General features: G+C 67.9%; 58 protein-coding genes (2 of these 58 running past the window's edge). 30 read left to right on the forward strand and 28 right to left on the reverse strand.

Going from position 1 to position 55514, the window contains the following annotated elements:
- Positions 1–707, forward strand: the 3' portion of a protein-coding gene (gene sbcB / locus SAHL_RS00755; protein ID WP_123589494.1) for an exodeoxyribonuclease I. It extends 736 nt beyond the left edge of the window; only the last 707 of its 1443 coding nucleotides appear in the window; the start codon falls outside the window, past its left edge; its stop codon occupies positions 705–707.
- An 85-nt stretch (positions 708–792) separates the two neighbouring features.
- On the opposite strand, the gene SAHL_RS00760 is transcribed toward sbcB, so the two are convergent.
- Positions 793–1353, reverse strand: coding sequence for a histidine phosphatase family protein (locus SAHL_RS00760; RefSeq protein ID WP_221177769.1), 561 nt, complete (start codon positions 1351–1353; stop codon positions 793–795).
- Positions 1354–1494: 141 nt separating this feature from the next.
- Here SAHL_RS00760 and SAHL_RS00765 point away from each other — a divergent pair, with 141 nt between their 5' ends.
- On the forward strand, positions 1495–1845 hold the full coding sequence (locus SAHL_RS00765; protein WP_123589496.1) for a TraR/DksA family transcriptional regulator: 351 nt from the start codon (positions 1495–1497) through the stop codon (positions 1843–1845).
- 18 nt (positions 1846–1863) lie between these two features.
- Here the strand turns inward: SAHL_RS00765 and SAHL_RS00770 are convergent, their stop codons facing one another.
- Positions 1864–2835: a LysR family transcriptional regulator gene (locus tag SAHL_RS00770; protein WP_123589497.1), complete on the reverse strand. Its 972-nt coding sequence runs from the start codon at positions 2833–2835 to the stop codon at positions 1864–1866.
- A 191-nt stretch (positions 2836–3026) separates the two neighbouring features.
- Here SAHL_RS00770 and SAHL_RS00775 point away from each other — a divergent pair, with 191 nt between their 5' ends.
- The 7 genes from SAHL_RS00775 to SAHL_RS00795 all read left to right on the forward strand — a co-directional run bounded on the left by SAHL_RS00775 (position 3027) and on the right by SAHL_RS00795 (position 10131).
- Positions 3027–4247 carry a Zn-dependent hydrolase gene (locus SAHL_RS00775; RefSeq protein WP_123589498.1) on the forward strand — a complete coding sequence of 407 codons (1221 nt, stop codon included), beginning with the start codon at positions 3027–3029 and terminating at the stop codon, positions 4245–4247.
- Between the two features lie 52 nt (positions 4248–4299).
- Positions 4300–4449: a hypothetical protein gene (locus SAHL_RS17675; protein ID WP_184947111.1), complete on the forward strand. Its 150-nt coding sequence runs from the start codon at positions 4300–4302 to the stop codon at positions 4447–4449.
- Positions 4450–4458: 9 nt separating this feature from the next.
- Positions 4459–6057: a sodium:solute symporter family protein gene (locus tag SAHL_RS00780; RefSeq protein ID WP_123589499.1), complete on the forward strand. Its 1599-nt coding sequence runs from the start codon at positions 4459–4461 to the stop codon at positions 6055–6057.
- Positions 6058–6185: 128 nt separating this feature from the next.
- Entirely contained in the window at positions 6186–6872 is a 687-nt protein-coding gene (locus SAHL_RS00785; protein ID WP_184947113.1) for a YceH family protein, read from the forward strand.
- Between the two features lie 277 nt (positions 6873–7149).
- Positions 7150–7887, forward strand: a complete 738-nt coding sequence (locus SAHL_RS17410) for a hypothetical protein (protein WP_148045435.1) — start codon at positions 7150–7152, stop codon at positions 7885–7887.
- A 25-nt stretch (positions 7888–7912) separates the two neighbouring features.
- Positions 7913–9022 (forward strand): hypothetical protein, encoded by a 1110-nt coding sequence (locus tag SAHL_RS17415; protein ID WP_148045436.1) that lies wholly within the window; start codon positions 7913–7915, stop codon positions 9020–9022.
- On the forward strand, positions 9019–10131 hold the full coding sequence (locus SAHL_RS00795; protein ID WP_123589502.1) for a hypothetical protein: 1113 nt from the start codon (positions 9019–9021) through the stop codon (positions 10129–10131). Before SAHL_RS17415 ends, SAHL_RS00795 begins: the two co-directional genes overlap by 4 nt.
- Here SAHL_RS00795 and SAHL_RS00800 read toward each other — a convergent pair.
- A complete protein-coding gene (locus tag SAHL_RS00800) occupies positions 10128–10724 on the reverse strand; it encodes a hypothetical protein (protein ID WP_123589503.1) in 597 nt (198 codons plus the stop codon). The genes SAHL_RS00795 and SAHL_RS00800 overlap by 4 nt on opposite strands.
- Positions 10725–10939: 215 nt before the next feature.
- On the opposite strand from SAHL_RS00800, the gene msrB reads away from it, so the two are divergent.
- The 3 genes from msrB (at position 10940) to SAHL_RS00815 (ending at position 13612) form a co-directional block, all read left to right on the forward strand.
- Positions 10940–11386: a peptide-methionine (R)-S-oxide reductase MsrB gene (msrB, locus tag SAHL_RS00805; RefSeq protein WP_123589504.1), complete on the forward strand. Its 447-nt coding sequence runs from the start codon at positions 10940–10942 to the stop codon at positions 11384–11386.
- Entirely contained in the window at positions 11386–11913 is a 528-nt protein-coding gene (gene msrA, locus SAHL_RS00810) for a peptide-methionine (S)-S-oxide reductase MsrA (RefSeq protein WP_123589505.1), read from the forward strand. The genes msrB and msrA overlap by 1 nt, the downstream gene beginning before the upstream one ends.
- Positions 11914–12451: 538 nt before the next feature.
- A complete protein-coding gene (locus SAHL_RS00815) occupies positions 12452–13612 on the forward strand; it encodes a baeRF3 domain-containing protein (protein WP_123589506.1) in 1161 nt (386 codons plus the stop codon).
- A gap of 129 nt (positions 13613–13741) precedes the next feature.
- Here the strand turns inward: SAHL_RS00815 and SAHL_RS00820 are convergent, their stop codons facing one another.
- Both SAHL_RS00820 and SAHL_RS00825 read right to left on the reverse strand, forming a co-directional pair.
- Positions 13742–14137 carry an EamA family transporter gene (locus tag SAHL_RS00820; RefSeq protein WP_463668281.1) on the reverse strand — a complete coding sequence of 132 codons (396 nt, stop codon included), beginning with the start codon at positions 14135–14137 and terminating at the stop codon, positions 13742–13744.
- 18 nt (positions 14138–14155) lie between these two features.
- Positions 14156–14680 carry a DMT family transporter gene (locus SAHL_RS00825; RefSeq protein ID WP_123589508.1) on the reverse strand — a complete coding sequence of 175 codons (525 nt, stop codon included), beginning with the start codon at positions 14678–14680 and terminating at the stop codon, positions 14156–14158.
- An 87-nt stretch (positions 14681–14767) separates the two neighbouring features.
- On the opposite strand from SAHL_RS00825, the gene SAHL_RS00830 reads away from it, so the two are divergent.
- The 3 genes from SAHL_RS00830 (at position 14768) to SAHL_RS00840 (ending at position 18252) form a co-directional block, all read left to right on the forward strand.
- The gene (locus tag SAHL_RS00830; RefSeq protein ID WP_123589509.1) at positions 14768–15667 is read left to right on the forward strand and encodes a LysR substrate-binding domain-containing protein; all 900 of its coding nucleotides are present in this window, start codon (positions 14768–14770) and stop codon (positions 15665–15667) included.
- Positions 15668–15929: 262 nt separating this feature from the next.
- Entirely contained in the window at positions 15930–16568 is a 639-nt protein-coding gene (locus SAHL_RS00835; RefSeq protein ID WP_123589510.1) for a pseudouridine synthase, read from the forward strand.
- 1033 nt (positions 16569–17601) lie between these two features.
- Positions 17602–18252, forward strand: coding sequence for a hypothetical protein (locus SAHL_RS00840; RefSeq protein WP_123589511.1), 651 nt, complete (start codon positions 17602–17604; stop codon positions 18250–18252).
- A 165-nt stretch (positions 18253–18417) separates the two neighbouring features.
- Here the strand turns inward: SAHL_RS00840 and yghU are convergent, their stop codons facing one another.
- Both yghU and SAHL_RS00850 read right to left on the reverse strand, forming a co-directional pair.
- Positions 18418–19290 (reverse strand): glutathione-dependent disulfide-bond oxidoreductase, encoded by an 873-nt coding sequence (yghU, locus tag SAHL_RS00845; protein ID WP_123589512.1) that lies wholly within the window; start codon positions 19288–19290, stop codon positions 18418–18420.
- Between the two features lie 487 nt (positions 19291–19777).
- Entirely contained in the window at positions 19778–20953 is a 1176-nt protein-coding gene (locus tag SAHL_RS00850; protein ID WP_123589513.1) for a PQQ-dependent sugar dehydrogenase, read from the reverse strand.
- A gap of 225 nt (positions 20954–21178) precedes the next feature.
- On the opposite strand from SAHL_RS00850, the gene SAHL_RS00855 reads away from it, so the two are divergent.
- Complete coding sequence (locus SAHL_RS00855) at positions 21179–22345, forward strand: MFS transporter (protein WP_184947116.1); 1167 nt, start codon at positions 21179–21181, stop codon at positions 22343–22345.
- 202 nt (positions 22346–22547) lie between these two features.
- Here the strand turns inward: SAHL_RS00855 and SAHL_RS00860 are convergent, their stop codons facing one another.
- From SAHL_RS00860 to SAHL_RS00870, 3 genes are all read right to left on the reverse strand, one after another.
- Positions 22548–22991 carry an SRPBCC family protein gene (locus tag SAHL_RS00860; protein ID WP_123589515.1) on the reverse strand — a complete coding sequence of 148 codons (444 nt, stop codon included), beginning with the start codon at positions 22989–22991 and terminating at the stop codon, positions 22548–22550.
- 294 nt (positions 22992–23285) lie between these two features.
- The gene (locus SAHL_RS00865) at positions 23286–24116 is read right to left on the reverse strand and encodes a phosphoenolpyruvate hydrolase family protein (RefSeq protein ID WP_123589592.1); all 831 of its coding nucleotides are present in this window, start codon (positions 24114–24116) and stop codon (positions 23286–23288) included.
- 5 nt (positions 24117–24121) lie between these two features.
- Positions 24122–25345, reverse strand: a complete 1224-nt coding sequence (locus SAHL_RS00870) for a Tm-1-like ATP-binding domain-containing protein (RefSeq protein WP_123589516.1) — start codon at positions 25343–25345, stop codon at positions 24122–24124.
- A gap of 287 nt (positions 25346–25632) precedes the next feature.
- Between SAHL_RS00870 and SAHL_RS00875 the strand changes: the two genes are divergently transcribed.
- From SAHL_RS00875 to SAHL_RS00895, 5 genes are all read left to right on the forward strand, one after another.
- Positions 25633–25824 carry a hypothetical protein gene (locus SAHL_RS00875; RefSeq protein WP_123589517.1) on the forward strand — a complete coding sequence of 64 codons (192 nt, stop codon included), beginning with the start codon at positions 25633–25635 and terminating at the stop codon, positions 25822–25824.
- A gap of 63 nt (positions 25825–25887) precedes the next feature.
- Complete coding sequence (locus SAHL_RS00880; RefSeq protein WP_123589518.1) at positions 25888–26238, forward strand: hypothetical protein; 351 nt, start codon at positions 25888–25890, stop codon at positions 26236–26238.
- Between the two features lie 115 nt (positions 26239–26353).
- Positions 26354–27511 (forward strand): zinc-binding dehydrogenase, encoded by a 1158-nt coding sequence (locus tag SAHL_RS00885; RefSeq protein WP_123589519.1) that lies wholly within the window; start codon positions 26354–26356, stop codon positions 27509–27511.
- 177 nt (positions 27512–27688) lie between these two features.
- Positions 27689–28726, forward strand: coding sequence for a proline racemase family protein (locus SAHL_RS00890; protein WP_123589520.1), 1038 nt, complete (start codon positions 27689–27691; stop codon positions 28724–28726).
- An 843-nt stretch (positions 28727–29569) separates the two neighbouring features.
- On the forward strand, positions 29570–30490 hold the full coding sequence (locus tag SAHL_RS00895) for a DNA ligase (protein ID WP_123589521.1): 921 nt from the start codon (positions 29570–29572) through the stop codon (positions 30488–30490).
- Positions 30491–30770: 280 nt separating this feature from the next.
- Here SAHL_RS00895 and fabG read toward each other — a convergent pair whose 3' ends face one another.
- The 3 genes from fabG to SAHL_RS00910 are packed head-to-tail and all read right to left on the reverse strand — an operon-like array spanning position 30771 to position 33914.
- Complete coding sequence (fabG, locus tag SAHL_RS00900) at positions 30771–31544, reverse strand: 3-oxoacyl-ACP reductase FabG (protein WP_123589522.1); 774 nt, start codon at positions 31542–31544, stop codon at positions 30771–30773.
- Positions 31545–31570: 26 nt separating this feature from the next.
- A complete protein-coding gene (locus SAHL_RS00905; protein WP_123589523.1) occupies positions 31571–32824 on the reverse strand; it encodes a class-III pyridoxal-phosphate-dependent aminotransferase in 1254 nt (417 codons plus the stop codon).
- Between the two features lie 25 nt (positions 32825–32849).
- A complete protein-coding gene (locus tag SAHL_RS00910) occupies positions 32850–33914 on the reverse strand; it encodes a phosphotransferase enzyme family protein (protein ID WP_123589593.1) in 1065 nt (354 codons plus the stop codon).
- Positions 33915–34147: 233 nt separating this feature from the next.
- Between SAHL_RS00910 and SAHL_RS00915 the strand changes: the two genes are divergently transcribed.
- On the forward strand, positions 34148–34936 hold the full coding sequence (locus tag SAHL_RS00915) for a DeoR/GlpR family DNA-binding transcription regulator (RefSeq protein ID WP_123631868.1): 789 nt from the start codon (positions 34148–34150) through the stop codon (positions 34934–34936).
- 386 nt (positions 34937–35322) lie between these two features.
- On the opposite strand, the gene SAHL_RS00920 is transcribed toward SAHL_RS00915, so the two are convergent.
- Positions 35323–35625 carry an antibiotic biosynthesis monooxygenase family protein gene (locus SAHL_RS00920; protein WP_123589525.1) on the reverse strand — a complete coding sequence of 101 codons (303 nt, stop codon included), beginning with the start codon at positions 35623–35625 and terminating at the stop codon, positions 35323–35325.
- Between the two features lie 133 nt (positions 35626–35758).
- Here SAHL_RS00920 and SAHL_RS00925 point away from each other — a divergent pair, with 133 nt between their 5' ends.
- Positions 35759–36631 carry an AEC family transporter gene (locus SAHL_RS00925; RefSeq protein WP_123589526.1) on the forward strand — a complete coding sequence of 291 codons (873 nt, stop codon included), beginning with the start codon at positions 35759–35761 and terminating at the stop codon, positions 36629–36631.
- Positions 36632–36638: 7 nt separating this feature from the next.
- On the opposite strand, the gene SAHL_RS00930 is transcribed toward SAHL_RS00925, so the two are convergent.
- From SAHL_RS00930 to SAHL_RS00945, 4 genes are all read right to left on the reverse strand, one after another.
- The gene (locus SAHL_RS00930) at positions 36639–36953 is read right to left on the reverse strand and encodes a hypothetical protein (protein ID WP_123589527.1); all 315 of its coding nucleotides are present in this window, start codon (positions 36951–36953) and stop codon (positions 36639–36641) included.
- Positions 36954–37110: 157 nt separating this feature from the next.
- Positions 37111–38226, reverse strand: a complete 1116-nt coding sequence (locus tag SAHL_RS00935; protein ID WP_123589528.1) for an alkene reductase — start codon at positions 38224–38226, stop codon at positions 37111–37113.
- Positions 38227–38382: 156 nt separating this feature from the next.
- The gene (locus tag SAHL_RS00940; protein WP_184947119.1) at positions 38383–38835 is read right to left on the reverse strand and encodes a plastocyanin/azurin family copper-binding protein; all 453 of its coding nucleotides are present in this window, start codon (positions 38833–38835) and stop codon (positions 38383–38385) included.
- Positions 38836–39005: 170 nt separating this feature from the next.
- Positions 39006–40130, reverse strand: coding sequence for a zinc-dependent alcohol dehydrogenase family protein (locus SAHL_RS00945; RefSeq protein WP_123589530.1), 1125 nt, complete (start codon positions 40128–40130; stop codon positions 39006–39008).
- Between the two features lie 149 nt (positions 40131–40279).
- Here SAHL_RS00945 and SAHL_RS00950 point away from each other — a divergent pair, with 149 nt between their 5' ends.
- Positions 40280–40840 (forward strand): phosphoribosyltransferase family protein, encoded by a 561-nt coding sequence (locus SAHL_RS00950; RefSeq protein WP_123589531.1) that lies wholly within the window; start codon positions 40280–40282, stop codon positions 40838–40840.
- A gap of 2 nt (positions 40841–40842) precedes the next feature.
- Here the strand turns inward: SAHL_RS00950 and SAHL_RS00955 are convergent, their stop codons facing one another.
- Both SAHL_RS00955 and SAHL_RS00960 read right to left on the reverse strand, forming a co-directional pair.
- Positions 40843–41874 carry a sodium:calcium antiporter gene (locus tag SAHL_RS00955; protein WP_245968340.1) on the reverse strand — a complete coding sequence of 344 codons (1032 nt, stop codon included), beginning with the start codon at positions 41872–41874 and terminating at the stop codon, positions 40843–40845.
- A gap of 28 nt (positions 41875–41902) precedes the next feature.
- On the reverse strand, positions 41903–42712 hold the full coding sequence (locus tag SAHL_RS00960; RefSeq protein WP_123589533.1) for a crotonase/enoyl-CoA hydratase family protein: 810 nt from the start codon (positions 42710–42712) through the stop codon (positions 41903–41905).
- A gap of 110 nt (positions 42713–42822) precedes the next feature.
- Between SAHL_RS00960 and SAHL_RS00965 the strand changes: the two genes are divergently transcribed.
- The gene (locus SAHL_RS00965; protein ID WP_184947122.1) at positions 42823–44112 is read left to right on the forward strand and encodes an MgtC/SapB family protein; all 1290 of its coding nucleotides are present in this window, start codon (positions 42823–42825) and stop codon (positions 44110–44112) included.
- Between the two features lie 10 nt (positions 44113–44122).
- Here the strand turns inward: SAHL_RS00965 and SAHL_RS00970 are convergent, their stop codons facing one another.
- Positions 44123–44602: a hypothetical protein gene (locus SAHL_RS00970; protein ID WP_184947126.1), complete on the reverse strand. Its 480-nt coding sequence runs from the start codon at positions 44600–44602 to the stop codon at positions 44123–44125.
- A 180-nt stretch (positions 44603–44782) separates the two neighbouring features.
- Here SAHL_RS00970 and SAHL_RS18300 point away from each other — a divergent pair, with 180 nt between their 5' ends.
- On the forward strand, positions 44783–45295 hold the full coding sequence (locus SAHL_RS18300; RefSeq protein ID WP_281272954.1) for a pilin: 513 nt from the start codon (positions 44783–44785) through the stop codon (positions 45293–45295).
- Positions 45296–45301: 6 nt separating this feature from the next.
- Here the strand turns inward: SAHL_RS18300 and SAHL_RS00980 are convergent, their stop codons facing one another.
- The gene (locus SAHL_RS00980; protein WP_123589536.1) at positions 45302–45715 is read right to left on the reverse strand and encodes an RNA-binding S4 domain-containing protein; all 414 of its coding nucleotides are present in this window, start codon (positions 45713–45715) and stop codon (positions 45302–45304) included.
- A 40-nt stretch (positions 45716–45755) separates the two neighbouring features.
- Between SAHL_RS00980 and SAHL_RS17680 the strand changes: the two genes are divergently transcribed.
- Positions 45756–46034 carry a DUF3634 family protein gene (locus tag SAHL_RS17680; RefSeq protein ID WP_184947129.1) on the forward strand — a complete coding sequence of 93 codons (279 nt, stop codon included), beginning with the start codon at positions 45756–45758 and terminating at the stop codon, positions 46032–46034.
- Positions 46035–46105: 71 nt separating this feature from the next.
- On the forward strand, positions 46106–46771 hold the full coding sequence (locus SAHL_RS00990) for a glutathione S-transferase (protein WP_123589537.1): 666 nt from the start codon (positions 46106–46108) through the stop codon (positions 46769–46771).
- 57 nt (positions 46772–46828) lie between these two features.
- On the opposite strand, the gene SAHL_RS00995 is transcribed toward SAHL_RS00990, so the two are convergent.
- Complete coding sequence (locus SAHL_RS00995) at positions 46829–47110, reverse strand: ComEA family DNA-binding protein (RefSeq protein ID WP_123589538.1); 282 nt, start codon at positions 47108–47110, stop codon at positions 46829–46831.
- Positions 47111–47553: 443 nt separating this feature from the next.
- Here SAHL_RS00995 and SAHL_RS01000 point away from each other — a divergent pair, with 443 nt between their 5' ends.
- Together SAHL_RS01000 and SAHL_RS01005 are read left to right on the forward strand one after the other, a co-directional pair.
- Positions 47554–48711, forward strand: coding sequence for a TAXI family TRAP transporter solute-binding subunit (locus SAHL_RS01000; RefSeq protein ID WP_123589539.1), 1158 nt, complete (start codon positions 47554–47556; stop codon positions 48709–48711).
- A gap of 103 nt (positions 48712–48814) precedes the next feature.
- Positions 48815–50809 (forward strand): TRAP transporter permease, encoded by a 1995-nt coding sequence (locus SAHL_RS01005; protein ID WP_123589595.1) that lies wholly within the window; start codon positions 48815–48817, stop codon positions 50807–50809.
- 12 nt (positions 50810–50821) lie between these two features.
- Here the strand turns inward: SAHL_RS01005 and SAHL_RS01010 are convergent, their stop codons facing one another.
- From SAHL_RS01010 to pncA, 5 genes are all read right to left on the reverse strand, one after another.
- Positions 50822–51178, reverse strand: coding sequence for a hypothetical protein (locus tag SAHL_RS01010; protein WP_148045437.1), 357 nt, complete (start codon positions 51176–51178; stop codon positions 50822–50824).
- A 104-nt stretch (positions 51179–51282) separates the two neighbouring features.
- Complete coding sequence (locus tag SAHL_RS01015) at positions 51283–52212, reverse strand: histone deacetylase family protein (protein WP_123589541.1); 930 nt, start codon at positions 52210–52212, stop codon at positions 51283–51285.
- Positions 52213–52412: 200 nt separating this feature from the next.
- Complete coding sequence (locus SAHL_RS01020; protein ID WP_123589542.1) at positions 52413–52799, reverse strand: DUF3015 family protein; 387 nt, start codon at positions 52797–52799, stop codon at positions 52413–52415.
- A 123-nt stretch (positions 52800–52922) separates the two neighbouring features.
- Positions 52923–54794, reverse strand: a complete 1872-nt coding sequence (gene thiC, locus SAHL_RS01025; protein WP_123589543.1) for a phosphomethylpyrimidine synthase ThiC — start codon at positions 54792–54794, stop codon at positions 52923–52925.
- Between the two features lie 101 nt (positions 54795–54895).
- Positions 54896–55514: the 3' portion of a bifunctional nicotinamidase/pyrazinamidase gene (gene pncA / locus SAHL_RS01030; RefSeq protein WP_123589544.1), read on the reverse strand. The gene runs 5 nt beyond the window's last position; only the last 619 of its 624 coding nucleotides appear in the window; its start codon lies beyond the right edge, outside the window; the stop codon is at positions 54896–54898.

Below are 55514 nucleotides of genomic sequence, written 5' to 3' on the forward strand. Positions count from 1 at the left end.
CCCCGCATCCGTCCAACAAGAACTGCATCATTGTCTACGACCTGCGCGTCGACCCGGCGCCGCTGCTGGAACTCTCGCCGGACGAGATCCACGAGCGCATCTTCACCCCGGCCGCCGATCTGCCCGAGGACGCACCGCGCGTGGCCCTCAAGGGCGTGCATCTGAACAAGTGCCCCGTGCTCGCGCCGTTCGAGATGATGCGCGAGGCCGAGGCCGAACGGCTGCATCTGGACATCGCCCGCTGCCGGCGCCACTGGAAGGCGATCCACGACCGGCTGGCCGAAGTCGAGGCCAAGGCCACGGCCGTGTTCGACGCCCAGACCTTCGAGCCCGAAGGCGACGCCGACGCCGCGCTCTACGACGGCTTCGTGGGCGACGCCGACCGCAAGCTCGCCGAACGGGTCCGCCACACCGATGCCGCCGAACTGGCCGACGGCGGGATCGTCTTCTCCGACAACCGTCTCAACGAGCTGCTGTTCCGCTACCGCGCCCGCCACTATCCGGACACGCTCGCCGAGGCCGAACGCGACGACTGGCATCGCTGGCTGTCCAAACGCCTCGAATTCGCGCCCGAAGGCGGCCTGACGCTGGACGAGTACGACGAGGTGATCGCCGGGCTGATGGAACGCGTGCAGGGCGAGCCCAAGCGCCTGCAGCTGCTGCTCGACCTCAAGGCCTGGAGCGACAGACAGCGCAGCCGCCTGTAGCGACGTTAGCGGCCCTCACGCGCCGCGCCGGCCGCCAGCGCCGACAGCATCGCGCCGCTCGAACGGCCGCGCGGCCGGCCCGCCGCTAGGGCGGCGCGATCCGCCCCACCACCGCCAGGCCCTCGGGCCCGGGACGCACCACCACGATCTCGCCGGAGGCCGGGAACACGTCGGTCAGCGCGGTGATGTTGACCTGATGGGTGACCAGTACGCGCGGGCGACCGCTGGCGTCATCGGCCAGCAGCCGGCGCACGGTCCGAGTCTGCCCCGGACCGGCCTCGCGATCCTCGAAGAAGGAATCGAGCGCCGGCGTGGGCACGACCTCGCCCACGTCCAGCAGCCGCGCGGTGTCCAGACAGCGGCACCAGCGGCTGGAACGCACCACCGCGTGGTCGATGCCGTGATCGCGCAGGCGCGCGCCGATCGCGCGAGCCTCGGCGCGGCCGGCGGCGGACAGGTTGCGCTGGGTGTCGCAGTCGTCGAGCGCGAAGTTCGCCGGGTCCCCCAGACCCGGCGCGCTGGCGTGACGCATGAGCGCGACCGTCTCGCCGGCCGCGAGCCCGCGCCAGAGTCCGGCCGCATCGGCGGCGACTGCCGTACCCGACCCGAACACGCTCGCCAGCACCGCCGCGGCCAGCGCGAGCATTCGACCCGATCGAGCGATTCCACACATCATCCCGTACCCGTTGTTCGGCGATGCATCGAGCCTAGCGCAGCGGCCGGCTCGCCGCCGCCCCGCGCGACGACAGGACTTTGTCGGGCCTGCGAAGTGCGTCACCCTGTGCGCATGAGCGAAACCCCACCGACTCCCGAACGCCTGGCCGCCCGACTGGACGAACTCGAGGCGGAGACACGGCGCTATCTCGACGACAGCGCCAACGCGGACGACGCCGTGGAGCTCGACCAGACGCGCCAGGGCCGGCTGTCGCGGATGGACGCCATGCAGGCCCAGGCCATGAGCCGGGCCGCGCGCAATCGTGCCCAGCAGACGCTGCAGCGCATCGCCGCCACGCGCCGGCGTCTGGACAGTCCGGACTTCGGCCTCTGCATCGACTGCGACGAACCCATCGGCAACGCGCGCCTGTGGCACGACCCCACCACACTGCGTTGTCTGGACTGCGCGGCGGCGCGCGAATAGGCACGGGCCGAGCCCGGTTCAGGCGCCCGAAAAGGCCGCCAGCAGCTCGTCGCGGAAGACCACCTCGGCCGGTCGCAGCGGCCGTTCGCTGTTCCAGAGCAGATGGATGTCGACATCCGCCAGGCCTTCGGCCGGCGGCAGCCTGCGCAGGTCGCCGACCTCCACCTCGCGCCGGAACGCGTCCTCCGGCAGAAAACCGATGCCGTAGCCGCAGCGGATCAGCCGACAGACCTCCTCCAGATTCGACGACGAGGCCGCCAGCCGGCCCTGAAAACCGTGGTTCTCGCGAAACAGGGTCAGCGGCGAGAGCGTGTCGCCGAGCTGATCGCCGGTGAAGGTCACCAGATCCTCGTGCAGCAGAGTCTCGACATCGACCTGCGCCTGCGAGTAGAGCGGGTGCGGCCGGCCGCAGAACAGCGCATAGCGCTGGGGGATGATCAGCCGCCGCTCGATCAGCCGCGTGGGCACGCGGCACAGACCGATGCCGAACGAGGCGGTGTTCTGGCGCAGCGCCACCAGCAGATCGTGCCCGCGCATGACCTCGATCTCCAGCTCGACGCGCGGGTGCCGACGGTGGAACTCGGCGAGAAACCGATCGTAGCGCGCGGAATGCACGCGGCTGACGCTGAGCAGCTTGATCCGGCCGACGATCTGCTCGGCCGCGCCGCCGGCCGGCATCTCCAGGCTGGAGACGTCGGCGAACACGCCGCCGGCGATCCGATAGACCTCCTCGCCGGCCGCGGTCAGCGAGATGCGCGGGCCGCGGCGCCGGATCAGCGTGTAGCCGAGCTGGCCCTGCAGCCGCTTGATGGCCTGGCTGACCGCCGGCTGGGTGACGAACAGCCGCTCGGCGGCCCGGCTGATATTGAGCTCCTGCGCGACGACGACATAGGTGCGAATCAGATTCCAGTCCAACCGCGCGGCCAGAGTCCGCCGGCCGTGCCCGGGTCCGGGGCCGGAACCGTCAGCGTCGTGCCGCCGGTCGCTCATGCGGCGTCACGCTGCGGGCAAACCATGATTATTACCCCCGCTAATCATCAAGATAATATTACATGCTTTGACTGATCCTGCCTGCCTGTCGCTAGATTGAGACAGGGGAACGGGATCGCAGCGGGCCGAACGCCCGGCGGCCGTCCCGAGACAGCGATTCGCGCGATGTCCGCGCCGCACCGGGAGTCCAGATGCTCGCAACCAACGGCCCACGTCTGTGGGACAGCCTGATGGCCATGGCCGAGATCGGCGCCACCGCCAACGGCGGCAGCAGCCGGCTGGCGCTGACCGAAGCGGACGCCGCCGGGCGCGCGCTGTTCGCGCAGTGGGCCGAGGCGGCCGGGCTGGCCGTCCACCACGACGCCGTCGGCAACCAGTTCGCCCGCCGCGCGGGGGCCGAGGCCGTGCCGCCGGTGGTCCTCGGCAGCCACCTCGACACCCAGCCGCGGGGCGGGCGCTTCGACGGCGTGCTCGGCGTGCTGGCCGCGCTCGAGGCCGTGCGCACCCTCAACGAACACGACATCACCACCCGCGCGCCGCTGGAGATCGCCAACTGGACCAACGAGGAGGGCGCGCGCTTCACGCCGGCGATGCTCGGTTCGTCCGCGTTCACCGGCGCGATGCCGCTGGCCGAGGCGCTGGCGCGCGCCGACGCCGAGGGCGTCACCCTGGGCGACAGCCTGGCCACCGTCGGCGCGGCCGGCGACACGCCGCTGGCACGCGACTTCGACGCCTTCTTCGAAATCCATATCGAGCAGGGCCCCGTGCTCGAGGCCAACGGCGTCGAGATCGGCGTGGTCACCGGCGGCCAGGCCATCCGCTGGCTGGACGTGCGGGTCACCGGGCGCGCCGGCCATGCCGGCACCACGCCCATGCCGGCGCGCCGCGACGCGCTGTTCGCCGCGGCCGAACTCGCGCAGACGATCGAGCGCCGCGTGGCCGAGACCGACGGTCTGCTGGCCACCGTGGGCGAGTGCCACGTCGAGCACGGCTCGCGCAACACCATCGCCGCCGACCTGCGCTTCACCCTCGACCTGCGCCATCCCGACGACGCCGTGGTGGACGCCGCCATCGACGATCTGCGCGCGCGGTTCGCGGCCGTCGCCGAGCGCCGCGGCGTGGACTGTGCCGTCGAGCCGCACTGGCGCAGCCCCGCCCTGCCCTTCGACGAGACCTGCGTGGGCCACGTGCGCGAGGCCGCGCGGGCGCTTGACTGCCGCTGGCAGGACATGATCAGCGGCGCCGGCCACGACGCCTTCCACCTGGCGCGCCACTGCCCCACGGCGATGATCTTCATCCCCTGTGCGGGCGGACTGAGCCACCACGAGGCCGAATCCATCGAGGCCGAGCACGCCCGTATCGGCGCGGACGTGCTGGTCAACGCCGCGCTCGCTCGCGCCGGCCGCGCCTGATGCGCGCCGCACGCTCCGCATCCATCCCGATTCACGCAAGAGGCCCCGCGCCATGGACTTCAACCCCTACGTACTGATGCTGTTCGGCAACGCCCTGTTGACGACGGTCATCTCCAGCGTCGTCGTCGCCGTCATCCTGCTGCGCGAGTACCGGCCCACGATCCGGCGACTCAAGCAGACGAACACCGCCGACCGTCGCTGAGGCCCGGTCATGGATATCACCCTCTGGATCTTCGTCATCGTGCTGGCGGCCTACGTGATCGTCGCCGCGGGGCTGACCCGATTCATCCGCAACAGCGCGGACTTCTACGTCATGGGCGAGCGCGGCTCGACCGTGCTCATCACCGGCACCCTGGCGGCGACATTTCTGAGCGCGGTCACGCTGATGGGCATCGCCGGCATCTCCTACAGCGAGGGGCCGCTGGTGATCGGCGCGCTCGGCTCCTTCGGCGCCTGGCTGGGCACGCTCGTCGCCGTGGTCTGGATCGGCCGCAAGATGAAGGCCATGGAATGCCGAACGATGATGGATTTCTTCGATCGGCGCTTCAAAAACAAATGGGTCAGCGTGGTCGCGCTGCTCCTGATGGTCATCGGCCTGCTCGGCTACGGCATCATCCAGCTCATCGGCGCCGGGCTGGTGCTGGCCGAGATCATCGACGTGCCGTTTCCGGTCATCATCGTCGCCTTCACCGCCGCGCTGATGGTCTTCTGCAGCCTGTCGGGCATGTACGGCGTGGTCTACACCGACACCATGATGTTCTTCACGCTGCTGGCGATCGCCTTCGTCATCTCGCCGATGCTCATCGATCAGGCCGGCCTCGAGAACCTGCGCGGCCTGGGCGAGCGCCTGCCCGGCTACTGGACGCTGGCCGGCGCCGATGACCGCAGCCTGGGCTGGTCGATCTCCCAGTTCCTGGTGTGGATCCTGTTCTTTGCCTGCACGCCGGCGCTGGTCTCGCGCGTGTTCCCGGCGAAGAACGACTTCGTCATCCTCAAGGTGGCCATCGTCGGCGTGTTCTTCGCCCCGGCCATGCAGCTGATGGTCTATCTCGCGGCCGGCGCGATGCAGGTTATCCAGCCCGGGATCGAGCCGGCCGATCGCGCCATGATCGTCGGCTTCATGGACCATACCAACCCGGTGCTCGCCGGCGTGGGCCTGGCGGGCCTGATGGCCTCGATCATGTCCACGGCCTCCACGCTGTTCGTGCTCACCGGCTTCGCGCTGGCACGCGATCTCTACGAAAAGCTCTTCGAGAAACGGCTCAGCGAAAAGCGCAGCGTGCTCGCCGGGCGCATCTCCCAGATCGTGGTTTCGCTGATCGTCTGCGTGATCGCCATCGCCCGGCCCGCCGGCATCTACTGGATATCGATCTACGCCGGCTCCATCTTCGCCGTGGCCTGGCTGCCGACGATCGTCGCGGCCATGACATGGCGCCGCGCCAACGCCACCGCGGCGCTGGCCTGCATGCTCGTCGGCTCGATCAGCTTCATCGTCTTCGGTGAACTGGAGCGCCACGACGTCATCAGCTACCCCGCGGGCATCGACAACCTGATGATCGCCTTCGTGCTCGGCACCGCCACGCTCGTCGCCCTGTGCTACGCCTGTCGGCCGAGCAGCTACGAGCTGGCCCGCTACGAGGAGATGAAGGGCCAGCGCATGGCCGAGATCACCATCGGCCGCTTCCTCGACAGCGACGCCAGCGGCGCCACACTCATCCGCGAATACCGCCGTGTCTGGTGGGTCATGGCCGCGATGCTCGTCGTCGCCTTCGGCCTCTGGGGCTTCTTCTTCGTGCGGCTGGGGCTCTGATCGCAGCGCGCCCGGGCAAGGCCGGGCGCGTTTTCCCGCCGTGGCGCCGAGCGGCGAAACCGGTCGGCGCACTTCAGCCGCCCTCGCCGCCATCCGTCACGCCGGCACCCGCCTTTGCGGTTAGCATGATGGCGAGACCCCACAACGCCACGCCCATGCTTGCCAAGCTCACCGACGTCGAGGCGCGCCTCATCGGCAGCCTGATGGAGAAATCCGTCACCACGCCCGACCAGATGCCGCTCACGCTCAACGCACTGACCAACGCCTGCAACCAGAAATCGGCCCGCGAGCCGGTCATGGCGCTCAAACCCGCCGAAGTACAGCGCACCGCACGCGGACTGCGCGACCGCAGCCTCATCCACATCGAGGAGAACTTCCGCACCGGCGTGGAGAAGTACAAGCAGCGCCTGTGCAATACCACCTACAACGACCTGCAGCTCAAGCCGGCCCAGTACGCCGTGCTCACCCTGCTGCTCCTGCGCGGCCCGCAGACCCCCGGCGAACTGCGCGCCCGCAGCGGCCGCCTGCACACCTTCGAGGACAACGCCGCCGTCACAGACGCCGTGGCCGAGCTGATCGGCGACGACGACAGCGCCCTGCTCGTGCAGCTGCCCCGCACGCCGGGGCGCAAGGAAGCGGAGCTGATGCACCAGCTGTGCGGGCCGGTCGACGTCGCCGCGCATGCCGACAAGGCGGCGGTTAGTCGGGGGGATGGGGAGTCTGCCCGGCAGCGTATTGCGAAGCTGGAAGCTCGGGTCAGCGAGCTGGAATCGGAGAATGCCGAACTTCGGCGACGGCTGGACGAAACGGGCTGATTTCGTACGCTCCGCGAGCGTTCTTCACTAAATCATGAACTTGAGCCCGAGCTCTTGCGACTGGCGAAGGCCCATAATTGTTTATATCTACTTCTTTGCCACTGCGCTGCGCATCGCAGTTAGGCAAGAATGCGAGGCCAGGTGGCGTGGCCCATCAGTGGCGCCACTCGGGCCGCATTGCGAATTCTAATGCCGGATCGCGCTAGTCTTTCTTTCGAAGTAGCTTTGTCTATCCGTTTCTCATATGATCCTAGCAGGGGTCACAGGGAGTCCGGGTATGACACGCTGGAAGATTTCCCGTCCACGTATTCTCGCGCTACTCGTATCCATTACGCTAGCGAACGCTGCCTACAGCGCGGAGGCGGAACTTAAAGCCAACCCGTTCTGGGAATCCATTCAGCCCGATGTCAATGTCAGCGGCTTCGTGGTTGTCGGACTGACGACAGGCAGTCTTCTTTCAGGCAGCGACATCCTTGGCATACAGCTCAGACCGCCCGGCTCGATGAACAGTGAGGAAGTGTGTCTTACGGTTCAATCGCGAGACGGCGTTTATATATCTCGGAATACCTATATTCTACCGCCGAGCATCGATAACGAACCCGTCAACCTCCCTTATAGCGAATCGACCGCACTCGATCTACTGAAAGAATACGAGAAAGAGCATCTGGCGATATCGGTTCTATCCGGGAACTGCCAGGATCCGGGTGACGTTTATCTTCCACCTTACGGCCCGGGGAACGACATTTCCACGGGCATCAACCTGATGATCAACGGCTTCGGCGCCACCGACGTATTCTATTCGGCGCCGACAATAGACAAGACCGGAACCTGCCAGGCACTCCACGATGGCCGCACGACAATATTCGACTTCTGGTGCCATATCGACCTGCCCGCGCCTCTCGACAACGACTTGCAGATCCGAATTGACCGCGAACGGTATGGCCGCCCCCTGCCTCCAGCCACGCTCTCTGTAGCGACCAGTTCGTCTAACTTGCGCGCTGAAAGCGACGAATAATCCGGCGCTCAGCTCACAACATCACATGCGAGCCAAAACGCCACTTCGAGCCCGCTTGGCTGAGCGTTGCGACCTGTTCAAACGCAGAACGGACGGCCCGATTGATGCAAGCGACAATGTATGGCTTTATTTTACCGCTTTCGGTCTGAGATTAGCGCAGTGGTCAAGCCTTTTTTATATCCTTTTCGCGGCTTATTCCACATTCCAGGATGGTACCTGGCCTTTTTCTCTCCGCGCAGAAACGCGTCTCGTAAGCGTCGAACTTGACGGAAACAAGCCGACTCGGTGGGACATCTCGGACGCGGTTCTCTGTACGGGGCAGGAATTAGAACAAGCATCGAACGTTTACCAAAGCCTCGACGACCCGCGATCGCGGGCTGATTGGTGCGGCTCATCACGCCCGCATGCCTACCAACCAATAAAAACTCCCGACGTTTCGCCGCAACTCTCACTGGAATTCAATGATGCCGGGCATTTTGGTGGAAGCACTTACCTGGCGCAGTTCGCCAGCCTGCGCGACGGACGCGTGATCACGCGTGTCAGCCCCAATTCATCCACTGAAAATGAAGGCTTGGAAATCATGGGTTCAGGCCATCTGCAAGCCCGGCTGCCCGGAACCATCACGCTGGTGTGGCGCTCACGAAATCCCGAGACGTCTCTCGTCTTTCCATTCAGAGGCGCGTTGAGTATTGGGCAGGACGTAACGACGACGCGCCATGCGCTACTGGAAGAAGGACAGATCGATGTGTACAGCGCATCGAACGAAGAAGCCAGCGGTCGCAGCCTGGTAGATTCCATAAACCTGCTACCAGGGGACAAAGTCGAGGTATCGGGCGACGATGGAAGCGCTCCAGCGAGCGGGTTCATTCGGCTTACACACGAAGCCATGACTACGCAGTGGCCACAAATTTCGGTCATCGCCTTTGGCCTCTCGAATCATGTAAGTATCGAACGCTTCGGCGAAGCAGGAATCGTCTTTCAACCCACTTTCTGGGCACGCCTGACGCACAACAACTGGCTCGTCATATTCACGCTAGTGCTTTTTGGCGGCCTCTCGATCCTGGCAACGCTCGCCGAAGCGACCCGGCTCATTCGACGTCCCCAGCCGCGCCAGCCGAAAGATCCTCCTCAATGAGCATCATCCCCCGCGCCCGGCACGCCGCCTTCGCCGTTTTCCTGATCCTCTGGTGCGCTTTATCGTATGCCGCATCGGATCAAGCGGTCGTTCGAAAGCTCGGAGATATTCCGCTCGAAATCGGGCAGGCGTTCGTCGCCCACTACGGGGATCGTTGCATTGCCCTTCTACCTTCGCACGTCGTGGCCGAGGCCGATGCGCCATCGCTCCGATACGTCGGCACTGAGCAGTCGAACCTGGGAAATCTCGTCGACGTGATAGCGCTCGGCGACGATCTTAGCCTGGGCACCATCGTTGGAGGCATCAGCCGTGATTGCGGACATCACCTCGGTTCATTCAGCCGTGCGGTCGATGCCCGTTTGTCGGAGAGCACCCAGGGTGCACTACGTTTCGTCAACGGGGACGGCTCACTGGGTTTTGAGCCCGTGGTCTGGCTCGACGATGACCGCAGAGAGTTCATCCGCGTGCGCCCGGCCTCAACCCAAGGCGTACTGCGCAAGGGCATGAGCGGCAGTCTGCTGATGGCCGCCGACAATACGCCGATCGGCATGCTTCTCTCCGTAAGCACGAACTCCGGGGTCGGCACCGTCATGCGGATGGATCGCATGCTCGAGCGGGCCGAGGCGACACTGGCTGACAGGCGCACAAAGGCATCCAGCGTAGAGGACGAAACAGCAACGCGAATCGGTGCCGAAGGCGCGAAGCGGCTTCTGACACTTTCCGCCTGGTCTGCGCCGGCAGCGTCGTCCGAACATCGAGCCGAAAATCTACTGGCGACCGAATCAACTCCCGAGCCGTGGCTGACGGCCAGTTTGCACGGCCCCGTGACCCTGGATTTTCGGGTAGAACCCGGCACGGTGATTCACGGCCTTTCAATCGACGCGACGTCCATCGACCAGGCGCTACGGCCACGCGCGGCGGAACTGATACTCGCCGGCGACGACGAATTCCATAACGCCCGCAGTGTCTGGGGCGGCAACCTGGCTTTTTCTCCCGACGACGAGGTCGAACTTCGCTTCGCGCCGACTCGGCCGCGCGTCGTGCGTTTAGTGCTCTATCCCAAGACGCAAGAAGGCATATCGCTGAAAAGCATAAAAACCCTTCACTAACGCAGTTTTGCCGCACCGATATAGCGGTTGCCCTTAAAAGCTAACGGGCCCTGTAGCAGCGCACCGTCTTGTAGCGTGAGAGTGCCTGCTTCGTAACCGGTCTGGAAGACATAGTTGACGCCCTGTATTTCCGCCTTCCCACCGTTGGTTGCGGATATCTCCATAGAGTCGTTCTTCGGATCCTTTGATCTAATCGTGATGATCAATCTGGGCACGCCTGCAGCAAGCGCCTCTTTTGCTTTCTCTTGCGCTTCGTCGGGTGCGTTCTCGTCGACGGTCAGATCGACGTAAAGCGCATCCATATTGAAGACTGTCGCCTTCAGCGCCTGAGACCGAAGAAGACTATCCGTGCTGGCCAGGCCAGACTCTATCGCGAGTTCTCGATAGATCGGATTGTCGCTATTCATCATCAACTCAAACGCCGAAAGGCGAAGATTCCGGTCCGGGCTCTCCATTACCTTCTTGAGTTCTTCTATCTCGCGCGACTGCGACCGCGCCTTCTCGATGAGCTCCGCCGCCGTCATGGATTCGGCGTGCGCGCTGCTTAGACAAACAAACAGCAATAGTGCGAATAGCCAGATCTGCTTAACCACGATGCCCCCGACTTCGATGTTTGGTGAATCAAGTAAACCTCAAACAACGTCAAAGCGCCAGCACCAAACGACACTCGCATTACGAGGAAACGATCTAAAAGACTGAAGACTGTTTTTTGCGCGCATAGTCACAGAATAGGGCGTACGCTGCACCTGCTTGATTTTGCACGAACAACCTTCATACATTCATTCAAGGCAAAAATTCGAGGACCCTCATGGCAGCCTACACAAAAGATCCCGAAGCCATCTCTCGTCTGGATAAGAACCAATACTGGGTAACCCAGGAAAGCGGCACGGAGCCGCCGGGCACCGGCGAGTATCTGAATAACAAGGAACCGGGCATCTACGTGGACGTGGTCTCCGACGAACCCCTGTTCGCGTCCAGCGACAAGTACGAGTCGGGCTGCGGCTGGCCGAGCTTCACCAAGCCGATCGAGCCGGCGCATGTGAACGAGTTGCAGGACGATTCGCACGGCATGAGCCGCACCGAGGTCCGCTCGACGCACGGCGACAGCCATCTGGGACACGTGTTTCCCGATGGCCCGGCCGACCGCGGCGGGCTGCGGTACTGCATCAACTCGGCGTCGCTGCGCTTCATCCCAAAGGATGAAATGGAAGCGCAGGGCTACGGCGAGTACATCGATCAAGTGGAGGACATCTGATGGCGACCGAACGGGCCCAAACCGAAAGAGCGATATTGGCCGGCGGATGCTTCTGGGGCATGCAGGATCTGATCCGCCGCTACGACGGCGTGGTCTCGACCCGCGTGGGGTATTCCGGCGGCGACGTGCCCAACGCCACCTATCGCAACCACGGCGATCACGCCGAGGCGATCGAGATCGTGTTCGACCCGGCCACGATCAGCTATCGCGAACTGCTGGAGTTCTTCTTCCAGATCCACGACCCGACCACGAAGAACCGCCAGGGCAACGACATGGGCCGCAGCTATCGCTCGGCGATCTATTACACCAACGACGAGCAGCGGGCCATCGCCGAGGACACCATCGCCGATGTGAACGCCTCCGGCATCTGGCCGGGCACGGTGGTGACGGAGGTCGAGCCGGCCGGCGATTTCTGGGAAGCCGAACCGGAGCACCAGGATTATCTGGAGAAGTTTCCGAACGGCTATACCTGTCATTTCGTGCGCCCGAACTGGCGACTGCCCCGCCGCAGCGAACGGAGCGCGTGACGCGCGTTCAGCCACCGCGTCCGTCCGAAAGCGACTGACACCCGACCGGCGGCGGTCGGGTGTCAGACGCGGATAAGCCGGCGGACCAAACCTGCCCGCCGAAGACGCGCTGCGACCGGTACGACGCGCGCTCGGTCTGCACACCGCAACGGCCTCGCCTGCGGCCGGCTAGCCGCGCTCATCGCGCGCAGGGGTCGGCAGCCGCCGCCGAGGGCCATTCAGCTCCGGCCGCGTGTGCCCATAAAGACTTCCCACCACCGGATTTACCCGCTCCATCGGTCCACGCCACCTGTCGGACCTGGCGCTGCCTCCGTGTACGCCCGTATAGCGTCGATGGCCCGAGACGGTCAGCATGGCGGCCTCGGCTTGATGAAGCCTCCGGCGCCGGTCGACCGATCCAATCACGACCGCGATGTGCGCCTGAGCACGGCCCGTCACGCCACCACGGCCGGTCTTGAAATATCGGGATCTCGGCGGCACGACGGCCGGAGCCGACCGGAACAGGAATCTTTCAGTCAGTGGAGTTCAGACAACCGCTATGAGTGGCAACGACAACGAAGAACACGAAACCAACGCCCCGATGCTGGAATGGCGCGATATCAACGCGCTGACGCTGGCCGAGGAGTCGCCCTGTGTGACGATCTACGTGCCGACCTCGCCGGTGTCCAACTATCGCGAGGAAAACCGCATCCTCTATAAGGACCAGATCAAGAAGGTGCGGGATGCGCTGGACGAGCGCGAGATGGACAAGTACGTGCGCGCCGAGCTGCTCGAGCAGCTGGAATCGGTGGGCACCAACGAGGTGTTCTGGACGCATCAGCAGTACGGGCTGGCGGTGTTCGTCTCGCCCGAGCGCTTCCTCGTGCGCCGCATGATGCGCAGCCCCGACGAGGCGCTGGGCATTGTGGCGGACTCCTTCCACCTGCGCCCGGCCCTGCGCGAGACCTCCAACTGGATGCGCTATCAGGTGCTGTGCGTGAGTCTCCAGGAGGTCGCCCTCTACGACTGCGACCGCGAGAACATCGCCGAAGTGGACCTCCACAGCGATGTCCCGCGCGACATGGGCGAAGCGCTGGGCAAGACCGAGAACTCGGCCAACCGCAAGGACTTCGACCGCAGCGGCAACGACAGCACGGATCTCAAGCAGTATTTCCAGGCCGTCGATCAGGCCATCCGCGATCATCACAACGGCCGCACCAACCGGCCGCTGATCCTGGCGATGGTCTCCGAGCATCAGGGCCTGTTCCGCGAGGTCAGCGGCAACCCGAATCTGCTGGAGACGGGGCTGGATCAGGACCCGTTCGAGGCCATCCGCCAGAGCCAGCTGGGCGAGCTGACGTGGCCGATCGCCGAACGGGCGTCGCGCACGCAGGTCGGGCGCTGGATCGAGCACTATCAAGAGCGCCAGGCCCACCAGGAAGGCGAAAGCGCGCTGGACAAGGTCGCTTACGCGGCCACGATCGGCCAGATCGAGACGCTGCTGATCGACGAGGAGGCGCGGGTCGAAGGCACGGTCGACGGCGACAGCGGCCGGGTCGAGCGCGGCGCCGCCGGCGACGGACGCACGGATGACGTGCTTGATGCCATCGCCGAATTCGTCGTGCGCTTCGATGGCCAGGTGCGCTTCATCCCCGGCGACCGGATGCCCACCGACACCGGCGTCGCCGCGGTGCTGCGCTACGCCATGCAGCCCGAGTGAAACGGCGACTGCACGGCTGGGGCGGCGCCCCCGTCCCGGCCGTGTGTTCGGCGCCGCCCGCGGCGCCGCCGTCGACCGATGATCGAAGCGGCCTCCGGCCATACGCCGTAGCGCAACCGAACGCCGGCTTCAGCCAGCCGCCGCATCGGCGCTCGCACCGGGCCCGGCGTCCTCGCGCCGCTGTCCCACCACGCGCAACGCCAGCATCACGCCCAGCGCGGCCAGCCCGCCGCCGATCCAGCCGGCCGTGTCCACGCCGTCGCCGAACTGCAGCGCCGCCCACAGCATGGCGCAGGGCGGGGTGAGATAGAACATCACCGCCGTGTAGGTCACACCGCGCTGACGCAGGCAGGCGATATAGAACCCGTAGCCGCCGAAGCTCGACAGCACGACGAGAAAAGCGATCGCGCGCCATATATCAGGCTCGAACCGCGGCAGCGCCGGCGCGTGCCCCGTTCTTAGCGCACTCGCCAGCGCGAACAGGGCGGCCGCGGCCAGCAGCTGCCACATGAGCCGCTCAATCAGGCCGAGCCGGGCCGGCCGCTAGGTCGACAGCAGACTGCCCGCGGTGAGGCTCGCCGCCGACAGCACCGGCAGCAGATAGGCCCACCACGGGGCCGCGCCCAGACCCTGCATGTCACCGCCCACCGCCACGCTCACGCCGGCCGCGGCCAGCAGGCTGCCCAGCCAACCGACCGCACCGATGCGTTCGCCGTGCAGCAGCCCCATCACCAACGCGGCGAGCAGCGGCTGCAACGCCGTGACGAGCGCGGTCACGCCCGCACTCACGCCCAGATCGATCGCGAGCACGACCCCCAGCAGAAAGCCACCGACGTTGAGACTGCCGGCGGCGAGTTCCAGCGCCACGGCGCCCGGCTCGCGGGTCGGCGTGCGGCGACGCGCGAGCAGCAGCATCAGACACAGGGACGCCGCGAGGATGAAGCGCCAGCAGAACAGGGCGAGCGACTCGAGGCGGGAATCCGCGGCCATCTGCGTGCCGATGAAACCGGAACTCCAGCACAGCACGAGGCCGATGCTGACGAAAAGCGAAGAAGACAGAACGGGCATGACACGGACCGGCAGCGAAACGAGCGCTGATCCTGAACCGGCCCGCGCATAATATAAATCTATATTTATTTGCGTTATGCTTTAGAAATGCTAAATAATGCGGTCCATCGTCAGCTCGATATCGACCTCCTGCGCACGTTCCACCTCGCCTGCGAGCTCGGCACGCTGCGCGCGGTCGCCGAGCGCCGGCATCTCACCCTCGGCGCGGTGAGCCAGCAGATCAAACGCCTGGAAACACTGCTGGACCGGCGCCTGCTCGAACGCGGCCGTCAGGGCGTGACACCCACCGCCCGGGGTCTGCAGCTCCAGGCCGATTCGCGCGCGGTGGTCGCGGCCCACGACGATCTGGTGGACCGGCTGGCCGCGCACCGCGTCGGCGGCGTGGTCCGGCTCGGGCTGCCCGAGGTGTACACGCCGCGCCTGCTGGATGAGCTTCTGCCGCGACTGCGCCGTGCGCATCCGGAGCTGAGTCTGCAGGTCCGTACCGAATCCAGCGGCGCGCTGCGGCGCCTGCTGGACGAGGACGCGCTGGATATCGCCGTGACCGTCACGGCGGCAACCGAGCCCCAGGGCGGCGTGCCGCTCTGGCGCACCCGCCCGATCTGGGCCGCCGGCACGACCGCGGTGCTGGCCGCCGGCGATCCCCTGCCCCTGGCTCTGCATCCGCCGGACTGCCCGTACCGACAGCTCGGCCTGAACGCCCTCGACGCCGCCCATCGCGCCTGGGCGCCGGCCTTCACGAGTGCGAGCATGGTCGCCATCGAGTCGGCCGTGGAAGCCGGCGTGGCCGTTGGCATACTCGATCGCAGCCGGCTCACGCCGCGCATGCGCGAGCTCACGCCCCGCGACGGCCTGCCGGCGCTGGCCGACTGCACGGCCGTCCTCGTCGAATCGCCGACCACCGACGACACGCGGGCGACGCCGCGTCGCATCGTCTTCGACGCACTCGCCTCGGCCCGTCTCGCGGGCGCACCGGAGGTGCGGTAAGCCACTGGCACCGCGGTGCGGCCGGTACGAGGGCCCGACTTCATGCGCACACCGCGCTGAAGATCGCACGCCGTGTGCGGCAAGGCGCGAGTCGCCAGTCGTGACCCGCCAGGATCAATACGACCCATACCGCAGCGCACCCCGGGGCGATTGTTCACGGGCGGTCCAACCCGAAGCGCCAAGCGCTGTGGTGCGGGCTCGCATGAAATGCTGACCGTCCCTAGAATGCGGTTCACCCATCGTTTCGATGCCGCGCCGCCCCATGAGCCGATCGCCGCGCAAGTCGTCCCGCCGCCGGCGCCCGGACGGCCGGCCCGCGCCCCGTCGAAAGCCGACACCGCCGCCGGCCGAGCCGCGACTGATCGCCTTCAACAAGCCGGCCGGGGTACTCACCCAGTTCAGCGATGCCGACGGGCGCACCACGCTCAAGGACTATATCGACGTGCCCGGCGTCTATCCCGCCGGCCGACTCGACCGCGACAGCGAGGGCCTGCTGCTGCTCAGCAACGATGGCCGGCTGCAGTCGCGCATCACCGATCCGAAACACAAGCTGCCCAAGACCTATTGGGCCCAGGTCGACGGCGCGCCCGGCGCCGAGCAGCTCGAGGCCCTGCGCGCCGGGCCCGGCCTCAAGGACGGACCGACCCGCCCCGCCGAGGTGATCGTGATTCCCGAGCCGGCGCTCTGGCCGCGGGAACCGCCGATCCGCTATCGCCGGAACGTGCCGACCACGTGGCTGGAGATCACGATCCGAGAGGGCCGCAACCGCCAGGTCCGGCGCATGACCGCGGCCGTCGGCGCGCCCACCCTGCGGCTCGTGCGCGTGCGCATCGGCCAGTGGGAACTCGAGTCGCTGGCGCCCGGGGCCTGGCGCGAGCTGCCGCCCGAGGCATTCCGATAGAGAGCCGCAATCGCTGCGGCGCGCGGCTCGGCGAACCTGGGCCGCAACGATCACAGCCCATGGGCCGGTCGCCGTTACCGATGCGAGGCGGCCACCCACTCGATCCCCACCGCGACGAGGCCATCCACAGAACCGGGCCGCCGGATCTCGATCTCGCCATTGCCCTCACGACACGCTTGCCATCGCAGCCGCCGCGCCCTGCCGCCACACGGCGCTCCAGGCGTACGGCGATCGAATCTCCTCGGGATAATATTCCAGGGGCCAGCGCGACATACCTCTGCAGCCTGCCCCTGGCCAGCATGCCTCGTGATCCGCTACGGTTACTTCGATTACGCTCGCCTCCAAGACGACAATGGACCGTCGCCCCACTGCAGCGGCCCCTTCGAGATCGAATATCTCGATCCGGCCGACGATCCGCGTAACGACGACTGACCCGACCCTCGGGCGCACGGCGGCAGTCGCCGATCGGACCGGACGCCGAAACCCAACCCGTCACGCTACGCGTCGACGAGCCGAACAACGCGCGTTCGACCTGCATCCACCGGCTGTCGCTCGGGTCGGACGTCCGGCTCGGGCCTGACCGCCCGTTCCTCTGCTCCGCCGGCGAGCCCCGCGGCGTTCGGTGATGCCGATCGCACGACGGCGAACGGCACATCCGCGGCAGGCATTGCGCCACGTAGACAACCGGCTTTGGGCCTCTGAAACAAGCGATCGCGGCTTCAAACTCGATCGCACGCCATCAGAGCTGACACCAGCCTGTACCAACACTCCACGGCCGATCCCGCCGGGTCTGCAGCCGGTTCACGATACGACCCAGACGTCCTTCTTGTGTCATGCCTGCCATGCGGCCCGGGCTCGTGCCGAGGCCACCACGGACCGCGCGCAGGCGCCACCGCGACGCCCCGCATAGGTGTCGGCTCACCTTACATCCACGATGAGCGGTGCCGGCCCGAAGCCGCCCCCGGCGCGTCCTGCCGCGGCTGGAACGCGCCTTGCGAAAAAGCGACCTCGACCAGTACTACAAGGACAGGGAATGCATAAAGGCATAGGCGCGGCCGCGGCCGCACTCGTCGGACTCTGCGTGACTCAGGGCGCGCACGCGAGCGTGGTCTACAACTTCGAGGCCGACGCCGGCACGGGCGGCTCCTACGTGCAGGCCACGGGCGGCCAGATCGTCGTCACCGATGCGGCCTATCGTTCGGGCAGCCTGACCCGGAACTATACGCCGGGCCCAGAGGGCGATCCTTTTACCGGTACCATTGAGGACCCCTACCCCGACAGCCCGATCATCCGCGCGGGCGTAAGTATTTCACCTAACGGCGGCACGTCCGCTTCACCGCAAAGCACGTACTTCGTCCTGGCTCAAAAGACGCTCCGCACCACCCTTCGATTCCGGGAAGACGGCTATCTGGACGGGAGCCTGTACATCTTTGGCATAGAACACAATTTCCGGGCTTACGGGCAAGGGCCGTACTGGCGGGTCACAGACGTCAACAGCGACTACTTTACCGGCACGGGTCACTGCACGGGCAACTACGTCGACCCCTGTTTCGCCGGGACCGGCCGCTGGGTGGTCGACGAGGACACGATCCCCGTGCCGGCACCGGCCGCGGGCCTGCTGGGCTTCGGGCTGATCGGTCTTGCCGGCCTGGTGCGGCGCCGGCGGGCGCTCGCCTCGGGCTGAGGCCTCGGCACGGCGCCATGGGGACGAGCCCCCTGGTGCCGTTGGCCGCCGGGCCGGCATCGGGCGGCCGGCCCGGACGCCGAAGACATCGTGGCCGGGCCGGCCATGGATTTCGAGGAATCCAAGCAATCCCCTCGATGCCGAGAGGCGCCGATCCAGGCGCACTCAGTCCGCGTCGAGCTTGTCCGCGGTGCGCCGCTCGAAGTCGCTGGCGTCGTGGCGCTCGGGCAGCTGTTCCGCCGGGTCGCCCCATAGACGGTTGACCATGCGCCCGCGCCGCACCGCCGGCCGCGCATCGATCGCCTGCGCCCAGCGCTGCACGTGGGTGTATTCCTGCACCTGCAAGAATTCGCCGGCGTCATAGAGCCGGCCGAGCGCGAGCGCGCCGTACCAGGGCCAGGTGGCGATATCGGCGATGGTGTAGTCGCTGCCGGCGAGATATTCGCTGTCGGCCAGACGGCGGTCGAGGACGTCGAGCTGGCGCTTGACCTCCATGGTGAAACGATCGATGGGGTATTCCATCTTCTCCGGGGCGTAGGCGTAGAAGTGCCCGAAACCGCCGCCCAGATAGGGCGCGCTGCCCATCTGCCAGAACAGCCAGTTCATGGCTTCGGTGCGCATCGGCCCGTCGGCGGGCAGAAAGGCGCCGAAGGTCTCGGCGAGATGGACGAGGATGGAACCGGACTCGAACACCCGCCGCGGCTCGGCGTGGCCGTGGTCGACCATCACCGGAATCTTGGAGTTCGGATTGATGGCCACGTATCCGCTGGAGAACTGCTCGCCGTCCTGAATGCGGATGGGCCAGGCGTCATATTCGGCCCCGGCGTGGCCGGCCTCCAGCAGCTCCTCGAACATCACCGTGGCCTTGACGCCGTTGGGCGTGGCCAGCGAATAGAGCTGGAAGCGATGGTCGCCGACGGGCAGCGTGGCGTCGTGTGTCGGCCCGGCGACCGGGCGGTTGATGCTGGCGAACTTGCCGCCGCTGTCCTTGTTCCAGGTCCAGACGGCGGGCGGGGTGTAGGCGCTTTCTTCGGTCATGGACGATTCCGGCCGGTGTATGGGCTTCGGCGCCGTGGGGCGCCGGAGTCTGTAGTCTACAGAGGTGCGCGCCGGTCGCGCGACGCGCTGGCGCTGCATCGCCCGAGGCCTTGAAGCGGCAGCCGACGATCGCGACCGCCGATCTGGGCCGACCGGGATCGTTCGAGCGACAGTCCGCCGCCGGCGGCGATTCTCTCCGGCGAGGACCGCGACCCTGACGATCGCGGCCCGTTGTCATCCCGCGTGGACCGAAAAACCGCCCGGCGCTGCTCAAGCATCCGCGGCCGGGATGCGACTCGGCCAAGCGGACACGAGAGCGCGGCGCGGGCATAAACGATTGGCGCGGAGCCCGTCGTCTTCGCACGGCTCCAGCTGGAGCGGGCCAACCGGAACCGCCGGGCCGGCGCGGACGACCGGACCGGGCGCGGCACGAAAACGATCGCCTCGATCCCGACCCGCCGGACGCACTCCGTCGATGCCGAGGTCCTCAGGCGGCCGGCATCAGCCGGAGCAGACGACCGCCGGCACCGTCCTCCAGCACCCAGGTCGCGCCGTCGGGCCCCTGCTCGACCTCGCGCACGCGCTCGCCCCATTCGTAGCGCTCGACCTCGCGGGCCTCGGCGCCGTCGAGTGCCACGCGCACGAGGGCCTCGGCCACGAGGCCGCCGATCAGGGCGTCACCCTGCCAGCCGGCGAAGGTCCCGCCGTCGTAGATGACCAGACCCGCGGGGCCGATCGACGGCACCCAGGCCACCGCCGGCGGCTCGAAGGCATCGCGGGTGTCGTGGGCCGGGATGGACCGGCCGCTGTAGCGATCGCCCTCGGAGACCTCGGGCCAGCCGTAGTTGCCGCCGGCGACCACGCGGTTGAGTTCGTCGCCGTGGGCCGGCCCCATCTCGTGCGCCCAGAGCCCGCCGTCGGCGTCGAAGTCGATGCCCAGCAGATTGCGGTGGCCGATGCTGTAGAACTGTTCCGCGACGCCGCCCGCATCGGCGAAGGGGTTGTCCTCGGGCACGCTGCCGTCGGTGTTCAGCCGGACGACCTTGCCCAGATTGCCGTCCATGGCCTGGGCCGGCGTCTGTTTCTGACGATCGCCCGAGGTGATGAACAGATAACCCGCCTGCGGCGTGCCCGCTGGACCGAAGGCGAGGCGGTGCGAGAAATGACCGCTGCCGGAGACGAACGGCTGCTGGCGCCAGAGCTCGGTGACCTCGCGCAGCACCGGCGCCTCGCCCGAGACGTCCAGCCGCGCTCGCACGACCACGCCGCCGCGGGTGTCGCCGTCCGCGCCCATGCGGGCATGGGACAGATAGACGAGGCCGTTGTCCGCAAAGTCCGGATCGGCGACGACGTCGCCGAGGCCACCCTGACCGCCGTACGCCACCTCGGGCACGTTGCCGACCGGCGTCGTCTCGCCGGCCGGGCTCACATGCAGCAGCCGCCCGCGCTGCTCGGTGACGAGCATCGACCGGTCCGGGAGAAAGGTCATCGCCCAGGGGCCGTCGATCGTCGCGATCTCGCGGGCCTCGAGCCGGGTGCCCTCGCTACCGCGGATCTCGAAGGCGGCAGCGGCGCTCGCAGCGCCGGCGGCCAGGCAGAACACGCATGCCGCGGCCAGCCGTTGCAGGGGGCGCGACCCAGGCGTAATCGCGGGATGTGTCATGACTCGTCACTCCGTTGCGGTGCGGCGCGGGCCCGACGGCCCGGCGTTTCGTCTCCGGCTTGGACCCGGCGCGCGCCCGGAAGTGCCGTGGTGGCACCGCTGCCGGCCAAGCCCGGCGCACGGCCGACCACGGGCCGTCATCCGCCCCGCGCATTCGGCGCGGGGCTTGCCATCGGCGACGGATTCCGGCCTCGTGGACCCAGCCGCCTCCCCAACCGATGCGCCATGACCGCTTTTCGCGACGCCCTCAAGCTCGGCGCGGCCGGAGCCGCGGCAGCCGCCTGCATCTACTATCCGCAGCCGCTGGCCGCGCGCCTCGAACAGGCCTTCGACACGACGCCGTTCTGGGGCGCGATGCCGATGACGCTGGCCTTCATCGTGCTGACCTCCGGGCCGCTATTGTTCGGGCGCCTGATCACCGTCGCGCGGGCGATGCGGATCGTGATCGTCACGGAAGTGCTGTTGGCGGCCCTGTTCGCCGCCCAGGCATTCGCGAATTCGCCCGGCCTCTGGTTCGCGCTGCGCGGGCTGCAGGTGCTGCTCCTGCCGCTGCTGATCCCGGCCGTGATCACCGGTGCCTCGAACCTGCGCGACTCCGACAACCGGGGGCGCGACCTCGCCTTCTACACCGCCGGCACCATCGTCGGGGGCGTGGCCGGCCGGCTGCTGGCGGTGGCCTCGATCGCGCTGGCGCACTGGCAGCTCGGCAGCCTGACCATCGCCGCGCTGCTGCTCGCCTCGGTGGCGCTGCTGCGCCGACCGCCGGTGGTCACCGACGAACTGGCGCCTGCGGGCACGGGCAACGCCCCGGCGCCGGCCACGCCACGGTCCTGGATGGACCCGGTGACCCTGTCCTATCCGGGACTGGCGCTGGCCTTCGCCGTGCTGACAACGATACTGACCTGTCTGCCCTTCGAAGTGGGCTACGAACGCGGCGGCACGCTGATGCTCGCGGTCGTCTACGGCGGCTATGCGGTGGGTATCGTGACGTCGCTCGGCGCGCCCGCGATCACCCGCGTCAGCCGCGGCCTACCCCGGGCGACGCTGGCTGCCGGCGCGCTGTTCACGCTCGGGCTGGCCGGGGTCATCCACGGCGCGTTCGCGGCGCTGGCGATCGGCGTGGTGCTGATGTGCGCCGGCATGGTCTTCCAGCAGGCCACCCAGATCGTGATGCTCAACGCGCATTTCGCGCGCAGCCAGTCGGGGACGGTGAACGCGCTGTTCGTGGCCGCGGTCTTCGCCGGCGGCACCCTCGGCTCCAGCGCGATGGTCTGGCTCTACGGCGCGCTGGGCTGGACCGTGGTGCTCATCGTCTGTGTATTGCTGGCCGTGATCGCCGGCGCGTGCATGACGATCGCCGCACGAAGCCAGGCGCGGGCCGCGTCGGCCTGATCGACCGGGCCGGGCCCATGGACGTGGCTTCAGTCCGCTCGCCGCCAAACGTGAACCGCTGGCACGGTGATGCGAATGGCCGTGTGGCGTACTCGCCGCGGCCCGCGGCCGCGACGCCCGGCCTGATCGAAACCGGACCGATGCGGGGCCCGACTCGGCCGTACGGGAGACGGCCGCGGCGTTCAGCCGCGGCGGCGCGCGGTCACCCGGGCCGCTCGAGCTGCGCCGCCAGCGCCTCCAGCCCGGCCCGGAAGACGCCGTTGGTCACGGTGTCGACAGTGGCCCCGTCGTCGTCCTGCGAGACCTCGAACTCGGCCTCCCAGCAGGCCAGGCAGGCGTCGCCCTCGGTCACGGGCAGGATCTGCAGGCTGGCGTCGTAGCCGGTCACGGGCATGGGCGAATCGAGGATGACGTAGCGCATCATCCGATAGGCGTCGGACAGTTCGGTGAGCTGCTCGCGCAGGTGGCTGCCGTCGGCCAGGTGAAAGCTGCGCACGCAGCCCACCGCGTCGGGCGCCCGGCCGTCCTCGATCTCGCTGTCGGCGATCGCCGGATGCCAGTCGGGCATGCCGTTGAAGTCGCGCACGGCCTGCCAGACCGTGTCGGCGCTGGCGTCGATGACGCGGCTGACGAATACGCGTTCCATGTTCGCTCCTGGGGTTGGGGTCTACTAGGGCCTGTTAACACGTCATGCGAACGCCGCGTTGGAGACCGCAAATCGTGTTCTGCAAGGCGCGAGTCGCCGATCGTGGCGCGCCACGATCAAGACTGGCAACGCCGCAGGCCGCGATTTGCGGCCCAACCCGAAGGGCCAGGCGCTGTTGTGCGGCAATCCAGCGTTGTCGCACGCTGACGCAGAATGGACTGCGCGGCGCGCACGGCGCCTCGTCTTGCCGCACAACAGCGCCTGGCGCGGGCTCGCATGACGTGTTAACAGGCCCTAAAAGCCGAGATCGACGAATCGGCGCGTCTGCTCGGTCAGCGCCTGCTCGACCGGCAGCCGCTCCATGCTGCTCGCGCCGTAGAAGCCGTGGCAACCGGGACAGCGCGAAAGGATGAACTGCGCGTCCGCCGGCTGGGCGATCGGGCCGCCGTGGCACAGGACGATGACGTCGTCGCGGATCTCGCGGGCGGCCGCGGCCCAGGCCTCGACGCGCTCGGCCGCGCCCGGCAGATCGACGCCGGTCTCGGCGCCGATGGTGCCGCCGGTGGTCAGGCCCATGTGGCAGACGATGACGTCGGCGCCGGCCGCGGTCATCGCGCGGGCGTCCTCGGCGCTGAAAACATAGGGCGTGGTCAGCAGGTCCAGCGCGCGGGCCCGGCGGATCATGTCGATCTCGCGGTCGTAGCCCATCCCGGTCTCCTCCAGGTTGGCGCGGAAGGTGCCGTCGATGAGCCCGACCGTGGGGAAGTTCTGCACGCCGGCGAAGCCCATGTCGCGTAGACGCGTGAGAAACGCGTCCATGGACACGAACGGATCGGTGCCGTTGACGCCGGCCAGCACCGGCGTGCGCTCGACCACGGGCAGCACCTCGCGGGCCATGTCGACCACGATCTCGTTGGCGTTGCCGTAGGCCAGCAGCCCGGCGAGCGAGCCGCGCCCGGCCATGCGGTAGCGTCCGGAGTTGTAGATGACGATGAGGTCGATGCCGCCGGTCTCCTCGCACTTGGCCGACAGGCCGGTACCGGCGCCGCCGCCGACGATCGGCCGGCGCCGGCGGATCTTGTCCCGCAGGTGGTCGAGAATCGCGCTGCGTTCGAATCGGGGCATCGGGGTCACTCCTGTCGCAGGGGCCGGGCCGGCATGACGTCGGCGAACGCCGCCAGCGCCGCGGCCACGAAATCGGGGTCGTTGATATGGTGCGGCACGCGCAGCAGCCGCCGGTCCGCGGTCTGCTGCACGTGCGTCTCCAGGGCGTCGAACAGGGCGGCGTCGGCGGCCGGATCGTGGAACGGCTGGCCCGGCGCGTCGATGGCCGAGACCCCGCCCTCGGGCAGCAGAAAGCGTACCGGCCCGTCGCAGCGGTTGAGCTTGGCCGCGATCCACTCGCCCAGCCGGCGGTTCTCCTCGGCCGTGGTCCGCATGAGCGTGACCTGGGCGTTGTGTTCGTAGAGATTCCGGTCCCGGTAGCGCGCCGGCACCGTATCGACGGCGCCGAAATTGACCATGTCGAGCGCGCCGCAGGCGCCGACATAGGGCAGCCCGCTGCGCGCGACGGCGTCCAGCCGGCCTTCGCCGGCGCTCATCACGCCGCCCATGAGCAGATCGCAGACCTCGGTCGTGCTGATGTCGAGCACGCCGGCGAGCGCGCCGGAATCCACCAGTTTCTCCATCGACTGGCCGCCGGTGCCGGTGGCATGAAAGACCAGACAGTCGTAGTCGGCCGACAGCGCCTCGGTGAGCTGGGTGATGCAGGGCGTGGTCACACCGAACATCGTCAGCCCCAGAGCCGGCTTGAGATCGTCGCCCGCGGCGACGGGATGCCGAAGCATGCCCGCCAGCGCGTGCGCGGCGTTGCCGATGACCACGCGCGATATGCGGTTGAGTCCGGCCACGTCGGTCACCGAATACATCATGCAGATGTCGCTCGGCCCGACGTAGGGCGCGACGTCGCCGGAGGCGACCGTGGACACCATCACCTTGGGCACGCCGATGGCCAGGGCACGCATGGCCGGGGCGACCAGCGCGGTGCCGCCGGAGCCGCCCAGACCGAGGATGCCGTCGATGTCGTCGCGGGCCGCGACGAAGCGCTCGCAGGCGAGCGCCATCGCGGTCACCGCACGACCGCGATCGTCCAGGCCGAGCACGGCCCCGACGCCGTCGGGATGATGCGCGGCGATCTGCGCCGCCGTGATCTCGGCGCCGGTATCGTCGCCGGCCCCGCCCGTCCCCAGGTCCGCGAGGCGCGTCTCGACGCCGGCCGCACGCAGGCAGTCGCGCGCATACCGCAGCTCTGTGCCCTTGGTGTCGCAGGTGCCCGCGACCAGCGCGTATCCCATCGTTGTTCTCGTTTTTTGGATGCGGCCTGCAACTCTGCTACCGGCGCAGGCGGGACGCAACTCGCGACCCACACGGCACCCGCGCGGCCCGCCGGTGGCCCCGCCTCGGCCCTTGCCGGCGAAGGCGGCGCCGCGGCGCGCCGGCTACAGCCCGCAACGCGGCGCGCAGCCCGGCCCGGGGCGTTCGGTTCCGCCACCACGACATCGTCCGGCCATGCGCTATTGAGCGTTCCGCCCGTCGCACCCATATTGAGCGGTAAATAGACAAAACCGATCGGGAAACCCTCATGAAACGCACCATCGGCGCCTTCGCGGCCAACTGGCTGCGCAAGCCGCAGAATCAGGAAAAGATCAAGCGCGGCGCGCGCCAGCTGTGGTCCCGCTATCAGCGCTTTCGCAGCGGTAGCGGTACGCAGACGACGCAGAACGCGCGTACCGGCAGGCCGCCGAACACGCCGTCGTCCACCGACCGCGACTGACGTCCGATCAGCGCCCCGGATCTGGCGTATCCTGTGGGTTCGATCGCCTTTTTCGGAGACGCCATGCGTCGGTTCATCGGCACCGCGCTTGCCCTCTGCCTGCTCGCCGGCTGCGCCGGCGGGCCCGAGGCGGATGCCGACGCGGCCTTCACGCGGTACTGGCAGTGTGCCCACGGCGCCGCCATGGCACATGCAGCTGATACCGCGCTGGATGCGCAGGCGGTCGCGATGCGCGCCCAGGCCGACTGCTACGGCGCCTACGAAGACTACAAGACGCAGAAGACGCGGCACGTGCGATCGGTCGTGCCGGCGCACGATCGCGCGATGGCGGTGACGCTGGCCGAAAGCGAGGCTTTCGAACGCCGCAAGGATGTGACCGCCCGGCTGCGCGAACTGGTCATCGACGCCCGCTGACACGCGGGCCCGCCCGGCGCCGAACCGCGGGCTGATCGTCTCTGTACGAGCCCGCGGACGGCGTTTGATATCGTCGCGACAGATTTTTTGGAATCCCGTCACAGGAACCGCGAACATGGCGCAACACTCCGTACCGGACACCATGACCGCGATGCGGCTGACAGGCCACGGCGGCATCGACGCGCTGGTCCACGACGCGCAGGTGCCCGTGCCCCGACCCGCGCCGGGCGAAGTCCTGGTCCGGGTGACCGCCACCGCCAAGAACAACACCGACCGCAAGGCCCGCGAGGGGCTGTATCCGACGCGGGACAAGGGCGACGTGACCTCGTTCGCCATCGGCGGCGCGCCGACGCTGACCTTTCCACGCATCCAGGGCGCGGACATCGTGGGCCGGGTGGCCGCCGTCGGCGACGGCGTGGACGCGGGCCGCATCGGCGAACGCGGCCTGCTGGATTTCAATATCTACGCCAGCCCGCGCCGGGACATCAATCTCACACCGGACTACTACGGCCACGGCGCGGATGGCGGCTTCGCCGAGTACGTCGCCGTGCCCTCGGACCAGTTCCACGCCGTCGCCAACCCGGAACTCGCCGACGCCGAGCTGGCGGCGATGGGCATGTGTTCCTACCAGACCGCCTACCACATGATGACCTCAGCCGGCGTCGGCCCGGGCGAGCGGGTGCTGGTGACCGGCGCCAGCGGCGGTGTGGGCACGGCGCTGATCCAGCTCTGCCGCATCGTCGGCGCGATTCCCTACGCGCTGAGCACGCCGGACAAGGCCGACGCCCTGACCGCGCTCGGCGCCGAAGCGGTGCTGGATCGTTCCGACATGGACGGCTTCGTCGAGCGCGTGCGCGAAACCACGGGCGGGGCGCCGCTGGATGCCGTCATGGATCTGGTCGGCGGCGAGATGACGCTGCGCTTCATCGATGCCATGACGTTCGACATGAACGCGCGCTCGACCTACCCGCGGCTGTCGATCGCCGGCGCCAGCGGCGGCAACGTCAGCGAGATCCTCTGGACGGTGATCTATCTCTATCAGGTCCAGATCTTCGGCGTGTCCCACGGCACCCGCGAGGAGGCCGAACAGCTGGTCGCCTGGATCCGCTCGGGCGAACTGCGACCGGTGCTGCACGCCGCCTTCCCGTTGTCGGAGCTGCACGCCGCCGAACGCTACTTCGTCGAGCGCTCGAGCGGCTATCTGGGCAAGATCGTGATCGTGCCCGACGCCCAGTGGGCCGAGCACGGCGCGCCCTACGCGCTGCCGGGCTGAGGCGCCCGTGACGCCGTCGGCCAAGGGCCGCGGCCACCGAAACGAACACGTCGCTCCCAGACGGTTGTGCGATCGGCGCATCCGCAACGCGCGCCGCCGGGGCGTCGACCACCGCCATGACCGCCGTCCGGCCGCCACGGCCGGGACACACGACCACCACTGCCGGGACCACGGCCGATGAACGAACAGCTCACCCTCCAGTTGATGGACACCCACGCCGGCGGCGATGTCAGCCGCATCGTCACCGGCGGGGTCAACCCGCTGCCGGGCGATACCGTACGCCAGCAGATGGAATACCTGCGCGACGACGCCGACGGGCTGCGCCGCCTGCTGCTGGAGGAGCCCTACGGCATTCCGGAGATGTCGGTGGACCTGGTCGTGCCGGCCTGCCACCCGGACGCCGCGGCCGGCTACATCATCATGGAGGTGATGGGGTATCCCATCTATTCCGGCTCCAACACCATCTGCACGGCGACCGCCCTGCTCGAGGCCGGCATCGTGGAGAAGAAGGAAGGCCGCCAGCAGTTCACCCTCGAGTCACCGGCGGGCCTGGTGCAGATCGAGGCGCGCGTGAACCGCGGCACGGTCGAGGCCATCACCTGCCAGGGCCTGCCGAGCTATATCGACACCTACCGCGCGAGCGTGCACGTTCCGCTGCTGGGCGACGTGACCTACAGCATCGCCTACAGCGGCGGCTTCTACGCGCTGGTCGACGCCACCGAGCTCGGCTTCGAGCTCACGCTCGCCGAGGAGGACCGGCTGGCCCACTGCGCCCACGCCATCGTCGAGGCGATCCGTGAGGAGAAGGGCTTCTCCCACTACGAGCTCGGGGACGTCGGGCCGCTGCCGTTCCTGCATTTCCTCGGCCCGGTGGAGACCGTCACCGGCGGCCATTATCGCTCGCGCTCGGCGACCTATGTCCACCCGGGGGTGATCTGCCGCAGCACCACCGGCACCGGCACCTCCGCCCGGCTCGCGCTCATGCACCACGAGGGCGACCTCCAGCCCGGTGACCGGCTGGAGACCGTGTCCCTGCGCGACACCCGCTTCATCGGCGAATTCACGCACGTCAGCCAGGGCGGCTCGCGGGACGTGGTCAACAACACCATCACCGGCCGCAGCTTCGTGCTCGCCCGCTCGGAGATCGTGGCCAACGCCGCCGATCCCCTGGTGCATTTCGACGGCCTGGGCCATGTGCTGAGTCCCGGAAACTGACGCGGTATCGGCGGCGGCGCGGTGCGCATCGCTTCGGCTACCGGTGCAATCTCCCGATCGCGCCTGTCGCCGTCGATTTTCCAGAAGCCGATCCGTGCGCGGTACGGCTACAGCCGGACAGCCGGCGCTCGCACGAGCCTTCGATAGGCGCGCCCGGCACGGGATCAGCCGACCCCCCATGGCCCGGCGCCCCACCGATCTCGCTCCGCCAGCCCGGCCCGCGAGGCCGATCCATCCCGGGCCGCGGGCTCGCGGCACCGCCCCGGGGCGTGATCAAGCCGGCGCCTGATCATAGGCGGTACGCAGCTGGCGACCGCCACGCGGCATGCTAAGGCCCATCGTGCGCGTCAAGTCGCGAGCTAACGCGTACCCGCGACCAGGCGGCGCTACCCGTCAATCAGGGCCAGCTGAACCGGGCACAGGATCAAGCCGCCGACATGAACACCTGCACGCCGCGTCGATGACACGAGCGTTCGACAGCGCGCCCGTCGCGGTCTTGCGTGGCGAGTCCGTGAGGCACGGCGGATGCATCATCCGTCTCGTCACCCGGCCCGCATCGCCGGCCGGCGAGCGCGGCTCGACCGGCGCGGCCTTGCCGGCACAGCGGAACGCGAGCGCACGCCGCGAGGCCGTCGACCGTGGCCGGCAAGCCCGACCCCGTCCATGAGACCGCGTGCGCAGGCCAGCGCCCCCACCCAGCGCGGTGCCGGACGAAAAGATCGCGCCCGCCATCAAGTGATCGGACGCTCGCGCCGATAGGACAGGAGAGAGCGCATGCCGGCCACCCGACAGCGGCCGCCGTGAAAACAGCCGCGCGGGCCACACGGCCCAGGGACAGAGACCATGACGTCGAGTCGCATACAGAACCGTCCGCTAGCCACGCTCGTCCTGCTGGCCGCCGTCACCGGGCTGCTGGCGGCCGGCGCGGCCGCCGCCGACGAACCGCCCCGCGTCACGCTCGCCGAGACCTATGACGGCGACGTCGACCTGACCGAGTACTGGGTGAGCGAGAAATACGACGGCGTGCGCGGCTACTGGGACGGCGAGCATCTGCTGACCCGCGGCGGCGTGCGCGTCGATCCGCCCGACTGGTTCACGGCCGGATGGCCCGACACCGCGCTGGACGGCGAACTGTGGACCGCGCGCGGCGACTTCGCGCGTGTCTCCGGCATCGTGCGTGCCCACGAGGCCGGCGATGCCGCCTGGCGCGACGTGAGCTATCGCGTGTTCGACCTGCCGGATCATCCTGGCCCGTTCGACGCGCGCGTGCCAGCGATCCGCGCGGTGGTCGCACGCATCGATCAACCCTGGGTCGTGGCGATCGATCAGTTCAGGGTCGCGGACGGTCGCGCGCTGGACGCGGCACTCGATGCCGTACTTGCACGGGGCGGCGAGGGCCTGATGCTGCATCGCGGCGGCGCGCGCTATCACGCCGGTCGCAGCGACGATCTGCTCAAACTCAAGCCCTACGCCGACGCCGAGGCGAAGGTCGTCGGCATCAATCCCGGCGCGGGCCGGCTCGACGGCCTGATGGGGTCACTGGACGTGGTCACGCCGGACGGGCGCGAGTTTGCCATCGGCAGCGGCTTCACCGACGAGCAGCGCGCCGACCCGCCGCCGATCGGTTCCTGGATCACCTATCGCCACAACGGCGAGACTGCCAACGGTCTGCCCCGCTTCGCGCGCTTTCTGCGCCGCCGGCCCGGCGGGCCGCCCCCGGAGATCGCCGCCGAAGCGGACACCCGCGGCGCACCCGACGATTAGGACCTGTTAACGCTTCACGAGCCCGCGCCGGGCGCTTCCTGAAAAGTGACTATGGGCGTCGTGCGCGCCGCGCAGGCATTCAGCGCCAGCGTGCGACGACGCTGGATTGCCGCACCAAAGCGCCTGGCCCTTCGGGTTGGGCCGCTCAGGAAACACCCCTAAATGCGCCGCGGCGTTACACGTCTTCGTCGTGGCGCCACGACCGGCCACTCGCGCCTGGCCGCACACGATGTGCGGCTCAAACGCGGCGGCGCTCGCATGTCGCGTTGACAGGCCTTGGCTAACCGACCGCCTCGAACGATTCCGGCAGGATCTGGCCGCCGTCGATCACGAGCGTCTGGCCGGTGACATAGCCCGCCTCACGCGAGGCGAAATAGAGCGCGGCGTTGGCGATGTCCGCCACCCCGCCCAGGCGCTTGAGCGGGATCGCCGCGGCCATCTGGCGCAGATAGTCCTCGCCCATCTCCTCGAGGCCTTCGGTGACGATGTTGCCGGGCATGACCGCGTTGACGGTGATGCCGTACTTCGCGAGCTCGATCGCCGCGGTCCGGATGAAGCCGAGCTGACCGGCCTTGCTCGCCCCGTAATGCGTCCAGCCGGGGAAACCGGTGATCGGCCCGGTGATCGACGAGGTGACGACCACGCGCCCGGCCTCGCTCTGCTTGAGCGCCGGAATCGCGGCCTGCACGCTCAGAAAGCAGCCCTTGAGATTGGTATCGACAACCTCGTCCCACTGCGCTTCGGTCATCTGCTCCAGACTCGTATCCGGAAAGATGCCGGCATTGGCACAGAGCACGTCCAGCCCGCCGTACAGTTCGACCGCGCGATCGACCGCGGCGACGAGCTGGTCGCGGTCGGTCACGTCGGCCACCGTGACAGCGGCCGTGCCGCCCTCGGCCTGGATGGCGTCGACCGCGGCCTGGGCGCCCTCCTGCGAGCGCGCGGCAATCAGCACGCGGGCGCCGGCGGCGGCGAACCCCTGCGCGATGCCCTTGCCGATACCGCGACTGGCGCCGGTGACCAGCACCGAGCGGCCTTTGATGGAGGAAATCATGGCGGACTCCGGTTGAAACGAATCGGTCAGGCGGCGGCCAGCTCGGCGCGGGCGGCCTCGATGGCGACATCCAGCCGGGCGATGACGTCCGCGGCGAGCGCCTCGTCCATCAACAGGCCGGCCTTGAACTGCAGCACCGCGGGGTTGAGCGCCGAGAAGATCGCCCAGACGCCGTGTTCGTAGAGCGCGCGGGTGACCGGCTCGGCGCCGCGCGGGTGATCGAATTCCAGGCCCATGATCAGCCCGTTCCGGCGCACGCCGGTGAAGAATCCCGCGTGCTTTTGCTGCAGCTCGGAGAGCGCGCGCTCGAAATAGTCGGACAGGGCCGCCACGTTGGCGCGGGTCTCGGGACGCTGGCTGATCTCGAGCACCTTGAGCGCGGCCGCGCAGCCGATCTCCGCGCCGCCGAAGGTCGACATATGCGCCCAGCCGTCCTCGTTGAGCCAGGGCGCGGCCTCGGCGCGGGCGAGCACCGCCGCGATCGGATAGATGCCGCCCGACAGCCCCTTGCCGGTCACCAGCAGATCCGGTTCGACGCCGTAGCCGGTGATCGCCCACATCGACCCGGTACGCATGAGCCCGGTCTGGACCTCGTCGGCGATATAGAGCGCGCCGTAGCGCTCGCACAGCGCCTTCACCGCCGCGAGATAGCCGGGCTCGGGCATGGGGAAACCGTAGGTGGCCGGAATCGTCTCCATGATCACGCAGGCCGCGTCGCCGCCCGCGAGCGCGGCTTCCATCGCCGCCAGATCGTTGAACGGCACCTGGGTGAACTCGTCCGGCGAGGGTTCGCACAGGAAGATGTCGGCAAAGCGCGGCGCGCCTGCCTGGACCGCCAGCCCGGTGTGGCCGTGATAGCAGTTCTCCAGCGACACGATGCGCCGGCGCCCGGTGGCGTGGCGCGCGGTCTTGAGGGCGATGTCGATCGCCTCGCCGCCACCGCTGGCGAAGATCGCGTAGTCCAGGTGCGGCGCGGTGGCGATCAGCGCTTCGGCGAGCTCGGTGCGCATCAGGGAGGGGAAATGATGGTTGCCGATGTCGAAGCGCTGCATGGCCTCGGTCACCGCGGCGATGACCTCCGGATTGCGGTGGCCGAGGTTGTAGACCCCGCCGTTGAGATGCATGTTGATCAGCCGCGCGCCGTCGAGATCGTTGAAGCAGTAGCCCTCGCGCGCGTCGAGCACGATATCCACGCCGCGGTTCTGCCATTCCTGGGTCTTGTGCGGGTTCCACACCCGCTTGCTGCGTTCGAGAAAGGCGCGTTTGGTATCCGATGTCATGCAGTGTTCCTCGAGCGGAGGCGGGTCAGGCGAAGCGGGCGCGATAACGCTCGGCGAGCGCGACGGTGTCGCGGGCGAACGACTCGCCCTGTTCGATGGCCATGTCCGCGCTCGGATGGGTGGCGATCCAGCCGAGCAGGGTCATCCGGCGCATCATGATGAAAGTGGGGATCTCGGCTTCGTCGGCGGCGTCGAGCGTGCCGATCTCGCGATAGCCGCGCAGCCAGGCGGCGACGAGCGCGTCGATGTCGTCGCGGGTCTCGATGAAGCTCAGCGCGGTGGCCAGATCGTAGAGATGCCAGCCCAGACCGCAGTCGTCGAAATCGATGATATGGGTGGTGTCGCCGTCGACGAGCAGATTGGCCAGGCGCAGATCGGCGTGGATCAGGCCGAAGCGCTGCGGCGCGGTGCCGTAGCCGGCCAGCCGTTCGCGGATGCAGGCGGCGGTGGCCTCGAGCACGGCGCGATCCGCCGCGTCGAGCCCGGGCGCCTGCTGCCAATGGCCGAGATGCGAGCGCGTGCCCAGACAGCCGTCGAAATCCCAGACCAGACGCTCGAAGAAGTCCGGCCGCTGCCAGTGCGCCGCATGCGTGTGCAGCCGCGCGGTCAGGCGCCCGAGCTGCTCGAACGGGCCGGCCAGCGCGTTCTCGTCGGGCTCGGCGCCGGGAATGAAATGAAACAGATCGACGAAACGCGACTCGGCCAGTGCCGGCGTGTCCACGCACTGCACGAAGCCACCGTCGGCACCGGCGATCGCCTGCGGCGTGTCGATGCCGGCCTCCTCGCGCAGTGCCGCCATCCAGGCCAGTTCGGTCTCGATGCCGGCACGCGAGTGATAGCCGGTGCGGTGTACCCGCAGCGCGGCCGGAGCCTCCAGCGTGGGCGCATCCACACGATAGGTCGCGTTCTCGGACAGGCTGAGCAGCCGAAGCGCGCTATCGGCCGGCAGATTCCAGCGGGCCAGCGCGCGCCGTGCCACATCATCGAGATGGGCGCGTTGCGCCGCCGCGTCCAACTGATCGAAGGCGCGATCGGCCGCCGGCGCCGGAAGATCGCCTCGGGATCGGGTGACGTTGCTCGGCTGCTTCATGACACGTCCTTGATAGCAGATCGACATGGTGATCGCCACATTCATGGGCCTGTAAAACCCCAAGCAACTGACATGCCAAAGCAGTTTTGTCCCGTATGACCATGTTTTACCGAGAATCAGGTCGCCGGCGACGGGAGCCGTCTTTGCACTATCGCGTGACCAACACCACATAGAAGTGCGCTATTCGGTCTATTATGTGGCACACACCACATTCGTTAGCCCGGGCCCTGCGCATGAGCACGACCGAATCACGCGAACGCACGCCCCGAGCCCGGCGCCGGGCGGATATCCGGGCGCTGCTGGCTTCGCAGCCGATGGTACGAATCGGCGCCCTGGCCGCGCGCTTTCACGTGTCCGCCGAAACCATTCGCCGCGATATCGACGCCATGGCCGCCGAGGGCCTGCTCGCGCGCACCTACGGCGGCGCCGCCGCCCTGCATACCGCGCGGGAGCCGAGCCTGGGCCAGCGCAGCGAGCTCAACGGGGACGCACGCCGACGCATGGCCGCCCGGGCGGCGGCCCGCGTCCACGACGGCGAGGTGCTGATGATGGATGCGAGCGCGACCTGTCTGCATCTGGCGCACCGTCTGGTGGTGGAACGCCGCCGGCTGACGATCATCACCAACAGCGCCACCATGGCCCAGTCGCTGGCTGCCAACCCGGGTTTCGAGATCCTGCTCGCGCCCGGACGTTTCGATGCGCGTGAAAACGCCGGCTACGGCGCGCTCTGCACCGCATTCGTGGCCCGATTCAACGCCGACCACTGCTTTTCGAGCTGCGGCGCGCTGACCGCGGACGGGCCGACCGAGGTCGGCAGCGATCTCGCGGCGGTAAAACGGATGATGATCGAACGCGCCCAGCGCACCACCCTGCTCGTCGATCAGGCCAAGTTCGGCCCCGACAAGCTCGAATGCGTATGCGCGCTGACCGCGATCGACACGGTGATCTGCGATCAAGCCCCACCGGCATCGCTCGCCGAGGCGTTGCACGGCGCGGGCGTGGCGCTGCATATCGCAGACTAGTGGCCGTCGATCCGAGGCGTCCATCATGCCTCGGCGCGGCGCCGGGCAGCGGCGCCCGAACGCGTTTAGCGACGGCATGGTCCCGGCCGAGCGGCGTCCCGCTGCGCTCGGCTCGGCCAAAGGCCCGAGGCACCGAGGCACCGAGGCGCCGCATCGGCGCAGGGGCGAACGTCCTTTCCCGAGACGCACTTCGCCGGGCGCGCAACGATAAGCGGGGGCGCCCAGCGGCGCGCCAGCCGGGCTGGATCGCATCGGGCGATTGATTCCCGTCTCGATGATTGCCGGTACGAGGCGTCCGGCGCCCGCCGACCACCCGGCTCGACATCGGCGACGATCGTTATCCGGCCGACGGGCGCTTGAACGGCCCGCGGCGGCGTCTCATCCCGCTAGATCTTGACGTCGAAGCCCTCGAACTGCGGCGGGCCGAGGTAGATGTCCTTGCGCGCGCCGGCGTTCGCGTGCGCCTTGCGAAACGCCTCTGACTGCGTCCAGGCCTCGAAGGCCGCGCGCGATTCCCATTCGGAATGCGAGGCGAACAGCGTGTGCTCGTCGGTGGTCGCCCCCTGGAGCAGGTTGAACTGCCGAAAGCCCGGCACGTCCTGCAGATGGGTGTCGCGCTCGCGCCAGATGGCGAGGAATTCCTCTTCGCAGCCGGGCTTGATCCGGAAACGGTTCATGGCGATGAACATGGCGTTCTCTCATGGCGAAATACGGCGCCCGAGTATACGCATGCGCCCGCCCGTCGATGGCGGGCATTCGTTGCGCAATACAGCTAGACTGTGCCGCCTTGTATCGCCCGCCCACGGCCCGCCGGGAGCTGACGTGCTGATTCGGATTCTAGAGATCACGGTGCCGGTGTTCGGCGTCATCGCGCTGGCCTACGCCTACGGGCGCAAGCGCCCGACCGATCTGCGCGACGCCAATCGCCTGAACATCATCATCTTCACGCCGGCGCTGATCTTCCACGCGCTCACCGAACGCTCGGCCGGCGGCGACGATTTCGTGATCGCGGCCGTCGGCGCGGCGGTGATCGTGCTCGGTTCGGGACTGCTCGCCTGGATCTGGGTCCGCGCGACCGGGCGCGTCCCGGCGATCTACATCGGCCCCGCGATGTTCAACAACTGCGGCAATCTGGGCCTGCCGCTGGCGATTCTCGCCTTCGGCGAGGACGCCCTGCCGCTGGCGGTGGTGCTGCTGGTCACCGAGAACCTGCTGCAGTTCACCCTCGGGCTGTGGCTGCTGGGCGACGCCATCCGCCTGCGACGCCTGCTCACCAATCCGATGCTGGTCGCGACCTTCGCCGGGGTGCTGTTCATGGTCATGGACTGGCATGCGCCGGCGATGATCGAGCCGGGCATCCGCATGCTCGGCGAGATCTCGATTCCGCTGATGCTGGTCGCCCTCGGGGTGCGTCTGGCCGACGGCGCGCCGGGCCAGTGGACGGCCGGCTTCTGGGGCGGCCTCGCCTGCCCGGTGACCGGTCTGCTCGTGGCGGTGCCGTGGGTGTGGATCACGCAGCCGGAGCCGCCGCTGGCCGCATTGCTGATCGTGTTCGGCGCGCTGCCGCCGGCGGTGCTCAACTACATGCTCGCCGAGCAGTTCGAGATCGCGCCGCAGCAGGTCGCGGCGATCGTGGCGGTCGGCCATGTGGTCGCGCTGGCGGTGATACCGCTGACGCTGTACTGGGTGCTCTAGCCTCGACTCAGCGACGAAGGAGACGCCACACCGTTCGTCGATAGCGCGCATCTGACAAGGTGAGGGGCGTGCCGGGGCCGTGGCTGAGGGCGTGATCGCCGCGGTCATCGAGACCCTGGATGGCCCTGCCGACGATCGCTAGCTGATGCGGCAAGACCCGCCGCAGGCGTTGCCGTTGCAGACGCACGAACACGACCGGATGATGACGTCGCTGATCGTGCGCGGCGGCACTGCCGCTGCGCAGCAGCCGGCCTTTCATGCGCGGTGTACCGGGCATCGCGCGGCCCACCCCGGCCAGCGATGCGGCAAACGTGAGGACCACGATCGCCGGGAACCGGTCTATCGATGGGTCGTTCGATTGCGGCCACGGCCGGCGCGACCAGAGCCCGCTTGATCGGCTGCTGTGCAAACGCCGGCCATGAAAAAGCGCCGACGGGCACAACCCGCCGACGCTGCGAAAACCGACCGCGTACGTCGAATCAGGCGCTGGCCTGCTCGCTCAGGGTCGGATAGTCGGTATAGCCTTTCTCGTCGCCGCCGTAGTAGGTGGCCGCATCCGGCTCGTTGAGCTCGGCGCCGACACGAAAACGCTCAACCAGATCCGGGTTGGCGATATACGGACGGCCGAAGGCGGCGCCGTCGCCGAGGCCCTTCTCGATCAGCGCTTCGGTGCGCTCTGCGGTGTAGTGGCCACAGAAGATCAGCGCGCCGCTGGCGAAACGTTCGCGCATGGCCTGGCGGAACTCGTCGGTGAGCTTGATATCGCCGCCGGCCCAGTCGGGCTCGTTGATATGCAGATAGGCCAGGCCGCGTTTATCGAGCTGCTCGGCCATGTAGAAGGCCATCGCCTTGGGCTCGTCGTCGGTCAGGCCGAAGATCTCGATGAACGGCGACATGCGGATGCCGACACGATCGGCGCCCATCACTTCGACTACGGCGTCCACGACTTCCAGCGGCAGGCGGGCGCGGTTCTCGATCGAACCACCGTAGGCGTCGGTGCGCTTGTTGGAACCCGTGGCCATGAACTGCTGCAGCAGATAGGCGTTGGCCGCGTGCACTTCCACCATGTCGAAGCCGGCGCGCTTGGCGCGCTGCGCAGCCTGGCGATATTCCTCGATGACCTCGGGAATCTCCTTGGTCTCGAGCGCACGCGGCGTGGCCGAGTCCTGCAGACCTTCGCTGCCGTCCTCGAACTGGACATAGGACTGGGCGCCTTCGCCGCGGATCGCGCTGGGTGCTACCGGCTTGCGCCCGTCCGGGTGCACCATTTCGTGGCCCACGCGGCCGACGTGCCAGAGCTGCAGCGCCATGCGACCGCCGGCTTCGTGCACGGCGTCGACCACGCCCTTCCAGCCGGCTTCCTGTTCGTCGGTGAACATGCTTGGCGTGAAGACATAGCCGCGCGCGGATTCGGAGATGTTGGTCGCCTCCGAGATGATCATGCCGGCGCCGGCGCGCTGGGCATAGTATTCGCGCTGCATCGCGCCGGGGATCTGATCCCGGCAGCGGGCCCGCGTGAGCGGGGCCATGAGCACGCGGTTGGGCAGCTCGAGCGCGCCGAAGCGCAGCGGGGAAAGCAGTCGATCGAAAGCCATGAGGACTCCTGAAGCCGTGGTCATCTGATGGTCGGGAGATGGCGTTCGATTGTGAAAAATCAAGTCGTCGGTGCCAGACACGAAAAAGCCCCGCCGAACGCTCGACGGGGCCGCGGTCACGCGTCGGCGGCCGACGTGGGCCGCCACGAGGGCGTATCAGCCCTCCTCGACCGTGAGCGTGCCCTTCATGCCGGCCGCGAGATGGCCGGGGAAGGTGCAGATGTACTCATAGTCACCCGGCTCTTCCGGCGCGGTGAAAGTCACCTCGTCGGTCTCGCCGCCCGCCACGAGGCCAGTGTGCGCCAGGATCTGGTCGCTCATGTCCTCGGGAACGTAGTCGTTGTCCTTGGCCTGGGCCGCGGCTTCGTCGATGGCCTTGGCATCGGCGCCCGAATCGAGCAGGAGCCAGTTGTGGGCCATGGCCGATTCCGGCAGGTCGGTCTTGTTGGTCAGCTTGATCGTGACCTCTTCACCGGGCTTGACGGTGATGTTTTCCTTGCTGAACTTCAGGCTGTTCATGCCCTCGATCTCGACCGTCTTCGCCTGTGCGGCGAACGCCGAGACGGACAGGACGGCGAACATCACGAGCGCCAGGGTCTTCTTCAACATGCGGATCTCCTTGCTTCGTTGTCGTTGCACCATGCAGCGAATCCGGACGTTTTGCAACACCGTTTGATCGCGAGGCGCATCGGGCCTGTGAGCCTACCCATTACGGCTTCGGCCCACATTCCGATGCTCGCCGTCGCCGGCTGAACGTAACCTGACGACGCCGGCGGTGCTCAGAGCTGCACGACCTGGCGGATGGCCTCGCCCGCGGCCAGCCGCTCGAAGCCGGTGTTGATTTCGTCCAGCGACAGCCGATGCGTCAGCAGCCGATCCACCGGCAGGCGGCCGGCCTGATACAGAGCAATGTATTCGGGGATGTCGAGCCTGGGCACATGACCGCCAAGATAGGAGCCCATGAGTGTGCGCTCCTGCGCCACCAGCTGGAGCGCGGGCAGCTGCATGCGGGCATCCGGGTGCTGCAGCCCCGCGGTGACGGTGGTGCCGCCCTTGGCGGTCGCGGCGTAGGCGAACTCCAGTGCCGCCTGCGCGCCGGCGAATTCGGCGGCGATGTCGACGCCACCGCCGGTCAGGTCCCGGATCTGTTCGAGCGCGGTGTCGTCCCTGGTGTTGACGGTCGCGGTCGCACCCAACGCTCTGGCCTGGCCCAGCTTGTCGTCGTCGATGTCGGCGGCGATGACCTGCGCCGCGCCGCCGGCGATCGCCCCCAGAACGCCGGACAGGCCGACGCCGCCGAGCCCGACGACGAGCACGGTCTGGCCGAGCCGCAGGCCCGCGGTGTGGATGAGGGCCCCGACACCGGTGAGCACGGCGCAGCCGAACACCGCGGCGATGTCGTAGTCGAGGGTCGGGTCCACCTTGACCAGCGACTCGCGCGCGACGACCGCATACTCGGCGAAGCCGGAGATGCCCAGATGATGATGCACGTCCCGGCCGTCCTCGCTCAGCCGGCGGCTGCCGGAGAGCAGGGTGCCGGCATTGTTGGCCTCGGCCCCGGGGGTGCACAGCGCCGCCCGGCCGTCGGCGCAGTACGCGCAGTGACCGCAGCTGGGCACGAACGAGCACACGACGTGATCGCCGACCGCGAAGTCGGTCACGCCCGGGCCCACCTCGACGATCTCCCCGGCGGCCTCGTGGCCGAGGACCATCGGCACCGGGCGCGGGCGGTTGCCGTCGATGGTCGACAGATCAGAGTGACACAAGCCCGCCGCGTGCACCTTGAGCAACACCTCGCCGGCCTGCGGCCCACCGAGCTCGAAGGTCTCGATGGTCAACGGCCGGGACTGGTCGTAGGGACGGGGCGGGGCCATTTCGCGCAGTACGGCGGCTCGAGTCTGCATGCAATCTCCTGGACGACGGAACAACGACGGTGCGCCGGGCACGACCCGGCGCACGGTTAATCTATCATTCGTATACGCCGCGTTCGTCCTTCGCGGGTCGCCGCGGGCTCATGCACAATGACGCGCCTCGCCCGCCATCCCACGCCATCATGAGCCCCACCCCGCACGCCCATCGCATCGACATCGCCGGCCTGACCCGCGACCTGCCGCTGTTCGAGGTCGCCCCCGGCACCCGCATCGCGGTGCTCAACGTCCTCGGCGATACGTCGCTGATCACGGCCGCCGCCGATGCGCTGTCCGAGCGGCTCGCGGCGATCGACTACGACGTGCTCGTGACCGCCGAGGCCAAGTCGATCCCGCTGATCCATGCACTCGCAGTGGCGACCGGCATGCCCTACGTGGTGCTGCGCAAGAACTACAAGCCGTACATGGGCGACGCGCTCCAGGCCGAGACCCGGTCGATCACCACAGGCACGACGCAGACGCTGTTTCTGGACGGCAAGGATCGCGCGCGGGTCACCGGGGCGCGGGTCGTTCTGGTGGACGACGTCATCAGCTCCGGCTCCACGCTCGAAGCCATGCGCGCGATCGTGCAGCGCGCCGACGCCCGGATCGCAGCCGAGGCGGCGATCCTGACCGAGGGCGAGCGCGGCAACTGGCAGGACGTGATCGCCCTCGGTCATCTGCCGGTGTTCACCGACCCGGACTGAACCTAGCCGCGCACGACCATGAGGATCCCCGCGCCGTAAAGACCGAACAGCGTCGCGCTCTCGAAGCCGATGTTGCCGATACCCTGCTTCTGGCGCCGGATCAGACCCAGCAGCAGCACCGCCGTCATCGCCACCGACAACGCCACCCACAGCAGCGTGTCGCCGGAGACGGCGTGGTAGATCGAGCCGTCGCGATAGGCGATGTCGGAGGTGGCGGCGAACAGACAGTCGAAGGCGTTGCCGCCGATGATGCCGCCGACGGCCAGCTGCAGCGCGCCGCGGCGCACCGCCGCGATCGAGGTGACCAGCTCCGGCAGCGAAGTCGAGATCGCCGTGAGCACCACACCGACCGCGGTGTCGCTCATGCCCGTCGCACTGCCCAGGCGCGACGCCACGCTTTCCAGCACGTAACCGGTCAAGCCCAGGATCGCCGCCAGCACGAAGAAACCGCCCCAGAGACGCACCAGCGACATCGCCTTGTTGTTCTCGTCCGGACTGTCGGTGCGCGTTTCCTGCGTGCGCCGCGGCGTCCACATCGGCGCGGCCTCGGCGTTGCGTACGAGCTGCAGCCCGAAGACATAAGCCACGAACAGGATCGGCGTGATCGGATGCACGCCGAGCCAGTGGACATCCGGGCTGTAGGCGCCGATCAGCAGTAGCGACAGCAGGCCGAGCAGGAGCGCGGCCTGCGCCAGATTGGCGATCGAGGCGGCGGCGTGTTCGAGATTCGCCCGCCGGTAGACCACATCGGCCATGGCCAGAAACACGGTCTGCGCGGCGATGCCGCCGAGCGCGTTACTCATCGCCAGCTCGGGCTGGTCACGGGCGGCCGCAGTGACCGACAGCACGATGCCCGACAACGACGTCGCCGCACCCAGCAGCACCGCACCGGTCACGGCCTCGCCCAGCCCGGTTCGGTCGGCGAGTTCGTCCGCCACGTTGGTCAGCCGCGTGCCGACTACCGCGATGACGAGGGCACAGACGACGAAGGCCGCCGTTACGGCCGTCAGGCCAAGGGATTCGATTCCAATCACGTGTGTCGCTTTCCAGAGGTGGTGTGAGTCATCGCCGGATCCGTCTTCTACGGAACGGCGATCCGTCGGATGCATCCTTGCGACGCATGCTGATGCGCTGGTTGATGCGGCCGATCAGCCGCCGTTGCCACCGCCGCTCGGCGGCCGCGGCGCGGGCCGTACCGGCCTGCCAGGCGTCCTGGAGCAGGAACTTGCCCGCCGCCACGGCGTCGGGCGAATGCCGGCTCATCCGGTCGGCCAGTTCATGGGCCCGGGCTTCCGGCTCGTCGGCCAGATGCGTGACCAGACCGAGCCGCTGCGCCTCGCGGCCGTCGAGGATCCGGGCGGACAGCGTCAGCTCCTTGGCGGTGTCGATCCCCACCAATTCACGCAGCAGCACCGCGCCGCCCATGTCGGGGACCAGCCCCCAGCGCGTCTCCATGATCGACAGCCGCGCGTCGGGGCGGGCCACGCGCACGTCCGCGCCGAGGGCGAGTTGAAGACCGGCCCCGAGACAGTGACCGCGAATGGCCGCGATCACCGGCGCGCCGATGTCGCGCCAGCCCAGGCTCCAGCGCTGGAACCGATTGATCCGGGGCAGCCACAGTCGAGCGAGTGCGGGCGCGGCGATCAGCGGCCGGGCCATGACCGAAGCGAAGTCCAGACCGGCGCAGAAGGACGGGCCGTTGCCGGCGATGACCACCGAGCGCAGGCCGCGATCGCGGCGCAGACGCGCGACGCAGTCGGTCACGGCCGCGAGCATCGCGAGGTTCATGCCGTTGTGCTTGTCGGGGCGATTCAGCCGCACCTCGGCACGACCGGCCTCGACGCGCACACGCACCGTTTCGGATGGGGACATGGCAGGCTCGACGGCGGTCGGGCCGGCCACTTTGCCTGTTTGCGCCCGCGCCCGCCAGCGGCCGCGCTCGTGCGTCATACAATGGATCGACGGGGCGCCACGGGGACACGATGAACGCCGACACCACGCTGCTGATCTTTCGCAATCTGGGCGTCGCGCTCGCGATCGGCCTGATGGTGGGCCTCGAGCGCGGCTGGCAGCAGCGCGAGGCCGGCGCCGGGCAGCGGGTCGCCGGCCTGCGCACGTTCGCGATCATCGGCATGGCGGGCGGCGTGACCGGCCTGCTCGCCGAGCGCATGAGCCCGCTCGTGCTGGGGCTGGGCTTCATCGCGATCGCGGCGATGCTGATCGCCGCCCACGTGATGTCCTCCCAGGATCGCGGCGAGTACGGAATCACCAGCGAGATGGCCGCGTTCACGACCTACGGTCTGGCCGCGCTGGCCACATCCGGCGCCCCGGCCGTGGCGGCGGCCGGCGCCGTGGTCACGGCCACGCTTCTCGGCCTCAAGCCGGAGCTGCATCGCTGGCTGGCGCGCCTCGACCGCGAGGAACTGCTGGCCGCGCTCAAGCTGTTGATGATGTCAGTGCTGGTGCTGCCTCTGCTGCCCGACCGCGGGATGGGGCCTTGGGACACGCTCAATCCGCTGCGGATCTGGCAGCTGGTGGTGATCGTCGCCGCCATTTCCTTCGCCGGTCACTTCGCCGTGCGGCTGCTGGGCCAGGCGCGGGGCATACTGACCACGGGCGTATTCGGTGGGCTCGCCTCCTCGACCGCGCTGACCCTGCATTTCGCGCGCCTGTCGCGACGCACGCGCGGTCTCGACCCGCTGCTGGCGGTGGGCATCATTCTCGCCCAGGCCATGGGCATGCCCCGCATGATCGCGGTGGCGGCCGTGGCCAGTCCGGCGCTGGCGCGACATGCCGCGGGCCCGCTGGTCGCGATGATGGCGGTGGGGCTGACCGCGGCGCTGCTGCTGCGCCTGCGGCTCGACACATCCCAGCTGCGCGCCCCGCGAAGGCTGGGTACGCCGTTCCGGCTCAAGGATACGGCGCGTTTCGCGGTGCTGCTGATCGTGATCACGCTGGCCAGCGCCGCCGGCCACCGGCTGATCGGCGACGCCGGAATCTACGCCATCGCCACGATCGCGGCGATGGGGGACCTGACCGCGGTCACGCTGTCGGTCGCACAGCTCGGCCAGGGCGGCTTGCCGCTGGATACCGCGGTTCGGGCGCTGGTGATCGCCGCGATCAGCAGCGTGCTGTTCAAGAGTCTGCTCGCCTTCGCGCTCGGCGGCCGGCGGCTCGGTCTGCTGGTCGCCGCGAGTGCGGCCTGCGTGGCCGTGGCCGGCGGCGTCGCACTCTATGTGCTGATCGCCTATCCCGCGCTCGCGAGCGGCTGAAATACCGCGTTCAGCGCGCGGCCTGCATCCGCCTGCCGGTCAGCGCCGCGTACTCGGGCGCACTCACGACCGCAGCCAGCGACCGCCACTCGGCGTCGTCCGGCCGGCGGGCCTGCAGCGCCGGATCGGCGAGATCGATGTCGCGACCGGTCGCCTGCGCCAGGCGCCGTTCGATCGCTTTGACATCGACCGTGTCCGGATCGAGCCGGACCACGTCGGCATCGTCCATGTCGAGCGTGGTGTTGGAGGCGGTGCCCGGCAGATAGATCGTGCCGGTAGCGAAGTCGACGGCGAAGGCGATCACGCCCGGCACGACGAAGAAGAGCAGGCCGATACCGTCGAGGACCGCAACGGCCGGATCGATGCGGCCCGCGGCCTGGCCGCGACGCTCGGGGTAGAGCACCGTGCCGCAGGCCGTGGTGCCGATGACGGTGATCACCAGCGCGGCGGCGACACCCAGACGAAGCCGATGACGGATGCGGTCGGTCATGAACACTCCTGCAGTTGTGGCGCGCGACCGCGGCGACCTTCGGCCCCCGGCCGGGCTCGCATCGCGCACGCCATAACCGAGGTCCCGACAGCCGTGCCCCGGACCTCGCGTGCCGCGCTTGACAGCGGCGACCATACACCGCAGAAAGAGAGGAAAACAACGACACGGATGACTGTAACCGTGCAATCAAGGCTCATGTCCGATGCCGTCGTCCCCGCGCGCCGCGGACCGCATCCCAGCCACGGCTTCACACTGATCGAGCTGATGATCGTACTCGCGGTCGTGGGCATGCTGGCCGCACTCGCGATCCCCGGCTATCGCAACTACGTCACCCGCGCCCGCGTCTCCGAAGGGCTCGGACTGGCCCAGCCGGTCAAGTACGCCGTGGCGGAATACTACAGCGTGCATGGCCGGCTGCCGGATATCTCACCGAGCAATTGGATGGGCGTGCTCGGGGCGTTGGGCATCGACGCCAGCTCGCACAGCGCGGCCAAGGGCGAATACACCCGGCGCATCTGGTTCTACAACAACGCGGATGCCCCGGCGATCAAGATCCGCTACCGCGGTGGCGCGATCGACGACCAGTTGGTGTTCCTCCAGGCTCGTCTCGATGCCGGCAGCATCCGCTGGAGCTGCAGCGCGCCGTCGAGCGACGGCGTGCCCGAGCGCTATCTGCCGGCGAGCTGCCGCTGACCGCCGCTACTCGCCCTGCTTGAAGCGGCGCAGCTGTCGACGCTGCTTCTTGTCCGGACGCGCCGTCGGTCGCGGCATCGACAGCCTCGCCGACCGGCGCTCGGCCGACTGCGCTTCGCGCCGCTTCCGGCTGGCTTCGCTCTCGACGTAGAGTGTTTCGGCCACCGACGCCGGTCCGCGCTGGTCGGACAGGCCGGTCACCTCCACCTCGAACGCCGTCTCGCCCTTGGTGACATCGACACGATCACCGGCGCGTACGGTCGTGCTCGCCTTCGCCCGGTGCTCGTTGATGCGCACCTTGCCGCCCTTGACCGCCTTCGCGGCCAGGGAGCGGGTCTTGAAGAAACGCGCGGCCCAGAGCCACTTGTCCACGCGCACGGGCGCAGCCGCTTCATTATGCTTGCGATCGGTCTCGCTCATGGCGAGACTGTGCCATGGAATCCTGTTCAGAAGTGACCCCGTGCTCGGCCGTTTTCGCGTGCTCTACAAGCTCCGCATCGACGCCGACGGCGTGCACGTGGTCGTCGGCCGGCCGCCGGCTTCGTTTCTGGCGGCCGTGCGCGACATCGCCGGCCTGCACGGCATCGACCGGGGCGAGATCGCTTGCCGCGGGCGCGGCCGCCATATGCGGCTGCGTTTTTCCGACAGTTTCCCGACCCGCGGCCGGCAGGCGATCCGCAACATGTGGTCGCCACCGACCGCGCCGGGCCCCGGCGGCGGCCGGCGCGCCAGCGGCTGAAACGCCGGTCTGAAAAGCGGCGCCAACGCGCGTATCTTGAGCGCTTCACGGGATCGGACCGAGAGGCGACGATGATCACAGTCCACCACCTCGAAGACTCGCGCTCGCAGCGCGTGCTCTGGCTGCTCGAAGAACTCGGGCTCGACTACGAGATCACGCGCTATGCGCGCGATCCGAAGACGATGCTCGCGCCCGACAGCCTGAGGCGGGTGCATCCGCTGGGCAAGTCGCCGGTGATCACCGACGACAGCCACACCGTCGCGGAGACCGGACACATCGTCGACTATCTGGTGACCCACCACGGCAACGGCCGGCTCGCGCCCGAACCCGGCACGCCGGAGCGCCTGGCCTATGATTACTGGCTGCATTACGCCGAAGGATCGGCGATGCCGCCGTTACTGCTGCACCTGGTCTTCGATACCGTCGAGCGCAAGGCGCCGTTGGTGATCAGGCCGATCGCCCGGGCCATCTCCGCCAACGTGAAGAAACAGTTCATCCGACCGCAGCTGGATCTGCATCTGGACTACATGGAGAACGAGCTGCGCCAGCACGACTGGTTCGTCGGCGACGACTTCACCGCGGCCGACATCATGATGAGCTTCCCGCTGGAAGCCGCGGCGAGCCGGCGTGGCCTGGCCGAGCGCTGCCCGCGACTCGCGACCTTCCTGGAGCGGATTCACGCCCGGGAGGCCTACCAGCGCGCGCTCGAGCATGGCGGCCCCTACGCCTACGCCTGACAGAGAAAGGCCCGCGTCGGGGCGGGCCTTTCGAATCGACGATCGTGGTCGGACGCGCTACATGGATTCCTCGTCGGCGTCCGCGGCGCTTGCGGTCGCGTTCGCCCGCAGCCCCTCGACGGTCTTGTCCCCGATGCCGTTGACATCGTCCAGCGCATCGACCGATTCGAAATCGCCGTTTTCTTCACGATACCGAATGATGGCGTCGGCCTTGCTCGGGCCGATGCCCGTCAGTTCCGTGAGCTTGTCGGCCCCCGCCGTGTTGATGTTCACCTCGGCCAGTGCGGCGCCGGCATAGATGCCGGCCAGCAGGGCCAGCGCAGTGATCAGTGCCTTCATTTTTCGTCTCCCTTTTATTGCAGGAGATGAAAGATTAGGCATCCGACACACGGCTGGCAATCACCGGCAGAATGATTAATTTCTTTAGACCGAGGCCATGATTTTGCTGGAAATCATAAAATTGCCTTAATTTTTAAAACTGTATATTGCATCGTAAAATTTCGTTTCCGCTTGGCGAACCCGCGGGGCCGCACATGGCCGAGGGAATACGCCCGCCCGTGGTCGGTCCGGGCGCGGGCGCTGCAGCCGGACAACGCCATCTCACTGATTGCACTTAAAATATCCGGAGCAGATCTGTCCCCGGCCGGGAAACCCGGGCCACTACGACAAAAGTCTTAGAGTGGATTTCGTTGACAGTATGCGGCGGGGTCGATAACTTCGTCGAAGCAAAATAAAATTTCATTTTGCTATGCAAAATACAAACACCCGCTGAGGAGATTGCGATGCGCATTCTTACTGCCCTGCTCGCGTGCTCCGCACTCGCGGTGGGCGCCACCAACGCTCACGCCGCCGAAGACGTGACGCTACCCGACACTCTGGCGATGACCGCCTACGGCACCGGTTCGGCCGGCTACACGCAGATGGTATCCATCGGCAACCTCCTGCAGAACGAGTATGGCACCTCGGTCCGCATCCTGCCCGGCGAGAACGATGTCTCGCGCATGACGCCGCTGCGCGTCGGCCGCGTCCCGCTGTGCGCCTGCGGCATCGCCAGCTACTACGGATTCGAAGGCGTGATGATGTTCGCCGGCCGCGACTGGGGCCCGCAGCCGATCCGCGTGATCGCAAGCTCCACCGCCAGCTTCGGGCTCGGCGTGGCCGTCGCCGGCGACGTCGACGTGGAGACGCCCGCCGACCTGGAAGGCAAGCGCGTGGCCTACATCCGGGGCGACGACGCGCTCAACAAGGGTACGGAAGCCTTTCTCGCCTTCGGCGGCCTGACCTGGGACGACGTCGAGCGCGTCGACTATCCGGGCTACGGTCGCTCGTTCGACGGCATCATCGCCAATCAGGCCGACGCCTCCTTCACCATGAGCGTGGCGCCGCCGGCCCAGCAGCTGGCCGCGAGCCCGCGGGGGATCGTCTGGCCGCGACTCGACCCCGATAACAAGGAAGGCTGGGATCGACTCCAGGCCGTCGCGCCCTACTTCCAGCCCCACGAAGCCACGGCCGCCGCCGGCGATTACGGCGAGGACAACCCCTGGGTCGGCGCCAGCTACCCCTATCCGATTCTCATCGGCAACGACCGGCTCGACGACGAGACCGCGCGCAGCCTGATCAAGGTGCTGATCGAGGACTTCGACAAGTACAAGGACGCCGCGCCGGGCAACGCCGGCTATGCGCTGGACAAGCAGAACATGGAATGGGTGATCCCCTTCCACGACGCGGTGGTCGAGTACTACAAGGAAATCGGCCACTGGACCGACGAGATGCAGCAGCATCAGGACATGCTGGTCAAGCGCCAGAACGTGCTGATGGACGCCTGGAAGGAATACAAGGCCGGCGACGCGCCGAGCGACGACGAGGCGTTCAAGAAAGGCTGGATGGAAGCACGCGCCGAAGCTCTGAAGGCCGAGGACATGGAACCGGTCTTCGAGTAGACCCGACGACCGGCGGCCCACAGCGCACGGCGCGCCAAGCGCGCCGTGCGCGTTTCGTTTCTGATCGCGGCCCGCGGGCCGCTCACCCCCTGACAGGTTGTCCATGACTACGAATGCGCCCGTTGAGGAACGTGACACGGCCGAAGTCTCCGGCATACGACCGCTGGCCGGCGCCTGGGCCTGGCTGCCGCGGCTGGCGGCCCTGGCGCTTACGCTGATCACGCTCGACTATCTGCTGAACCTCGGCTTCCTGTCGGTGATCACCTCCGTCGAGAGCCAGTTCTTCTATACGGTGGTCGCGCTCATGCTGCCGCTGGCTTATGTGCTTTGGCCTGCATGGGGCGCCAGCCAGCGCACGAGCCCGCCGTGGTACGACGTGATTCTGTTTCTCGTGGCGGTGGGTACCTGCGGCTTCTTCGTCTACCACGCGACCGCGATCGTGGACTACGGCTGGGAATATGCCGCCCCCGGCTATGCCACCGTCATGAGCTTCGTGTTCTGGGCGGTGGTGCTCGAGGCCACCCGGCGCGCCGGCGGTCTGCCGATCGCGATCATCGTCGGCCTGGCCAGCATCTATCCGATCTTCGCCGACATGATGCCCGGGCCGATCCAGGGCTTCCCGTCGAGCTGGAGCCAGACCGCCATCTACCACGCCTTGAGCCGCGAGAGCATCATGGGCATCCCGCTACAGGCGTTCGCCAACCTGGTGATCGGCTTTCTGCTGTTCGGCGTGGCGCTGCAGAAGACCGGCGGCGGCAAGTTCTTCATCAACCTGGCCTTCGCCCTGCTCGGCCACGTTCGCGGCGGGCCGGCCAAGGTATCGATCTTCTCCAGCGGCCTGATGGGCTCGATGAGCGGCAGCGTGATCACCAACGTGCTCACCACCGGCGTGCTCTCCATCCCGGCGATGCGGCGTGTCGGCATCGGCAAGTCCTATGCCGCCGGCGTGGAGGCCTGTGCGTCGACCGGCGGCGTGCTCATGCCGCCGGTGATGGGCGCGACGGCCTTCATCATGGCCAGCTTTCTCAACATCCCCTACAGCGAGATCGCGCTCGCGGCCGTGGTGCCGTCGGTGCTGTATTTCGCCGGCCTGTTCATCCAGATCGACGCCTATGCCGCGCGTCACGACCTGCGCGGGCTGCCTCAGGAGGATCTGCCATCCCTCAAGCAGACGCTCAAGGAAGGCTGGTACTTCATCTTCGTGTTCGTCCTGCTGATCTGGATGCTGTTCGTGCTGCGCCGGGAGGCGATCGCCCCGTTCTACGCGATCGCCCTGCTGCTGATCATCAACCAGGTGCTGCCGTATCAGCGCTGGGGCTGGGCCGAGGTCAAGGATTTCTTCTTCGCCTCCGCCAAGCTGTTCTCGGAGCTGATCTCCATACTCTGCGGCGTGGGCCTGCTGATCGGTGCCCTGTCGGTGACCGGCCTGTCCGGCACAATCGCCAACGATCTGATCTATCTGGCCGGCGGCAGTACGCTGGTGCTCCTCCTGATGGGTGCAGCCACGAGCTTCGTGCTCGGCATCGGCATGACGGTGACCGCTGCCTACATCTTCCTCGCCGTGGCGCTGGCACCGGCGCTGATCAACGGCGGCGGCCTGAACGCGCTCTCGGTGCATCTGTTCATCCTCTACTGGGGCATGCTCAGCTACATCACGCCGCCGGTCGCCCTCGGCGCCTTCGCAGCGGCCACCGTGGCCGGCGCACGGCCCATGGCCACCGGCTTTCAGGCCATGCGCCTGGGCAGCGTGATCTACTTCATCCCCTTCCTGTTCGTGCTCAACCCGGCGCTGATCCTCCAGGGCAGCCCGGTCGAGATCGCGATCATCTTCACCGAGGCCATGATCGGCGTGCTGCTCATCGCGGGTTCCATGCAGGGCTATCTGCCGGGGATCGGCAACCTCTGTCTCAACCGCGTGCTGGAGTGGCCGATCCGGCTGGGCCTGATCGTGGCCGGACTCGCGCTGGCGATCCCCGGCGGCGGCCCGGTGCCGCTGGCCCAGACCCAGCTCTGGAGCATCGCGGCCGTGCTCGGTCTGCCGGCACTGGCGTTCGTGGTCTGGTCCAACCGCGGCCGCAGCACCGGCGCGGCCACCTAGGCGGAGTCGAGCTCAACCGGCGTCGTCGACGTATTCCGCGTCGACAATCTCCCAGCGTCTTTCCAGGCCGCTGCTGGCATCGCAGCCCAGCGGCGCCGGATCGGCGCCGGGGGCCAGCCGCTTGACGCTCTCGCCCTGGCTGCGGGTCTTGCCCAGATAGCTGACCAGGGTGACGCGGATAGTGCGCTGCGGATGCGTGTTCGCGATGCGTCGAAGCTCGGCGCGGTGATACATGCACTCGCTGGCGAACTGATTGCTGAATTCGAGATGGTCGCGCGCCGCGTCGCCGGCCTCGGGCCCGTCGGCGTTCGTCCGGCCGGCCCCCTGACTATCGATCTTCGAGTCCGCGGTCGCTTCCGCGCCACTCACGATCGGCGCCACGCCCGCGATGGCAAGGGCCAGACCAACCGTGAGACCGCAGCGGACGACGCGCCTACCGCCTTCCAGGCGCCCGGCCGTCGCCGGGCGGCCGGTCACTCGCCTGCATCGCATAGACCCTCCACATGCACGGCCGCGCTCGCGGCGAGTGCATCCAGGGCGTAACCGCCCTCCAGTGTGCTTACGACGCGTCCGTCGCAGTGGCGATCGGCCGCTTCACAGATGCGTTCGGTCACCCAGGCGAAATCCTCGGCCTCGAGTTGCAGGTCGGCCAGCGGGTCCGAACGGTGGGCATCGAAACCCGCCGACACGAATATCATCTCGGGGCGGAAGGCATCCAGTGCCGGCAGCCAGTCGCGCTCGATCGCCCGCCGGAACACCTGACCGCCGGTCCCGGGGCGCAGCGGCGTCTTGATGAGGCGCCCGGGAATCGAGGTGTCCGAGGTGAACGGAAACAGCGGATTCTGGTAGCTCGAGCAGAACAGCACCCGCGGCTCGTCGGTGAACACGTCTTCGGTGCCGTTGCCGTGGTGGACATCGAAATCCAGAATCGCCACGCGCGACAGCCCGTGCACGGCCAGCGCATGGGCCGCGCCCACCGCGATGCTGTCGAAAAGGCAGAAGCCCATCGCCCGGTCGCGCTCGGCGTGGTGGCCCGGCGGCCGGACCGCACAGAAGGCATTGGCGACCTCGCCCGCCATCACGGCGTCGGCGGCATCGATCACCGCACCGGCCGCGTGCCGGGCCGCCGACAGGCTGTAGGCGTTCATGGCGGTATCGCCGTCGAGTCGACGCATACCACTGTCCGGAGCGGCCGCGACGATACCGTCCACGTAAGCGTCCGTATGAACGCGGCGGATGGCCTCGAACGGCGCCGGTTCGGGCACGCGCCGCTGCACCCGTTGAGCGACGCCGACGACGCCGAGCCCCTTCTCGACGGCCTCGAGCCGGCCGGGCGATTCCGGATGCCCGCCGCCCATGTCGTGGCGGGCGCAGTCCTCGTGACTGAAATACGCGGTGGTCATGCAGCAGAGTCCGATGGCGCGACGCCGGCGACGGGCGCCGACCTCGCGGATAACATTCCCTGCATCGAACACTACGGCCCGCGGGATTGCAACACTCGGCCCATGTCGGGCCCGACAACGGCCGCTGTCCCGGTCATCGACAAAAAAAAGCGCCGCCCCGGAGCGAGGCGACGCCCTTGCGCACTAGCGCACGCCAGCGATCAACGCGCCGCCACGATCCGATCGACCGGATTCTGCTCACCGGCATCGCGACCATAGAGTTCCGCGTAGTTGGCCTGCATCCAGGCGCCCAGATCGTCCGCATCGTCCTCGCCGAGCAGGGCCGCGAGCGAATTGATGTTCTCGCCGCCACCGGTGGCGGCTTCGCGCTTGAGCGCCACGGCCTGGGTGTCGGCGAAATCGTGGGCCTGGGCGAAGTCGTCGTCGTCCACGTTCTTGCCCACGATATAGGCGGTGGTGCCGGCCGTGCTGGCCGTGGTGATGAGATCATCGTTATCGGCGAACGCCCCGCTCGAGAGGCAGAGGCCGACCAGGGCGGCACCAGCGATCGTGACGCGGCGGGTCTGGCGAATCATGGGATATGTCATCGGGTTGGTCCTTGTACGTTGGCTTGACGCGCCCGCAAAAGGTCGACTCGGGCGCGATGCACGAGATTCAAGTGTCGCCCACGCGGATGAATCGATGCTGAATCATCGGCCGGACCCTCAGCCTCACTGATAGATCCGGCTGCCGCGCTCGCGGAACTCCTCGGCCTTTTCCTCCATGCCCGCCTCGATCGCGTCCTCGACGGTGTGGATCCCGCGATCGTGGGCGAACTCGCGCACTTCCTGAGAGATGCGCATGGAACAGAACTTGGGCCCGCACATGCTGCAGAAGTGGGCGACCTTGGCGCTGTCCTTGGGCAGGGTCTCGTCGTGGAAGCCGCGCGCCTTCATGGGGTCGAGGCCAAGGTTGAACTGGTCTTCCCAGCGGAACTCGAAGCGCGCCTTGGACAAGGCGTTGTCGCGGATCTGTGCGCCGGGATGGCCCTTGGCCAGATCGGCCGCGTGCGCGGCGATCTTGTAGGTGATGATGCCCTCGCGCACGTCGTCCTTGTTGGGCAGGCCGAGATGCTCCTTGGGCGTGACGTAGCAGAGCATGGCGGTGCCGTACCAGCCGATCTGGGCCGCGCCGATGCCGGAGGTGATGTGATCGTAGCCCGGCGCGATATCGGTGGTCAGCGGGCCCAGCGTATAGAACGGCGCTTCGTGACAATCTTCCAGCTCGGCTTCCATGTTCTCCTTGATGCGCTGCATCGGCACATGGCCGGGCCCCTCGATCATCACCTGCACATCGTGTGCCCAGGCGATCTTGGTGAGCTCGCCTAGGGTGCGCAGCTCGGCCATCTGGGCTTCGTCGTTGGCATCGGCGATACAGCCCGGGCGCAGCCCGTCGCCCAGCGAAAAGGCCACGTCGTAGGCCTTCATGATCTCGCAGATATCCTCGAAATGGGTATAGAGAAAGGACTCGGTGTGATGCGCCAGACACCACTTGGCCATGATCGAGCCGCCACGGGAGACGATGCCGGTGATGCGATTCACAGTCATCGGCACGTACGGCAGGCGCACGCCGGCATGGATCGTGAAATAGTCCACGCCCTGCTCGGCCTGTTCGATCAGCGTGTCGCGAAACATCTCCCAGGTCAGGTCCTCGGCCTTGCCGTCGACCTTTTCCAATGCCTGGTAGATCGGCACCGTACCCACCGGTACCGGCGCGTTGCGGATGATCCACTCGCGGGTCTCGTGGATATGCTTGCCGGTGGACAGATCCATGATCGTGTCGCCGCCCCAGCGCGCCGCCCAGACCATCTTCTCGACCTCCTCGGCGATCGAGGACGTCACCGCCGAGGTGCCCATATTGGCGTTGATCTTCACCCGGAAATTGCGGCCGATGATCATCGGCTCGGATTCCGGGTGATTGACGTTGTTGGGGATGATCGCGCGCCCGGCCGCGATCTCGTCGCGCACGAACTCGGGCGTCACGCGCTCGGGAATGTTAGCGCCGTAACCCTCACCGGGATGCCGGCGCAGCAGGCGCGAATCGCGGATTTCGTCGATCCGCGCGTTCTCGCGAATGGCGACGAACTCCATCTCCGGGGTGACGATACCCTCGCGGGCATAGTGCATCTGGCTGAGGTTGGCCCCGACCTTGGCACGCAGCGGCTTGGGCGGCTCGGGAAAACGCAGATGCGTCAGCGCGTTGTCGGCATGGCGCTCGCGCCCGAACTCGGACGAGAAATCGGCCAGGCGCTCGGTATCGCCGCGCTCGGCGATCCACGCCGCCCGCAGCGCCGGCAGGCCGGCCCGCAGGTCGATGGCCGCGGCCGGATCGGTGTACGGCCCGGAACAGTCGTAGATCGTGATCGGCGGGTTCTTCTCGACGCCGAAGGTCGCCGGCGTGTTGGCCTGGGCGACCTCACGCATCGGCACGCGGATATCGTCGCGCGATCCCCGCACGTGAATCTTGGAGGAATTGGGAAACGGCTCGCGCATCTCGTCGGCCAGACGCGCGGACACCGCAAGGTCCTTGGGCACGGCGCTCATAGCAGCCCTCGCATGCAGGGAAGATAGTCCAGCAATCTAACAACGCCCGGCTTGCAACACAAAGCGGCCATGCGCGATGAGCCACCCCGCCGAACGTCCTGCTAGGCGTCGGTAATCAGGCTTTCGCTGTCAACGACCACCGCACCCGCGGCGCGCATGGCCTCGATCGCGGCCTCGGTATCGCCGGCCTGCATATCGACGCCGCGGGTGCCGTCACGCACGAGCGTCACGCCGAAGCCTTCGGCCAGCGCGTCCATGACGGTGAACTTCACGCAGACGTCCGCGGCCAGCCCGACCACCACCACGTGCTCGACGCCGCGAGCGCGCAGATGCCCGGTCAGACCGGTGGCCTGGCGGTGGCCGTTGTCGTGGAAGGCGGAATAGCTGTCGATGCGACGGTCGGTACCTTTCCGGACGACATGATCGATGCCGGCCACGTCGAGCGCCGAGGCGAAGCTCGCCCCGGGCGAACCCTGCACGCAGTGCACCGGCCACAGGATCTGCTCCAGGCCGTCGAGCTCGGTGACCTGAAAGGGATCGAAGCCGGCGTGCTCAGCGGCGAAGGACAGATGATGCGGCGGATGCCAGTCCTGGCTGGCGACCACGTGCTCGAAACGCGGCATCAGCCGATTGGCCACCGGCACCACGGCGTCGCCGTCGGCGACGGCCAGCGCGCCGCCGGGCAGGAAATCGTTCTGGATGTCGACCAGCAGCAGTGCC

This window comes from Salinisphaera orenii subsp. halophila YIM 95161, from assembly GCF_003732545.1.
GTDB classification, from domain to species: Bacteria; Pseudomonadota; Gammaproteobacteria; order Nevskiales; family Salinisphaeraceae; genus Salinisphaera; species Salinisphaera orenii_A.

Excerpts from the sequence above, each read along its gene's own strand:
- SAHL_RS17410 (WP_148045435.1), top strand. The coding sequence starts at position 7,150 with ATGACACGCTGGAAGATTTCCCGTCCACGTATTCTCGCGCTACTCGTA.
- SAHL_RS00915 (WP_123631868.1), top strand. The coding sequence starts at position 34,148 with ATGAGCACGACCGAATCACGCGAACGCACGCCCCGAGCCCGGCGCCGG.
- yghU (WP_123589512.1), bottom strand. The coding sequence starts at position 19,290 with ATGACCGAAGAAAGCGCCTACACCCCGCCCGCCGTCTGGACCTGGAAC.
- SAHL_RS00765 (WP_123589496.1), top strand. The coding sequence starts at position 1,495 with ATGAGCGAAACCCCACCGACTCCCGAACGCCTGGCCGCCCGACTGGAC.
- SAHL_RS00945 (WP_123589530.1), bottom strand. The coding sequence starts at position 40,130 with ATGCAGACTCGAGCCGCCGTACTGCGCGAAATGGCCCCGCCCCGTCCC.
- msrB (WP_123589504.1), top strand. The coding sequence starts at position 10,940 with ATGGCAGCCTACACAAAAGATCCCGAAGCCATCTCTCGTCTGGATAAG.
- thiC (WP_123589543.1), bottom strand. The coding sequence starts at position 54,794 with ATGAGCGCCGTGCCCAAGGACCTTGCGGTGTCCGCGCGTCTGGCCGAC.
- SAHL_RS00875 (WP_123589517.1), top strand. The coding sequence starts at position 25,633 with ATGAAACGCACCATCGGCGCCTTCGCGGCCAACTGGCTGCGCAAGCCG.
- msrA (WP_123589505.1), top strand. The coding sequence starts at position 11,386 with ATGGCGACCGAACGGGCCCAAACCGAAAGAGCGATATTGGCCGGCGGA.
- SAHL_RS00870 (WP_123589516.1), bottom strand. The coding sequence starts at position 25,345 with ATGGGATACGCGCTGGTCGCGGGCACCTGCGACACCAAGGGCACAGAG.
- SAHL_RS01005 (WP_123589595.1), top strand. The coding sequence starts at position 48,815 with ATGACTACGAATGCGCCCGTTGAGGAACGTGACACGGCCGAAGTCTCC.
- SAHL_RS00785 (WP_184947113.1), top strand. The coding sequence starts at position 6,186 with ATGGCGAGACCCCACAACGCCACGCCCATGCTTGCCAAGCTCACCGAC.
- SAHL_RS00990 (WP_123589537.1), top strand. The coding sequence starts at position 46,106 with ATGATCACAGTCCACCACCTCGAAGACTCGCGCTCGCAGCGCGTGCTC.
- SAHL_RS00835 (WP_123589510.1), top strand. The coding sequence starts at position 15,930 with ATGAGCCGATCGCCGCGCAAGTCGTCCCGCCGCCGGCGCCCGGACGGC.
- SAHL_RS01000 (WP_123589539.1), top strand. The coding sequence starts at position 47,554 with ATGCGCATTCTTACTGCCCTGCTCGCGTGCTCCGCACTCGCGGTGGGC.
- SAHL_RS17415 (WP_148045436.1), top strand. The coding sequence starts at position 7,913 with ATGCGAGCCAAAACGCCACTTCGAGCCCGCTTGGCTGAGCGTTGCGAC.
- SAHL_RS00885 (WP_123589519.1), top strand. The coding sequence starts at position 26,354 with ATGGCGCAACACTCCGTACCGGACACCATGACCGCGATGCGGCTGACA.
- SAHL_RS00840 (WP_123589511.1), top strand. The coding sequence starts at position 17,602 with ATGCATAAAGGCATAGGCGCGGCCGCGGCCGCACTCGTCGGACTCTGC.
- SAHL_RS17675 (WP_184947111.1), top strand. The coding sequence starts at position 4,300 with ATGGACTTCAACCCCTACGTACTGATGCTGTTCGGCAACGCCCTGTTG.
- SAHL_RS00795 (WP_123589502.1), top strand. The coding sequence starts at position 9,019 with ATGAGCATCATCCCCCGCGCCCGGCACGCCGCCTTCGCCGTTTTCCTG.
- SAHL_RS00970 (WP_184947126.1), bottom strand. The coding sequence starts at position 44,602 with ATGACCGACCGCATCCGTCATCGGCTTCGTCTGGGTGTCGCCGCCGCG.
- SAHL_RS00850 (WP_123589513.1), bottom strand. The coding sequence starts at position 20,953 with ATGACACATCCCGCGATTACGCCTGGGTCGCGCCCCCTGCAACGGCTG.
- SAHL_RS00890 (WP_123589520.1), top strand. The coding sequence starts at position 27,689 with ATGAACGAACAGCTCACCCTCCAGTTGATGGACACCCACGCCGGCGGC.
- SAHL_RS00995 (WP_123589538.1), bottom strand. The coding sequence starts at position 47,110 with ATGAAGGCACTGATCACTGCGCTGGCCCTGCTGGCCGGCATCTATGCC.
- SAHL_RS00920 (WP_123589525.1), bottom strand. The coding sequence starts at position 35,625 with ATGTTCATCGCCATGAACCGTTTCCGGATCAAGCCCGGCTGCGAAGAG.
- SAHL_RS00965 (WP_184947122.1), top strand. The coding sequence starts at position 42,823 with ATGAACGCCGACACCACGCTGCTGATCTTTCGCAATCTGGGCGTCGCG.
- SAHL_RS00815 (WP_123589506.1), top strand. The coding sequence starts at position 12,452 with ATGAGTGGCAACGACAACGAAGAACACGAAACCAACGCCCCGATGCTG.
- SAHL_RS00830 (WP_123589509.1), top strand. The coding sequence starts at position 14,768 with ATGCTAAATAATGCGGTCCATCGTCAGCTCGATATCGACCTCCTGCGC.
- SAHL_RS00865 (WP_123589592.1), bottom strand. The coding sequence starts at position 24,116 with ATGCCCCGATTCGAACGCAGCGCGATTCTCGACCACCTGCGGGACAAG.
- SAHL_RS00940 (WP_184947119.1), bottom strand. The coding sequence starts at position 38,835 with ATGTTGAAGAAGACCCTGGCGCTCGTGATGTTCGCCGTCCTGTCCGTC.
- SAHL_RS00760 (WP_221177769.1), bottom strand. The coding sequence starts at position 1,353 with ATGCTCGCGCTGGCCGCGGCGGTGCTGGCGAGCGTGTTCGGGTCGGGT.
- SAHL_RS01020 (WP_123589542.1), bottom strand. The coding sequence starts at position 52,799 with ATGACATATCCCATGATTCGCCAGACCCGCCGCGTCACGATCGCTGGT.
- SAHL_RS00950 (WP_123589531.1), top strand. The coding sequence starts at position 40,280 with ATGAGCCCCACCCCGCACGCCCATCGCATCGACATCGCCGGCCTGACC.
- SAHL_RS00935 (WP_123589528.1), bottom strand. The coding sequence starts at position 38,226 with ATGGCTTTCGATCGACTGCTTTCCCCGCTGCGCTTCGGCGCGCTCGAG.
- SAHL_RS00780 (WP_123589499.1), top strand. The coding sequence starts at position 4,459 with ATGGATATCACCCTCTGGATCTTCGTCATCGTGCTGGCGGCCTACGTG.
- SAHL_RS00905 (WP_123589523.1), bottom strand. The coding sequence starts at position 32,824 with ATGACATCGGATACCAAACGCGCCTTTCTCGAACGCAGCAAGCGGGTG.
- SAHL_RS00825 (WP_123589508.1), bottom strand. The coding sequence starts at position 14,680 with ATGCCCGTTCTGTCTTCTTCGCTTTTCGTCAGCATCGGCCTCGTGCTG.
- SAHL_RS00855 (WP_184947116.1), top strand. The coding sequence starts at position 21,179 with ATGACCGCTTTTCGCGACGCCCTCAAGCTCGGCGCGGCCGGAGCCGCG.
- SAHL_RS00770 (WP_123589497.1), bottom strand. The coding sequence starts at position 2,835 with ATGAGCGACCGGCGGCACGACGCTGACGGTTCCGGCCCCGGACCCGGG.
- SAHL_RS00980 (WP_123589536.1), bottom strand. The coding sequence starts at position 45,715 with ATGAGCGAGACCGATCGCAAGCATAATGAAGCGGCTGCGCCCGTGCGC.
- SAHL_RS01015 (WP_123589541.1), bottom strand. The coding sequence starts at position 52,212 with ATGACCACCGCGTATTTCAGTCACGAGGACTGCGCCCGCCACGACATG.
- SAHL_RS00910 (WP_123589593.1), bottom strand. The coding sequence starts at position 33,914 with ATGAAGCAGCCGAGCAACGTCACCCGATCCCGAGGCGATCTTCCGGCG.
- SAHL_RS00775 (WP_123589498.1), top strand. The coding sequence starts at position 3,027 with ATGCTCGCAACCAACGGCCCACGTCTGTGGGACAGCCTGATGGCCATG.
- SAHL_RS00960 (WP_123589533.1), bottom strand. The coding sequence starts at position 42,712 with ATGTCCCCATCCGAAACGGTGCGTGTGCGCGTCGAGGCCGGTCGTGCC.
- fabG (WP_123589522.1), bottom strand. The coding sequence starts at position 31,544 with ATGATTTCCTCCATCAAAGGCCGCTCGGTGCTGGTCACCGGCGCCAGT.
- SAHL_RS00860 (WP_123589515.1), bottom strand. The coding sequence starts at position 22,991 with ATGGAACGCGTATTCGTCAGCCGCGTCATCGACGCCAGCGCCGACACG.
- SAHL_RS00895 (WP_123589521.1), top strand. The coding sequence starts at position 29,570 with ATGACGTCGAGTCGCATACAGAACCGTCCGCTAGCCACGCTCGTCCTG.
- SAHL_RS00880 (WP_123589518.1), top strand. The coding sequence starts at position 25,888 with ATGCGTCGGTTCATCGGCACCGCGCTTGCCCTCTGCCTGCTCGCCGGC.